General features: G+C 38.4%; 48 protein-coding genes, 2 tRNA genes, 3 pseudogenes and 1 riboswitch (1 of these 54 cut by a window edge). Of the genes and pseudogenes, 25 read left to right on the top strand and 28 right to left on the bottom strand.

All coding sequences use genetic code 11. From position 1 onward, the window contains the following. The 4 genes and pseudogenes from atoD to HMPREF2644_RS00865 form a co-directional block, all read left to right on the top strand. Positions 1–84: the final stretch of an acetate CoA-transferase subunit alpha gene (atoD, locus tag HMPREF2644_RS00850; protein ID WP_005648442.1), read on the top strand. It extends 570 nt beyond the left edge of the window; the window shows 84 of its 654 coding nt (coding positions 571–654); its start codon lies off the left edge, out of view; it ends in the stop codon at positions 82–84. 10 nt (positions 85–94) lie between these two features. After that, on the top strand, positions 95–760 hold the full coding sequence (locus tag HMPREF2644_RS00855) for a 3-oxoacid CoA-transferase subunit B (protein ID WP_005660145.1): 666 nt from the start codon (positions 95–97) through the stop codon (positions 758–760). Positions 761–762: 2 nt separating this feature from the next. Further along, positions 763–2,106, top strand: a pseudogene (locus HMPREF2644_RS00860) (TIGR00366 family protein). Positions 2,107–2,120: 14 nt separating this feature from the next. Beyond that, a complete protein-coding gene (locus tag HMPREF2644_RS00865) occupies positions 2,121–3,302 on the top strand; it encodes an acetyl-CoA C-acetyltransferase (protein WP_005655567.1) in 1,182 nt (393 codons plus the stop codon). 94 nt (positions 3,303–3,396) lie between these two features. On the opposite strand, the gene ftsX is transcribed toward HMPREF2644_RS00865, so the two are convergent. The 3 genes from ftsX to ftsY are packed head-to-tail and all read right to left on the bottom strand — an operon-like array spanning position 3,397 to position 6,213. After that, positions 3,397–4,329: a permease-like cell division protein FtsX gene (ftsX, locus tag HMPREF2644_RS00870; RefSeq protein ID WP_005660149.1), complete on the bottom strand. Its 933-nt coding sequence runs from the start codon at positions 4,327–4,329 to the stop codon at positions 3,397–3,399. A 9-nt stretch (positions 4,330–4,338) separates the two neighbouring features. Then, positions 4,339–4,995, bottom strand: coding sequence for a cell division ATP-binding protein FtsE (gene ftsE, locus HMPREF2644_RS00875; RefSeq protein ID WP_005648452.1), 657 nt, complete (start codon positions 4,993–4,995; stop codon positions 4,339–4,341). Between the two features lie 18 nt (positions 4,996–5,013). After that, complete coding sequence (gene ftsY / locus HMPREF2644_RS00880; RefSeq protein ID WP_038440345.1) at positions 5,014–6,213, bottom strand: signal recognition particle-docking protein FtsY; 1,200 nt, start codon at positions 6,211–6,213, stop codon at positions 5,014–5,016. Positions 6,214–6,309: 96 nt separating this feature from the next. On the opposite strand from ftsY, the gene rsmD reads away from it, so the two are divergent. Next, positions 6,310–6,891 (top strand): 16S rRNA (guanine(966)-N(2))-methyltransferase RsmD, encoded by a 582-nt coding sequence (gene rsmD, locus HMPREF2644_RS00885; protein ID WP_006995466.1) that lies wholly within the window; start codon positions 6,310–6,312, stop codon positions 6,889–6,891. Between the two features lie 9 nt (positions 6,892–6,900). Beyond that, positions 6,901–7,383, top strand: a complete 483-nt coding sequence (gene trmL / locus HMPREF2644_RS00890; RefSeq protein WP_005644428.1) for a tRNA (uridine(34)/cytosine(34)/5-carboxymethylaminomethyluridine(34)-2'-O)-methyltransferase TrmL — start codon at positions 6,901–6,903, stop codon at positions 7,381–7,383. 167 nt (positions 7,384–7,550) lie between these two features. Here the strand turns inward: trmL and HMPREF2644_RS00895 are convergent, their stop codons facing one another. Both HMPREF2644_RS00895 and ribB read right to left on the bottom strand, forming a co-directional pair. Next, positions 7,551–8,204 carry a glycosyltransferase family 25 protein gene (locus tag HMPREF2644_RS00895; RefSeq protein WP_257285226.1) on the bottom strand — a complete coding sequence of 218 codons (654 nt, stop codon included), beginning with the start codon at positions 8,202–8,204 and terminating at the stop codon, positions 7,551–7,553. Positions 8,205–8,299: 95 nt separating this feature from the next. Next, on the bottom strand, positions 8,300–8,947 hold the full coding sequence (gene ribB / locus HMPREF2644_RS00900; RefSeq protein ID WP_038440351.1) for a 3,4-dihydroxy-2-butanone-4-phosphate synthase: 648 nt from the start codon (positions 8,945–8,947) through the stop codon (positions 8,300–8,302). Between the two features lie 88 nt (positions 8,948–9,035). Next, positions 9,036–9,213, bottom strand: a riboswitch (FMN riboswitch). On the opposite strand from ribB, the pseudogene nadR reads away from it, so the two are divergent. Together nadR and HMPREF2644_RS00910 are read left to right on the top strand one after the other, a co-directional pair. After that, positions 9,190–10,431, top strand: a pseudogene (gene nadR / locus HMPREF2644_RS00905) (multifunctional transcriptional regulator/nicotinamide-nucleotide adenylyltransferase/ribosylnicotinamide kinase NadR); the annotation flags it as partial. (Overlaps the previous riboswitch by 24 nt.) Beyond that, positions 10,428–11,108: a metallophosphoesterase family protein gene (locus HMPREF2644_RS00910; RefSeq protein WP_005655549.1), complete on the top strand. Its 681-nt coding sequence runs from the start codon at positions 10,428–10,430 to the stop codon at positions 11,106–11,108. The pseudogene nadR and the gene HMPREF2644_RS00910, both read left to right, overlap by 4 nt. Positions 11,109–11,336: 228 nt before the next feature. Here HMPREF2644_RS00910 and HMPREF2644_RS00915 read toward each other — a convergent pair. From HMPREF2644_RS00915 to mutY, 5 genes are all read right to left on the bottom strand, one after another. After that, positions 11,337–11,412: transfer RNA gene (locus HMPREF2644_RS00915), tRNA-Asn, on the bottom strand. A 2-nt stretch (positions 11,413–11,414) separates the two neighbouring features. Further along, positions 11,415–11,490: transfer RNA gene (locus HMPREF2644_RS00920), tRNA-Phe, on the bottom strand. Between the two features lie 238 nt (positions 11,491–11,728). Further along, the gene (mltC, locus tag HMPREF2644_RS00925; protein WP_005648474.1) at positions 11,729–12,802 is read right to left on the bottom strand and encodes a membrane-bound lytic murein transglycosylase MltC; all 1,074 of its coding nucleotides are present in this window, start codon (positions 12,800–12,802) and stop codon (positions 11,729–11,731) included. 14 nt (positions 12,803–12,816) lie between these two features. Beyond that, entirely contained in the window at positions 12,817–13,089 is a 273-nt protein-coding gene (locus HMPREF2644_RS00930) for an oxidative damage protection protein (RefSeq protein WP_005648477.1), read from the bottom strand. After that, entirely contained in the window at positions 13,067–14,203 is a 1,137-nt protein-coding gene (gene mutY, locus HMPREF2644_RS00935) for an A/G-specific adenine glycosylase (protein WP_038440353.1), read from the bottom strand. Before mutY ends, HMPREF2644_RS00930 begins: the two co-directional genes overlap by 23 nt. A gap of 176 nt (positions 14,204–14,379) precedes the next feature. On the opposite strand from mutY, the gene rpmE reads away from it, so the two are divergent. Next, positions 14,380–14,592: a 50S ribosomal protein L31 gene (gene rpmE / locus HMPREF2644_RS00940; protein ID WP_005625828.1), complete on the top strand. Its 213-nt coding sequence runs from the start codon at positions 14,380–14,382 to the stop codon at positions 14,590–14,592. A 77-nt stretch (positions 14,593–14,669) separates the two neighbouring features. Here rpmE and HMPREF2644_RS00945 read toward each other — a convergent pair whose 3' ends face one another. After that, positions 14,670–15,353: a 2,3-diphosphoglycerate-dependent phosphoglycerate mutase gene (locus HMPREF2644_RS00945; protein WP_070828157.1), complete on the bottom strand. Its 684-nt coding sequence runs from the start codon at positions 15,351–15,353 to the stop codon at positions 14,670–14,672. Between the two features lie 175 nt (positions 15,354–15,528). Here HMPREF2644_RS00945 and envC point away from each other — a divergent pair, with 175 nt between their 5' ends. Further along, complete coding sequence (gene envC, locus HMPREF2644_RS00950) at positions 15,529–16,761, top strand: murein hydrolase activator EnvC (protein WP_038440358.1); 1,233 nt, start codon at positions 15,529–15,531, stop codon at positions 16,759–16,761. After that, positions 16,761–17,603, top strand: coding sequence for a divergent polysaccharide deacetylase family protein (locus HMPREF2644_RS00955; RefSeq protein ID WP_038440360.1), 843 nt, complete (start codon positions 16,761–16,763; stop codon positions 17,601–17,603). The genes envC and HMPREF2644_RS00955 overlap by 1 nt, the downstream gene beginning before the upstream one ends. Before the next feature lie 60 nt (positions 17,604–17,663). Here HMPREF2644_RS00955 and HMPREF2644_RS00960 read toward each other — a convergent pair whose 3' ends face one another. The 3 genes from HMPREF2644_RS00960 to purL form a co-directional block, all read right to left on the bottom strand. Continuing rightward, positions 17,664–18,407, bottom strand: coding sequence for a glycosyltransferase family 25 protein (locus HMPREF2644_RS00960; RefSeq protein ID WP_038440363.1), 744 nt, complete (start codon positions 18,405–18,407; stop codon positions 17,664–17,666). Positions 18,408–18,420: 13 nt separating this feature from the next. Further along, entirely contained in the window at positions 18,421–18,666 is a 246-nt protein-coding gene (locus HMPREF2644_RS00965) for a hypothetical protein (RefSeq protein ID WP_044364591.1), read from the bottom strand. Between the two features lie 195 nt (positions 18,667–18,861). Beyond that, complete coding sequence (purL, locus tag HMPREF2644_RS00970; protein ID WP_070828158.1) at positions 18,862–22,755, bottom strand: phosphoribosylformylglycinamidine synthase; 3,894 nt, start codon at positions 22,753–22,755, stop codon at positions 18,862–18,864. A 326-nt stretch (positions 22,756–23,081) separates the two neighbouring features. On the opposite strand from purL, the pseudogene HMPREF2644_RS08975 reads away from it, so the two are divergent. After that, positions 23,082–23,324 (top strand): annotated as a pseudogene (locus HMPREF2644_RS08975) (hypothetical protein); the annotation flags it as partial. A gap of 62 nt (positions 23,325–23,386) precedes the next feature. Further along, positions 23,387–23,884: a thiol peroxidase gene (gene tpx / locus HMPREF2644_RS00975; RefSeq protein ID WP_070828159.1), complete on the top strand. Its 498-nt coding sequence runs from the start codon at positions 23,387–23,389 to the stop codon at positions 23,882–23,884. A 218-nt stretch (positions 23,885–24,102) separates the two neighbouring features. Here the strand turns inward: tpx and dapF are convergent, their stop codons facing one another. Together dapF and lexA are read right to left on the bottom strand one after the other, a co-directional pair. Further along, entirely contained in the window at positions 24,103–24,927 is an 825-nt protein-coding gene (gene dapF, locus HMPREF2644_RS00980; protein ID WP_005655521.1) for a diaminopimelate epimerase, read from the bottom strand. 142 nt (positions 24,928–25,069) lie between these two features. Then, positions 25,070–25,693, bottom strand: coding sequence for a transcriptional repressor LexA (gene lexA / locus HMPREF2644_RS00985; RefSeq protein ID WP_005648504.1), 624 nt, complete (start codon positions 25,691–25,693; stop codon positions 25,070–25,072). A 254-nt stretch (positions 25,694–25,947) separates the two neighbouring features. On the opposite strand from lexA, the gene plsB reads away from it, so the two are divergent. Further along, complete coding sequence (gene plsB / locus HMPREF2644_RS00990) at positions 25,948–28,380, top strand: glycerol-3-phosphate 1-O-acyltransferase PlsB (RefSeq protein WP_011272204.1); 2,433 nt, start codon at positions 25,948–25,950, stop codon at positions 28,378–28,380. A 79-nt stretch (positions 28,381–28,459) separates the two neighbouring features. Here plsB and HMPREF2644_RS00995 read toward each other — a convergent pair whose 3' ends face one another. Both HMPREF2644_RS00995 and HMPREF2644_RS01000 read right to left on the bottom strand, forming a co-directional pair. After that, positions 28,460–29,794, bottom strand: coding sequence for an NAD(P)/FAD-dependent oxidoreductase (locus HMPREF2644_RS00995; protein ID WP_005693148.1), 1,335 nt, complete (start codon positions 29,792–29,794; stop codon positions 28,460–28,462). A 203-nt stretch (positions 29,795–29,997) separates the two neighbouring features. After that, positions 29,998–31,320, bottom strand: coding sequence for an anaerobic C4-dicarboxylate transporter (locus tag HMPREF2644_RS01000; protein ID WP_005689035.1), 1,323 nt, complete (start codon positions 31,318–31,320; stop codon positions 29,998–30,000). A 247-nt stretch (positions 31,321–31,567) separates the two neighbouring features. Here HMPREF2644_RS01000 and HMPREF2644_RS01005 point away from each other — a divergent pair, with 247 nt between their 5' ends. Together HMPREF2644_RS01005 and secB are read left to right on the top strand one after the other, a co-directional pair. Then, entirely contained in the window at positions 31,568–32,014 is a 447-nt protein-coding gene (locus HMPREF2644_RS01005; protein WP_005648518.1) for a rhodanese-like domain-containing protein, read from the top strand. A gap of 13 nt (positions 32,015–32,027) precedes the next feature. Further along, complete coding sequence (gene secB, locus HMPREF2644_RS01010) at positions 32,028–32,537, top strand: protein-export chaperone SecB (RefSeq protein WP_005630575.1); 510 nt, start codon at positions 32,028–32,030, stop codon at positions 32,535–32,537. A gap of 166 nt (positions 32,538–32,703) precedes the next feature. On the opposite strand, the gene HMPREF2644_RS01015 is transcribed toward secB, so the two are convergent. Next, on the bottom strand, positions 32,704–34,347 hold the full coding sequence (locus HMPREF2644_RS01015; RefSeq protein ID WP_011272203.1) for a phospho-sugar mutase: 1,644 nt from the start codon (positions 34,345–34,347) through the stop codon (positions 32,704–32,706). A gap of 238 nt (positions 34,348–34,585) precedes the next feature. Here HMPREF2644_RS01015 and dnaE point away from each other — a divergent pair, with 238 nt between their 5' ends. Continuing rightward, complete coding sequence (dnaE, locus tag HMPREF2644_RS01020; protein WP_011272202.1) at positions 34,586–38,065, top strand: DNA polymerase III subunit alpha; 3,480 nt, start codon at positions 34,586–34,588, stop codon at positions 38,063–38,065. Positions 38,066–38,102: 37 nt separating this feature from the next. Here dnaE and ilvA read toward each other — a convergent pair whose 3' ends face one another. The 3 genes from ilvA to HMPREF2644_RS01035 all read right to left on the bottom strand — a co-directional run bounded on the left by ilvA (position 38,103) and on the right by HMPREF2644_RS01035 (position 42,230). Continuing rightward, a complete protein-coding gene (gene ilvA / locus HMPREF2644_RS01025) occupies positions 38,103–39,644 on the bottom strand; it encodes a threonine ammonia-lyase, biosynthetic (RefSeq protein ID WP_005692663.1) in 1,542 nt (513 codons plus the stop codon). 79 nt (positions 39,645–39,723) lie between these two features. Next, a complete protein-coding gene (gene ilvD / locus HMPREF2644_RS01030; RefSeq protein WP_005692664.1) occupies positions 39,724–41,562 on the bottom strand; it encodes a dihydroxy-acid dehydratase in 1,839 nt (612 codons plus the stop codon). A 41-nt stretch (positions 41,563–41,603) separates the two neighbouring features. Then, positions 41,604–42,230: an ACT domain-containing protein gene (locus tag HMPREF2644_RS01035; RefSeq protein ID WP_011272201.1), complete on the bottom strand. Its 627-nt coding sequence runs from the start codon at positions 42,228–42,230 to the stop codon at positions 41,604–41,606. Between the two features lie 246 nt (positions 42,231–42,476). Between HMPREF2644_RS01035 and HMPREF2644_RS01040 the strand changes: the two genes are divergently transcribed. Together HMPREF2644_RS01040 and HMPREF2644_RS08990 are read left to right on the top strand one after the other, a co-directional pair. After that, positions 42,477–44,003: a sodium-dependent transporter gene (locus tag HMPREF2644_RS01040; RefSeq protein WP_011272200.1), complete on the top strand. Its 1,527-nt coding sequence runs from the start codon at positions 42,477–42,479 to the stop codon at positions 44,001–44,003. A gap of 1 nt (position 44,004) precedes the next feature. Continuing rightward, positions 44,005–44,100 carry a methionine/alanine import family NSS transporter small subunit gene (locus HMPREF2644_RS08990; RefSeq protein ID WP_005689027.1) on the top strand — a complete coding sequence of 32 codons (96 nt, stop codon included), beginning with the start codon at positions 44,005–44,007 and terminating at the stop codon, positions 44,098–44,100. A gap of 132 nt (positions 44,101–44,232) precedes the next feature. Here HMPREF2644_RS08990 and lpxH read toward each other — a convergent pair whose 3' ends face one another. Beyond that, a complete protein-coding gene (lpxH, locus tag HMPREF2644_RS01045; protein ID WP_005689025.1) occupies positions 44,233–44,946 on the bottom strand; it encodes a UDP-2,3-diacylglucosamine diphosphatase in 714 nt (237 codons plus the stop codon). 85 nt (positions 44,947–45,031) lie between these two features. Between lpxH and HMPREF2644_RS01050 the strand changes: the two genes are divergently transcribed. The 3 genes from HMPREF2644_RS01050 (at position 45,032) to lptD (ending at position 49,636) form a co-directional block, all read left to right on the top strand. Then, the gene (locus HMPREF2644_RS01050; RefSeq protein WP_005689023.1) at positions 45,032–45,754 is read left to right on the top strand and encodes a 1-acylglycerol-3-phosphate O-acyltransferase; all 723 of its coding nucleotides are present in this window, start codon (positions 45,032–45,034) and stop codon (positions 45,752–45,754) included. Between the two features lies 1 nt (position 45,755). Continuing rightward, on the top strand, positions 45,756–47,165 hold the full coding sequence (locus HMPREF2644_RS01055; protein ID WP_005689021.1) for a multicopper oxidase domain-containing protein: 1,410 nt from the start codon (positions 45,756–45,758) through the stop codon (positions 47,163–47,165). A 122-nt stretch (positions 47,166–47,287) separates the two neighbouring features. Beyond that, a complete protein-coding gene (lptD, locus tag HMPREF2644_RS01060) occupies positions 47,288–49,636 on the top strand; it encodes an LPS assembly protein LptD (protein ID WP_070828160.1) in 2,349 nt (782 codons plus the stop codon). 87 nt (positions 49,637–49,723) lie between these two features. On the opposite strand, the gene proS is transcribed toward lptD, so the two are convergent. The 3 genes from proS to cyaY form a co-directional block, all read right to left on the bottom strand. Continuing rightward, a complete protein-coding gene (gene proS, locus HMPREF2644_RS01065) occupies positions 49,724–51,442 on the bottom strand; it encodes a proline--tRNA ligase (RefSeq protein WP_050837618.1) in 1,719 nt (572 codons plus the stop codon). Between the two features lie 84 nt (positions 51,443–51,526). Then, the gene (gene recQ, locus HMPREF2644_RS01070; protein ID WP_005689013.1) at positions 51,527–53,386 is read right to left on the bottom strand and encodes a DNA helicase RecQ; all 1,860 of its coding nucleotides are present in this window, start codon (positions 53,384–53,386) and stop codon (positions 51,527–51,529) included. Between the two features lies 1 nt (position 53,387). Further along, positions 53,388–53,693 carry an iron donor protein CyaY gene (gene cyaY / locus HMPREF2644_RS01075; RefSeq protein ID WP_005655473.1) on the bottom strand — a complete coding sequence of 102 codons (306 nt, stop codon included), beginning with the start codon at positions 53,691–53,693 and terminating at the stop codon, positions 53,388–53,390. Between the two features lie 97 nt (positions 53,694–53,790). Between cyaY and HMPREF2644_RS08995 the strand changes: the two genes are divergently transcribed. From HMPREF2644_RS08995 to HMPREF2644_RS01085, 3 genes are all read left to right on the top strand, one after another. Continuing rightward, positions 53,791–53,907 carry an LPS translocon maturation chaperone LptM gene (locus HMPREF2644_RS08995; RefSeq protein WP_005652274.1) on the top strand — a complete coding sequence of 39 codons (117 nt, stop codon included), beginning with the start codon at positions 53,791–53,793 and terminating at the stop codon, positions 53,905–53,907. 47 nt (positions 53,908–53,954) lie between these two features. Continuing rightward, the gene (gene lysA / locus HMPREF2644_RS01080) at positions 53,955–55,202 is read left to right on the top strand and encodes a diaminopimelate decarboxylase (RefSeq protein ID WP_070828161.1); all 1,248 of its coding nucleotides are present in this window, start codon (positions 53,955–53,957) and stop codon (positions 55,200–55,202) included. 205 nt (positions 55,203–55,407) lie between these two features. Further along, on the top strand, positions 55,408–56,034 hold the full coding sequence (locus HMPREF2644_RS01085; RefSeq protein WP_005648546.1) for a response regulator: 627 nt from the start codon (positions 55,408–55,410) through the stop codon (positions 56,032–56,034). A gap of 61 nt (positions 56,035–56,095) precedes the next feature. Here HMPREF2644_RS01085 and HMPREF2644_RS01090 read toward each other — a convergent pair whose 3' ends face one another. Together HMPREF2644_RS01090 and yihI are read right to left on the bottom strand one after the other, a co-directional pair. After that, positions 56,096–56,536: a DUF2489 domain-containing protein gene (locus HMPREF2644_RS01090; protein WP_005648547.1), complete on the bottom strand. Its 441-nt coding sequence runs from the start codon at positions 56,534–56,536 to the stop codon at positions 56,096–56,098. A 3-nt stretch (positions 56,537–56,539) separates the two neighbouring features. After that, the gene (gene yihI, locus HMPREF2644_RS01095) at positions 56,540–57,100 is read right to left on the bottom strand and encodes a Der GTPase-activating protein YihI (protein WP_005648548.1); all 561 of its coding nucleotides are present in this window, start codon (positions 57,098–57,100) and stop codon (positions 56,540–56,542) included. Between the last annotated feature and the right edge of the window lie 145 nt (positions 57,101–57,245).

Below are 57,245 nucleotides of genomic sequence, written 5' to 3' on the forward strand. Positions count from 1 at the left end.
AATCTACTAGAGGTCGGTCAGTTACCCCCAGATGAAGTCATCACGCCAGCCGCATTAATTGATTACATTGTTTGTTCAGAATAAGGAGAACGCCATGAATGCAAAAGAATTAATCGCTCGCCGAATTGCGATGGAATTACATGATGGAGATATTGTTAATCTCGGTATTGGTTTACCAACACAGGTTGTTAATTATTTACCTGATAATGTCAATATTACACTTCAATCAGAAAATGGCTTTCTTGGTTTAACTGCATTTGACCCAGAAAATGCTAATTCAAACTTAGTAAATGCTGGTGGTCAGCCTTGTGGAATTAAAAAAGGCGGCGCTACTTTTGATAGTGCTTTTTCTTTCGCTTTAATTCGTGGCGGTCATGTTGATGCCTGTGTGCTAGGTGGACTTGAAGTTGATCAAGAAGCAAATCTCGCTAACTGGATGGTGCCTGGCAAAATGGTACCAGGAATGGGCGGAGCAATGGACTTAGTGACTGGTGCAAAAAAAGTGATTATTGGCATGGAACATTGTGCCAAGTCAGGTTCCTCAAAAATTCTAAAGAAATGTACATTACCGCTCACAGCAAGTAAAAAAGTTGCCATGGTGGTTACCGAATTGGCAGTATTTAACTTCATTGAAGGCAGATTAGTTCTAAAAGAACATGCTCCTCATGTGGATTTAGAAACAATTAAAGCCAAAACAGAAGCCGATTTCATTGTTGCCGATGATTTCAAAGAAATGCAAATCAGCCAGAAAGGACTTTAATTATGATTAGTCGCGTTTCTCGTTTTATGACGACATTCGTCAGTAAATACCTGCCAGACCCACTTATTTTTGCCGTGTTACGCACCTTTGTCACATTCATTTGTGCTTGGGGATTAACCGATAGTACACCTGTTGATTTAGTTAATATGTGGGGTAATGGCTTTTGGAATTTACTTGGTTTTGGTATGTAAATGGCATTAATTGTCGTAACTGGTAATGCTCTTGCAACCTCACCACAAATTCGTAAGTTTCTTTCTACAATCGCTTCAATAGCAAAAACACCAGCACAAGGTGTTGTCTTAGTTACGTTTATGGGTTCAATTGCCTGTATCATTAACTGGGGCTTCGGTTTGGTCGTTGGTGCGATGTTTGCAAAAGAAGTCGCGCGGAGAATAAAAGGCAGTGACTACGCCTTACTGATTGCCTGCGCCTATATTGCATTTATGACATGGGGTGGAGGTTTTTCAGGCTCAATGCCACTTTTAGCCGCAACACCAGGCAACCCAGTTGCTCATTTAATGGTGAGCGAAAGCAACCCACAAGGTATTATTCCTGCAGTTAGTACGCTTTTCTCTGGGTACAATATTTTTATCACGTTAAGTTTAGTCATTTGCTTGCCTTTCATTACCTATATGATGATGCCCAAAAATGGCGAAGCAAAAAGTATTGATCCAAAACTTATTGCGCCCGATCCAACATTTGATAAAAAATTGGATAAAGATGCAACACTTGCTGAAAAAATGGAAGAAAGCCGCTTCTTAGCCTATACAATCGGGGCATTAGGATATAGTTACCTCGGTATGTATTTCTACAAAAACGGATTCAATCTCACAATTAATAATGTAAACCTTATTTTCTTAATCACAGGAATTGTGCTTCATGGCTCGCCAATGGCCTATATGCGAGCAATTATTAATGCCACAAGAAGCACAGCAGGGATCTTAGTGCAATTCCCATTCTATGCGGGTGTGCAACTAATGATGGAGCATTCAGGCTTAGGTGGTTTAATCACAGAATTCTTTATCAATGTTGCTAACAAAGATTCTTTCCCATTATTAACCTTCTTTAGTTCTGCCTTTATTAACTTTGCAGTGCCTTCTGGTGGCGGTCACTGGGTCATCCAAGGACCATTTGTTATCCCTGCTGCTCAAGCATTAGGTACAGATCTGGGTAAGTCTACAATGGCAATTGCCTATGGTGAGCAATGGATGAACATGGCTCAGCCATTTTGGGCATTACCAGCACTGGGTATCGCAGGGCTTGGCGTGAGAGATATTATGGGCTTCTGTATGACCGCACTTATCTTCACCGCACCAATTTTTATTATTGGTTTATATTTCTTATAGAAAAGGAGTTAAAAATGGAAAATGTTGTTATTGTTAGTGCAGTTAGAACACCGATCGGCAGCTTTAATGGTGCATTATCTTCCGTAAGTGCGGTTGATTTAGGCGCAATTGTGATACAAGAAGCCATCAAACGTGCCAACATTGAAAGTGCATTAGTTAATGAAGTCATCATGGGGAACGTATTACAAGCAGGACTAGGGCAAAATCCAGCCCGTCAAGCAGCATTAAAAGCAGGAATAGAGAAAGAAATCCCTTCTTTAACAATCAATAAAGTATGTGGATCTGGTCTAAAAAGTGTCGCATTAGGTGCACAGTCTATTATCAGTGGTGATGCTGATATTGTTGTTGTGGGTGGCATGGAAAATATGAGCCAAGCACCTTATCTTTTAGATAGCAAAGTACGACAAGGCGTCAAAATGGGTAATCTCACATTAAGGGACACAATGATTGAAGACGGACTAACTTGTGCTAGCAATCACTATCATATGGGGATTACTGCCGAAAATATTGCAGAACAATATGGTATTAGCCGCCAAGCACAAGATGAACTCGCATTACGTTCACAAACCTTAGCATCTCAAGCCGTGCAATTAGGTGTATTTGATAAGGAAATTATCCCTGTTATGGTAAAAACTCGCAAAGGTGACATTATTGTTTCACGAGACGAGTATCCTAAAGCAGATACTACAGCTGAAGGTTTAGCTAAATTAAAACCTGCTTTCAAAAAAGAGGGTACTGTCACCGCAGGTAACGCTTCTGGCATTAATGATGGTGCTGCAGCACTTATTTTAGTTAGCGAAAGCAAAGCTCATGCACTTGGATTAAAAGCCATTGCAAAAATTAGAAGCTATGCCAGCGGTGGGGTAGATCCATCTGTTATGGGATTAGGTCCAGTTCCAGCAACGCAAAAAGCATTGAAAAAAGCAGGAATAAATCTTGATGATATCGATCTGATAGAAGCAAATGAAGCCTTTGCCTCACAGTTCTTAGGTGTTGGCAAAGATCTCAATTTGGATATGAATAAAACCAATATTCATGGTGGAGCTATCGCACTTGGGCATCCAATCGGCGCGAGTGGTGCAAGGATTTTAGTAACGTTATTGCACAATCTTATCGAAAAAGATAAAAAACTTGGACTTGCTACACTTTGTATTGGCGGTGGTCAAGGTATTTCTATGATTGTAGAACGCTTATAACTATTTACTTCCTAAACTACAACAGCGAAATATTTCACTTCTAACTAAAAAAGCGAATTTCTTTTAAGAAATTCGCTTTTCTTTTGATATCCAATTATTCTTTCCTCTCCATCATCGCAATGTGCCTTGTTGCGGCAATCCACGCCCCAACATAGCCCATAATTAAACAGCACACTAATAAGAATACAAATTCGCCAACGCCTAATCCATTCAAACTGAATTGGACGGCAAAAATATCCGTTACATATTTCACCGCAGAAGTAAAATAGCTGATAATAAAGCTACTAAAAATTGCTGCAACTAACCCACCTAACAGGGCATAAATCATCCCAGTATAAAGATAAGGACGAAGGATAAACTGATCTGTTGCACCAAGCAATTTCATCACATCAATACTTGAGCGGCTACTGTACACATCAGAGCGAATACTGTTACCAATAACTAAAAATACCGCTATCGTCATTAATACAGTGCAGAAAATTGCCACATGGGCGATTAACCATGAAAGTGCGGTTAATTTTTCCATCCAATCGTTATCTAAGCGAACTTCTTGCACGCCTTTAATTTTATTTAAATTGGTACGTAATTCGTCACGTTTTTCTGAAACATTAAATTCGCTCGTCGGTTTTACAATAACGACCGCAGGCAATGGATTATCATCTAAAATTTCTAATTCTTCGCCAAAGCCAGACCAGCTTTTAAATTCCTTTAAACTTTCTTGACGAGAAACATAATTCAGCGATTCTACGCCTTTTTGCTGGCGGATTTTTTCTACCACTAAATTCGCGTTTTCCTCACTTAAATTTTTATGAAGATAAATAGTCAATTCACTTTCAGGATAAAATTGAGTGGTGGCTAAATGCAAATTTTTCCACATTAAATAGCTCACAGTTGGGATCGTAAGCGAAACGGCAATCACTAAAATCGTGAGCAGCGTGCCAAATTTACGTTGCCATAAATCCGCCCATACTGCACGCAAAGTATAGGCTGTTTGAACAAAAACAGATGCATCCGTTGATCGGCTCATGATTATTCCTTAATAACGTAAATAACCTTGTTCAAGCACAAGACAAGGTTTTGGTTTTTGTTGAATTAAATTAATGTCGTGAGTAGCAATTAACACAGTCATTCCTAGACGATTAAATTCTTCAAACAAATTAAAAATCCCCACGGAAAGTTCATCGTCTAAATTACCCGTTGGTTCATCTGCCAATAAGAGTTGAGGTTTATGCACAATCGCACGCGCAATATCAACGCGTTGCTGTTCTCCGCCAGAAATTTGCGGAGGCAAATAGTGGGCTTTATTACGCAATCCTACACGATCTAAAGATGCCATTGCTCGAGTATTTGCATCTTTTGGATGCATACCTGCAATAATCAACGGCAATGCCACATTTTCCACTACAGTACGATCTGTTAATAAACGATAATCTTGATGAACCATACCAATTTGGCGACGCAGAAATGGAATTTCATATTTTGACAAGCGAGTAATATCATGCCCGTTAAACCAAATTTGACCCGCGTTGGCTTTTTCCATCCCCATAATAAGCTTGAGTAATGTACTTTTCCCTGCGCCTGAATGCCCAACTAAGTAAGTCATACTTCCCACTGGAAGATGAAAATTCAAGCCTTGTAAGGCGGGCTGTGTTGCACCATGATAGGCTTTAGAAACATTTGAGAACTTAATCACAATTTTTCCTTATTCTTTTTATTCTTCATGAATGAATAATGCCTCAATAAATTCTTTCGCATTAAACTCACGTAAATCTTCAATTTTCTCGCCTACACCGATATAGCGAATAGGCAACTTAAACTGATCGGCTATGGCAAAAATCACGCCACCTTTTGCCGTGCCATCTAATTTAGTTAGAGAGATTCCTGTTAAACCCACAGCCTCATTAAATAACTTCGCTTGGCTAATGGCATTTTGTCCCGTACCAGCATCCAGCGTAAGCATAATTTCATGTGGCGCAGTTTCATCATATTTTTTCATAACACGAACAATTTTTTTCAGTTCGTCCATTAAGTTATTTTTATTTTGTAAACGACCCGCCGTATCCGCAATAAGAATATCAATATTGCGTGCAGCCGCTGATTGCATCGCATCAAAAATCACAGACGCAGAATCAGAGCCCGTGCTTTGCGCAACAACTGGAATATGATTGCGTTCTCCCCAAACTTGAAGCTGCTCAACAGCCGCTGCGCGGAAAGTATCACCTGCTGCGAGCATCACCGATTTTCCTTCAGCCTGAAATTTACGTGCGAGCTTACCAATTGTCGTTGTTTTACCCACGCCATTTACGCCCACCATTAAAATCACATAAGGTTTTTTCGTGCTATCAATCTCTAAAGGTTGTGCTACTGGCTCAAGAATATCCGCCATTTCTACTTTTAATTGTTGATATAAAAGCTCAGCATCTTGTAATTCTTTGCGACTTGCGTGTTCAGTCAAATTTTTGATGATTTTACTTGTTGTCGGCACGCCAATATCCGCAATCAACAGTTGTTCTTCTAATTCTTCAAACAACTCATCATCAATTTTCTTTCCTAAGAAAAAACTACGAAAACCTGCACCAATATTTTGTTTAGTTTTCAGTAATCCCTTAACCAAACGACTAAAAAAGCCCCCTTCACTTGGCTTTTCGCGAGTTTCAATTTCAGCAACAGGCTGAAGCTCATCTTCTAACTTTTTCGCTTCGATGATTTCTTCAATCGGCTCAAGTGCGGTTGAAATTTCCTGTATTTTTTCTTCTTCGACTAAATCATTAGCTTCAAATTTTTCAATAGACGGCTCGATATCTGTAATCTTTTCTTCTTCAATTATTGGCTCAATTTTAGGTTCATCTTGCTTTTTATTACGTCCAAATAACGATGCCCAAAATCCGCCTTTTTTATTTTCTTCAGCCATAAAATGCTCTCTTAACTGTAATCCGATAAAAATGTCGTTCATTCTAGCAAAAAATCGTCTAAACTAAGAACAATTTTCAATAAAAATCGAATCTTTATGAAAAAAATACAAACGCCAAATGCAAAGGGCGAGGTTCGCATTATTGCAGGGCTATGGCGAGGGCGAAAACTTCCTGTATTAAATTCTGAAGGCTTACGCCCAACTGGCGATAGAGTGAAAGAAACGCTTTTTAATTGGTTAATGCCTTATATCCACCAATCTGAATGTTTAGATGGCTTTGCGGGGAGTGGTTCGTTAGGTTTTGAAGCACTTTCTCGCCAAGCAAAAAAGGTGACTTTTTTAGAATTAGATAAAACCGTTGCCAATCAATTAAAAAAGAATTTACAAACGCTCAAATGCTCATCAGAACAGGCTGAAGTGATTAATCAAAGTAGTTTGGATTTTCTAAAACAGCCACAAAATCAACCGCACTTTGATGTCGTGTTTTTGGATCCACCCTTTCATTTTAATTTGGCAGAACAAGCAATTAACTTGCTTTGTGAAAATAATTGGCTAAAACCCAATGCGTTAATTTACGTAGAAACAGAGAAAGACAAACCACTCACCACGCCTGAAAACTGGACGTTATTGAAAGAAAAAACCACAGGAATGGTGAGTTATCGTTTATATCAGAATTAGAGAAAAATTATGTTAGATATTGTTTTATATGAACCAGAAATCCCACAAAATACGGGGAACATTATTCGCCTTTGTGCCAATACAGGATTTCGCTTGCACTTAATTGAACCCCTAGGTTTCACTTGGGATGATAAACGCTTACGCCGCTCAGGTTTGGATTATCACGAATTTGCGGAAATCAAACGCCACAAAACCTTTGAAGCCTTTTTAGAAAGCGAAAAACCCAAACGCCTTTTTGCACTTACAACAAAAGGCAGTCCAGCTCATAGCCAAGTGAAATTTGAACTTGGGGATTATTTAATGTTTGGCCCAGAAACTCGTGGCATTCCGATGTCAATTTTAAATGAAATGCCGATGGAACAAAAAATCCGCATTCCAATGACAGCCAATAGCCGCAGTATGAACTTGTCTAATTCGGTTGCAGTAACGGTTTATGAAGCGTGGCGACAATTAGGCTATAAAGGTGCGGTAAATTTACCAGAAGTAAAATAAACAAAAAAGTGCGGTTAAAATTTAATAAGATTTTTAACCGCACTTTTGTTATTTAAATGGAACTTGTTTTCCAAACATTTTTCTTTTTACTCGTCCAAATTCGTTTTTAATTTTTTCTAAAATAGAGAACTTGCGTTGATTTCCGTGTACTCTAGCTCGTCCTTCTTTTAAACTACTTTCAAAAGGATTCTCTGGATGCAACACAAAATCTTGAACGCAAATACCGGGGGGGAAAGTTGTACTATTTTATAATCTTTAAAATGTAAAAAATCCTCAAAAACAAGGGAATCAACTGCTACATCAAGTGGTTTATTTTTTACTAATTCAAGTAAATATTTAGCCCCTTTCGCTGTAACAGTATATCCCGCACATCCTGATTGTTTCACTGTCATAGGATAAATATTTCTATCGCATTTTACAGATTGTGGCTGTTTAAAGAACATTTTGCCATTTGCTTCTAATTTTAAGACATGAATATCATCAGAAATATAATCAATTTCTAATAATTCTTTAGCATTTTCTCCGAGATGAATATCATCTTCAAAGATATTGATATAGTTTAAATTATTTTCTAATGCTACATCCCATAAAACAATATGGCTTAATGCACAACCAATTTCTTCATCCGATAACTTGGCTTTAGGAGAACGATCTAATGTAATATTAAATTTTTTAGCAGTTTCTTCAATAATTTCGGGCGTGATAGCATCAAAAAATGCGAAAGGAATATTCTGCTTACCGAATTCTTCTGTAATATGTTTTCGGCGTTTTTGTTCAGTCGTTAAACTAATAACATAATTGTGCTGTGCTGTACTGTGCATAAAAGTTACCAAAATAAATAAAAAGATGGAACGATATAGTATAACAAGTGCAGTGAAAAATCATAGAAATTTTAACCGCACTTTTCTCTCTAAAATTAAATATTATGTGCTAAACGATATTCAACCAAATCTTCAATGGTAAGCACAGAATAACCAAATTTCTTTGCAAATTCTACAATTTCGGGGGTGCGCCCCATTGTGCCGTCGTCATTCGTGATTTCACAAATAACGCTTGCTTCTTTAAATCCTGCCAGACGCGCTAAATCAACGGAAGCTTCTGTGTGTCCGCGACGAGTAAGTACGCCACCATTTGCGGCTCGAAGTGGGAAGACATGACCGGGACGATGTAAATCTGTTGGAACTGCATTATCCGCAATCGCGGTTTTAATGGTTGTGACTCGGTCTGCGGCAGATACGCCTGTAGAAACACCTTTCGCGGCTTCAATCGTCACAGTAAAAGCCGTTTTGTTTACGCTATTATTGTGTTCTACCATTGGCGGTAAATCGAGTTGTTGGCAACGTTCATCAGTAATGCATAAACAAACAATGCCACTGCCATAACGAATTAATTTTGCCATTTGTTCTGGCGTGATTGTTTCTGCTGGGAAAATTAAATCGCCTTCATTTTCACGATCTTCATCATCTAAAACTAATACGCCAGTTCCATTTTTAAAGGCATTAATTGCATTAAGTACGCGTTCTTCAGCGGTGTTGCCGAATGGAGATAAAATTGACTGATTCATAGTAATTTCCTAATTTGAGATTTCAATTAAATACCAGAATCAGGGCTGAGAAATGCAAATAAAATGAACGATTTGGGAACCCAACTCGTTTTATTCTCTTTCATCCAGACTTTACTGTCGGCTTTGGAATTTCACCAAATCTGCTGACTTTAAAAGTGAAAATTAGGACAATTTAGCTGGAAAAATTTGCCAAAAATTGACCGCACTTTTAAACGCTCGTGGGCTTTACCACCGGTAGGGAATTTCACCCTGCCCTGAGAATGCGAGCTAAGTATAACGCAAAATACCTAGGCACTAAATCAGAACGTGAAAAATATTTTCATTTAGCCTACAATAAACACACTCAATTCTTACGCTATCAAGAGCAGATTATGTCAAAAACAAAAGAGAAAAAAGTCGGTGTCATTTTCGGGAAATTTTATCCTGTACACACAGGTCATATAAATATGATTTATGAAGCGTTCAGTAAAGTCGATGAACTACACGTTATCGTGTGTAGTGACACGGTGCGCGATTTGAAATTATTTTACGATAGTAAAATGAAACGCATGCCAACCGTGCAAGATCGTTTGCGTTGGATGCAGCAAATTTTCAAATATCAAAAAAATCAGATTTTTATTCATCATTTGATTGAAGACGGTATTCCAAGTTATCCAAACGGCTGGCAATCTTGGAGTGAAGCAGTTAAAACCCTATTTCATGAAAAACATTTTGAACCTTCAATCGTATTTAGTAGCGAACCTCAAGATAAAGCGCCTTACGAGAAATACTTAGGTTTAGAAGTTTCGTTAGTCGATCCTGACCGCACTTTCTTTAATGTGTCCGCCACAAAAATTCGCACCACTCCATTCCAATATTGGAAGTTTATTCCGAAAGAAGCTCGTCCTTTCTTTGCCAAAACGGTGGCGATTTTAGGGGGAGAAAGCAGTGGTAAAAGCGTGCTTGTGAATAAGTTAGCCGCCGTATTTAATACCACTTCTGCGTGGGAATACGGGCGTGAATTTGTATTTGAAAAGCTCGGTGGCGACGAGCAAGCGATGCAATATTCTGACTATCCGCAAATGGCGCTTGGTCATCAACGATACATTGATTATGCCGTGCGCCATTCTCATAAAATTGCATTTATTGATACGGATTTCATTACCACGCAAGCGTTCTGCATTCAATATGAAGGAAAAGCTCATCCATTTTTAGACTCAATGATTAAAGAATATCCCTTCGATGTCACTATTTTACTTAAAAATAATACTGAATGGGTGGATGATGGCTTGCGCAGCTTAGGCTCACAAAAACAACGCCAACAATTTCAACAACTACTCAAAAAACTGTTAGATAAATATAAAGTTCCTTATATAGAGATTGAATCTCCAAGTTATCTTGATCGCTATAACCAAGTTAAAGCAGTCATTGAGAAAGTGTTAAATGAAGAGGAAATCAGTGAATTACAAAACACAACCTTTCCTATAAAAGGGACATCTCAATGATTTTATTTGCTGGTGATCCGCACGGAAGCTATGATCACATTTACCCTTTTATAAAAGAACAGGAAAATGTCGCACTGATAATTTTAGGCGATTTACAGCTCACGACAGCAGATGAGTTGGATAAACTTGCGCAACATTGTGATATTTGGTTTATTCATGGAAATCATGATAGCAAAACCATTAGTGCTTTTAATGCAATTTGGGGTTCTAAGTGGCAATCACGCAATTTACACAATCGCGTAGTTGATATTCAAGGAACTCGCATTGCGGGATTAGGCGGTGTATTCCGTGGGCAAATTTGGATGCCACCAAATCGCCCCATGTTTTTTGATCCTATTCATTATTGCCAATATAGCCCACAGGAGAAGATTTGGCGAGGCGGTGTGCCTTTGCGTCATCGCACGTCAATTTTTCCATCAGATATTGAAATCTTAGAAAACCAACAAGCAGATGTGTTGATTTGTCACGAAGCCCCTAAACCACATCCGATGGGTTTCCAAGTAATTAATGATTTGGCAATGAAGATGGGGGTTAAGCTAGTATTCCACGGACATCATCACGAAAACTTTACTTATCGAACAAAGTATCCCTACAAAATCACGAATGTAGGTTTCCGCAGTCTTGCTGATGCAGAGGGAAATTATTTGCTACAAACCATCGACGATCGTGAAAAATAAATCTATTCCAAAATAAAAGCCGATTCATTTTTCTTCTTTAAGTTAAACGCAAGCGACTTAGGTCGCTTGTAACATCAAAAATAAGAAGGCTCTCGCTCATTGATACGCCATTGATACGCCATTTTGAATTTTGATGCCTAGTTATAGTTACAAGACTAGAGAAGATTATATATTTTATATATAAGAAAGCAAAAAGCCGCTAAATCTCTTTAGCGGCCTTTCTAAATTTGGCTCCTCCTGCGGGACTCGAACCTGCGACATATGGATTAACAGTCCACCGTTCTACCGACTGAACTAAGGAGGAAATGGTGCCTCGAGGCGGAATCGAACCACCGACACGGGGATTTTCAATCCCCTGCTCTACCGACTGAGCTATCGAGGCGTTATCGTTATTGGCTACTGCCTGAAAACGGGGCGTATTAAACTATTTTTTCGGTTTTCGGTCAATAACTAAATTCAAAAAAAATGGAAAAAACATTTCGTTTGAATAGTTAATCATCAATATGTTTATTAAAACAACGAAATAATAAAAACTATTTTAAAATTTACCGCACTTTTTTAATAAAAAATGCTCAATGGTGTTAGCCAGCGAGCATTTTTGATTATCTGAAAAAATTCAATTATCGTCTAACACGGAATTTTTTCTGTGCCTTATCAACTTTCAACAAATAATTGCGTGCTTGTGATGATGGGTGAACTGTCGTTAGAATGCGATAAACTTGTTCTGGATACATTTGATTGATTTTGTAAATCGCCGTATCCTTATCATTATCAAAAACACGTAACACTGCGCCTGCACCACTATTATATGCAGAAATCATGGCGAAACGTTTTGAGGTTGGATTCGTAATTCCATCTAAATATTGATTTTGCAAAATCCATAAATAAGACACACCAGCATCAATATTATTCGCAGGATCATATAAATAACGCGTTGATGGCTGTCCACCTTTGCCTTTCATTGCAAATACATCTCGACCTGCTGTATGAGGCACAACTTGCATTAATCCAATAGCATTTGCGTAGCTAATCGCATATGGGTTAAAACTTGATTCTGTTTGCATAATGCCCAAAATCAAACTTTCATCAATGCCATAACGTTGTGCAGCTTTACGAATTAATGGTAAATATTTTCGTGCACGCACTTCTACGTGGTTTGCAATCATAGGAACAGAAACAAATTGCACGGTATGCCCATTCTGTAACCGACGTGTTTGCAATTTATTTTGAATCAAATAAGTGGCGAAATTACTTGCGATAACTTGATTAGCAATTTGTTGCCCTTGATGATCTACAACCTGCCCCAAAAGAAATGGACGAGAGCTAATCGGCACATCACCAGATGCAAATAAATCAATACCTTTTGCATCCGCTCCCATTAACAAGGTATGAACAATAGCATTATGTAATCGATTTAAATCTTGCTGGGTTTCAATAACGATATTACCTTCATCAAAACTCACATGGCTACGCGTATAAAAAGAATCTGTATATTTCACATAATCTTTACGGCTTGCCACTAACAATTCATTGACGCCCCAAATGCGGTCAATATTATGCGAGAATTGCCCTGTGAGAATATCTAACCCTTGCGTGTCTTTAGCAAAGGCTTCATCATAGTTAATACCTTGATTCGATGAATTACTACAAGCATACAAAAAAGGCAATAATGCCAATAATAAATATTTTTTCATTGTAGGATAGATAACTAATTTGATGGTGGAACATAACCTTCAATATGAACATCTTTACCTTCAAACAAAAAATTAACCATTTCTTGTTCTAATAATTTACGGTGCTCTGCATTCATCATATTAAGTTTTTTTTCATTCACAAGCATCGTTTGTTTCTTAATCCATTCGCCCCAAGCCTGTTTACTTACTGAATCAAAAATACGCTTCCCCAACTCTCCTGGATAAAGTTGAAAATCTAAGCCTTCCGCTTCTTTTTTGAGATATTCACAAAATACTGTTCTTGCCATAATGATTCCTTACAAATTGTATTAAAAGATTTTTCACAGGCTGAGCCAGCCCGATCGGTTCAGGATTTTGTGGATCATACCAATATTTGACCGCACTTGATAGGTTTGATTGGTATTCTTTTGTGCTTTCCATCACTTTTCGCCAGTCTAAATTAGCCTGCTCTACGCATAAAGTGCTCTCCATTTCAGCATAAATTGGATGAATATCTAAATGAAAATGGCTAAATGTATGTCGAAAACTCGGCCATTCTTGATAATGCGTGACTTTTTCTTGGGCTAAAAAATGAAGCAACGAGGATTTATCTTCAAATTGTGGAAAACAAAATAATCCGCCCCATAATCCTGAGTTTTCTCGCTGTTCCAAACATACTTTGCCATTTTTCGACAAAATTAAAAAATAGGTAGTTTTTTCTGGCATCGCTTTTTTAGGTTTTTTAGCTGGAAATTTTTCCCAGTTTGCATTTTTATAAGCCAAACAATCTATATTTAACGGACAAAGATCGCATTTGGGCTTAGTTCGCGTGCAAACCATTGCACCAATGTCCATCATTGCTTGATTAAAATCTGCCACACGCATCGTAGGTGTAACTTGCTCCGTTAATGCCCACAAGCGATTTTCTACTTTTTTCTCGCCACTCCATCCCTCAATAGCAAAATAACGCGCCAACACACGTTTAACATTACCATCTAAAATTGGATAAGGCTGATTTAAAACAGAAGATAAAATGGCACCAGCAGTTGAACGTCCCACTCCAGATAACGCCCAAACTTGCTCAAAATTTGTTGGGAAATTTCCATTAAATTCATCCCGCACTTTTTGAGCGGCTTTATGTAAATTACGCGCTCGTGCATAATAGCCTAAACCCGTCCATAAATGTAACACTTCATCTTGTGAAACATTGGCAAGTGCGGTGATATTTGGAAATGTTTTGATAAACCGCTCAAAATAAGGAATTACCGTCGCAACTTGCGTTTGTTGCAACATCACTTCAGAAAGCCATACACCATAAAGCGTTTTATTTTGCTGCCAAGGTAAATGCTTGCGTCCAAACTTGTCGTACCAAGCTAAAACAGATTTGGCAAATGGCGCATTGATGGAAGATTTTGCTAACATAAAAAGAAAAGTGCGGTTAAAAATGCTGATGATTTTACACGAAAATAGAGCTTGTTTATCTGCATTTTTTCAGTATAATTCGCAACCTATTTGGTGCCAATTATGGCGTATTATTCACTCACGCGGTGTGGGGAGAAAGTTCCTATAGCGGCGTGGCTTCATTTTGAGGTTTTTCTATGAAACAAGGTATTCATCCAGAATATAAAGAAATTACTGCGACTTGTTCTTGCGGTAATGTGATCAAAACACGTTCAACTTTAGGCAAAGACATCAATCTTGATGTGTGTGGTAACTGCCACCCATTCTATACTGGTAAACAACGTGTTGTTGATACTGGTGGTCGTGTTGAGCGTTTCAACAGCCGTTTCAAAATTCCAAGCACAAAATAATTTGGACTTGTTTAAAAACCCCGCCAATTTGCGGGGGTTTGTTTTATAAAGCTAGCACTACAATACGTTGAACTTAATTAAAGATAATAATGTTCTACGTAATTTAATTTATCATCAAGTTTTAAAACTAAAGGCTGACCTGTTGGAATTTCAAAATCCATAATTTCAGCATCAGAAATACCAATAATATGTTTTGCCAACGCACGGAGTGAGTTACCGTGAGCAACCACTAAAACACGTTTGCCAGAAAGCATTGCCGGCGCAATTTGATCTTCCCAGAATGGAAGTGCGCGTTCTAATGTTAATTTTAAATTTTCTGCGTTTGGCACTACGTCAGATGGAATATTTGCGTAACGACGGTCATTGTGTGCAGAATTTGGATCTTGCGGATCTAAATCTGGTGGAGAAATATCATAAGAACGACGCCAAATATGAACTTTTTCGTCACCGTATTGCTCCGCAGTAGCTTTTTTATCTAAACCTTGCAAAGCACCGTAGTGACGCTCATTTAAACGCCAGTTTTTCACTTGCGGAATCCATAATTGGTGGGATTCTTCTAATACAATATTACAAGTTTTGATTGCTCGAGTTAAAACAGAGGTAAATGCGATGTCGAATTCATAACCTTTTTCTAACAGTTTTTTACCCGCAGCTTTTGCTTCTTCCACACCGCGTTCAGTTAAATTCACATCACGCCAACCCGTGAATAAATTTTTTGCATTCCATTCACTAAAACCGTGACGGATAAATACTAATTCCATAAGAATCTCCTAATGTTTTCAAATAAAAAGAATGCACATTTTATAGCAAAAAATCCTTAGCTTTAAAAGTTAAAAGGAATGATTTCCTGATCTTTAGCAAAAAATAACCATCAAACTTTTTCGACTTTTCACAAATATGATAAGATTTGCGAGTTTTACGGATTTAGGATGAATTATGTTGCGTTTAGGCGTTAATCAAAAAACATCATTATTATTAACCGCACTTTTAAGCTGCGGTTTATTAATATTTTCGCCTGTCAGCCAATCTTCCGATCTCAATCAAATTCAAAAACAAATTAAGCAACAAGAATCTAAAATTGAGAAGCAAAAACGTGAGCAAGCTAAGTTGCAAGCGAATTTAAAAAAACACGAGAGTAAAATTAACACTGTTAAGGGAGAACTGCTTGAAACCCAAATAAGTTTAAAGGAAATTCGTAAGCAAATTGCCGATGCAGATAAGCAGCTCAAACAATTAGAAAAACAGGAACGTGAGCAAAAAACACGATTAGCTAAACAAATGGATATAATTTACCGTTCAGGCATTAATCCATCGCTGATTGAACGAATGTTTGCCCAAGATCCAACAAAAGCAGAGCGAATGAAAGTTTATTATCAGCATTTAAATCAAGTTCGGATTGAAATGATTGATAATTTAAAAGCAACGCAAGCACAAATTGCAGTACAAAAAAAGGCGATTCTCTCTCAACAAAAGAATCACCGAAATCAACTTTCCACACAAAAAAAACAACAACAAGCATTGCAAAAAGCACAGCAAGAGCATCAATCTACGCTGAATGAACTCAATAAAAATTTAGCCCTAGATCAAGATAAATTGAATGCACTAAAAGCAAACGAACAAGCACTTCGTCAAGAAATACAACGAGCTGAACAAGCAGCGCGCGAACAAGAAAAACGTGAAAGAGAGGCACTTGCTCAACGCCAAAAAGCTGAAGAAAAACGAACATCAAAACCTTATCAACCAACTGTGCAAGAACGCCAATTACTTAATAGTACAAACGGTTTAGGGGCGGCAAAAAAACAATATTCCTCACCAGTTTCTGGTTCAATTTTGCATACTTTTGGTTCTATCCAAGCAGGCGAAGTACGTTGGAAAGGTATGGTAATTGGCGCATCAGCAGGCACGCCTGTTAAAGCAATTGCTGCTGGACGCGTCATTTTAGCGGGATATTTAAATGGTTATGGTTATATGGTTATTGTTAAACACGGCGAAACTGATTTAAGTTTATATGGCTTCAATCAAGCTGTATCAGTGAAAGTTGGTCAGCTTGTTTCAGCAGGGCAGGTTATTGCTCAAGTAGGAAATACAGGGGAAATATCACGTTCTGCGCTTTATTTTGGTATTAGCCGTAAAGGAACGCCAGTAAATCCTGCAGGGTGGGTTCGTTGATGAATATTCTGATAAAAAGTGCGGTAAAAAATTTCATTGTTTTTTCTACCGCACTTTATGCCTCTTTTTCTTTTGCTCAAAGTAAACTTGCTATTGTGATTGATGATGTAGGCTATCATCTCAAAGAAGATGCGGCAATTTTTGCGATGCCACGTGAAATTTCCGTAGCAATTATTCCTGCTGCGCCCTATGCTCGAGCACGTAATCAAGAAGCAAAATCTCAAGGTAGAGATATTTTAATCCATATGCCGATGCAACCAGTAAGTGCAGTGAAAATAGAAGACGGTGGGCTGCATTTAGGAATGTCTGCAGCACAAGTAAATGATCGCGTTAATACGGCTAAAAATATTGTGCGTGATGCCATCGGTATGAACAATCATATGGGGAGTGCAGCAACGGCAGATCCCCAATTAATGACTTATTTAATGACCGCACTTCAAGAAAAACATTTATTCTTTTTAGATAGTCGAACAATAGGAAAATCTGTAGCTGGGAAAATAGCAAAAGAACAAGGCGTGCGTTCATTAGATCGCCATATATTTTTAGATGATAGTAACGAATTCGCAGACGTTCAACGTCAATTTAAAGCAGCAATTCACTATGCTAGAAAACACGGCTCCGCCATTGCAATAGGTCATCCTCGCCAAAATACGATTGCAGTTTTACAAGCAGGACTTCGTAATTTACCCGAAGATATTCAATTAGTCGGAATGGGAAATTTATGGCGAAATGAAAAAGTTATTCCGCCCAAGCCATTTATTTTATTATTCAGCGAAGTGCCTGCGCCAACTTCTATAGAACCTTTTGAGCCTGTAGGATTATTGCGTGGAATTCCAAAATAAAACAGTTGCTAATATTTAAAAATAAACATTAACAACTGCTTTGTCTACTATATCAATTTATCAATGGAATAAGTTATAAATACGTCTTTTAATATTAGTTTTTAGATTAAACAACTCTCTCATAATCACTATTTTTAATGATCTCCGTTTCTTTTGTTTCTCATAAATAGTTGATTCTATCTCGCCATCATCTTCTAAGCAAAATGGTACTATTGCATAAGGTGGCACTTTATTCTCAAAAAAACGATCCATTGTCACATCCACGGTTAAATACCACTCCTTGCTTTGTGTTAAAAATTTCCTTGCTGCTTGGGGAGTTAAATAATAACCTGTAGTACCAGCAAATCCTTTACTAAATTGATATATCGAAAGATTACCGAAATTAGAGATCAATTTTCTTTTATTTTTCAAACGATCAGGTTGTAACCAGAAAAATTCAAACGTATTTTTATCGCTATTAATAAAATCAAGTACTTCTAAGAAATTATTTTTAAATTTAGCATCATCTTCTAATACAATAATAGGGTAATCTAATTCTACACATTTCTCCCACATAGAATAATGGCTCGCATAACAGCCTAATTGACCCAAGGTTAAAGGATACCCCTTTGCATTCAACCGCTTATTTTCATTGTAACGTTGAAACAATGGGTGATTCGGATTTGATTTGCCATAAATAGCATCAAAAAAGTGAATTTCTTGTATTAAATTATTCGAAAATAACTGTTCAAACTGTGCTTGCATATAAGCTTTTCGATCTGTAGATTTTTCTAGATTAATAATGAAGATAGGTGTAATAAACATAATCTCTCCATAGTTATTTAAATGGAACGATAAATTTCTGCTTATTTTGTTTAGCAGTAATTCTTTTATGTTTAGTAAACAATCTTATTATTTTTTCTAATATTGTTCTCTTTTCTTTTACCTTATTTATTTCTTGAAGAATAATTTGTTTGCTTTGTGATGTACTATTTAAGTCACTCTTTGCTTGCTTGCCAAGACTATCTAAAATTTCATTTCTTATTATCAAGTTATTATTAATATGTGTTAATGTGATTAACATAATTCCACCTTCATAAAATATTTATTTATAAAAAGACAAATCGTAAACGATGTGATTTGTTTAGTTATGGTAGATAATTATACCCCTACCTATTCATTTTACAAATACGTAAATTCCGTTTTAAAAGTAACGCACACAGTGAAAATCTGTTAGATTTCCACCGCACTTTTTTAGCGTTCAACTCCATTTATTTCTCTAAAATACCATTCTTGCATTTCTGAATAATCTCATCCACGCGCCGTCTTCTGTCCAGTTTTCTGGGTGCCAAGAGTTACTCACAGCACGGAACACGCGTTCAGGGTGTGGCATCATAATAGCAACTCGCCCATCCAGATTTGTAATTGCAGTAATGCCCTCCACAGAGCCATTCGGATTGGCAGGATATAGTTCGGTAGGATTACAGTTATTGTCGATGTATTGTGCAGCAATGATGCCTTGTGCTTTTAAGCCTACAAGCTGTTCAGCTGATTTAAACTTAACTTGCCCTTCCCCGTGGGAAACCGCAATGGGCATATGTGAGCCAGCCATTCCTGCAAACCAAACTGAAGCCACTTCATTAATTTTCACTAAACTCACACGAGCTTCAAAGCGTTCAGATTTGTTGCGTACAAAATGCGGCCAGTTTTCTGTACCTGGGATAATTTCCGCCAAGTTAGAGATCATTTGACAGCCATTACATACACCTAAGGTCAGTGTGTTTGGATTGATAAAAAACTGGCTGAATTGCTCGTGTAATTTCGGGTTAAATAAGATGGATTTTGCCCAACCACCCCCTGCGCCAAGCACATCCCCGTAAGAGAAACCGCCACAAGCAACCATTGCATTGAATTCAGCTAAATTGCGACGGCCAGTCATTAAATCAGACATATGCACGTCAATTGCATTAAAGCCTGCACGATCAAATGCTGCTGCCATTTCATAATGGCTATTTACACCTTGTTCACGCAAAATTGCAATGGTTGGTTTTACACCTTTATTGATAAATGGTGCAGTAATATCTTCGTTCACATCGTAAGTCAAAAATGCGGATAAACCTTTGTCGTCAGGGTTTTTCTTAGCTTCAAACTCTTGCTCAGCACAATCTGGATTATCGCGTAAGCGTTGCATTTGGTAAGTTAATTCCGCCCAAATACTACGTAATTCAGTGCGTTTTTCGCTGAATAATTTATGGCTGCCGCGGCTGATCTCAAAGCGATCATCAGCAGTTACCGTACCTAATTGGTGGGTAATACCAAGCAAATTGTGAGCTTTCAACACCTCACGTACACTTTCTAATTGGCTATCGGCAACTTGGATAACCGCTCCCAGTTCTTCGTTAAATAATACCGCTAAATCGTTGTCGCCTAAAGCTGAAATATCAACTTCTACCCCACAATGCCCTGCAAACGCCATTTCTGCAAGAGTTGTGATTAAACCGCCGTCCGAACGGTCGTGATAAGCCAACAATTTATCTTCTGCCACTAAAGTTTGCATTGCATTGTAAAAATCTTTTAAGCGTTGAACCTTTACCACATCGGCAGGCTTGTCTCCTAACTGTTTGTACACTTGAGCAAGTGCAGTCGCACCTAATCGATTATGCCCTTCGCCTAAATCAATTAGCAATAAACTCGATAAACCTTTGTCGGTACGAAGTTGTGGCGTAAGCGTTTTACGTACATCTTCTACACGAGCAAAAGCGGAAATTACTAATGAAAGTGGGGCAGTCACTGATTTTTGTTCGCCATTATCGATCCAAGTGGTTTTCATCGACATTGAGTCTTTACCCACAGGAATAGTTAAACCTAACGCAGGACAAAGTTCTTCGCCCACAGCTTTTACTGCTTCATAAAGTCCCGCATCTTCGCCTGTGTGACCTGCTGCACTCATCCAGTTGGCAGAAAGTTTAATACGTTTCATCTCGCCAATGTGGGTGCCAGCAATGTTAGTAATCGCCTCCGCCACAGCTAAGCGTGCCGAAGCCGAGAAATTTAGCAAGGCAACTGGAGAGCGTTCGCCCATTGCCATTGCTTCGCCGTGGTAGCTATCCAGTGAAGCAGTAGTAACAGCCACATCAGACACGGGGATTTGCCAAGGACCCACCATTTGATCTCGTGCCACCATACCTGTTACAGAACGGTCGCCAATAGTAATTAAGAAAGTTTTTTCTGCAACAACGGGTAAACGTAATACACGATGGAATGCTTCTTTTAATTGAATACCTTCTGTTTTAAGTGATTGATTTTCCACTGTTTTTGATAAAACCTCACGCGTCATTTTCGGCGTTTTGCCTAATAACACATTCATTGGTAAATCAATCGGATTATTATCGAAATGACTATCGTGCAAGATTAAATGTTCTGCTTGTGTTGCTTCGCCAATCACTGCAAAAGGGGCACGTTCACGCTCACAAAGTGCGGTAAATAATTCGAGGTTTTCTGGCGCAACGGCTAATACATAACGTTCTTGCGATTCATTACACCAAATTTCCAATGGCGACATACCTTTTTCATCACAAAGAATAGAACGCAGATCGAATTTTCCTCCACGCCTGCCATCATGTACCAATTCAGGCATTGCATTAGATAAACCACCCGCCCCCACATCGTGAATAAACAGGATTGGATTTTCTTCGCCTAATTGCCAACAGCGGTCAATAACTTCTTGGCAGCGGCGTTCCATTTCCGGATTTTCACGTTGAACAGAAGCAAAATCTAAATCTTCTTTTGATTTACCACTGTCCATCGAAGAAGCAGCACCACCACCTAAACCGATGTTCATTGCTGCCCCACCCAACACGATCAATTTAGCACCGATTGGAATTTCGCCTTTTTGAACCTGTTCGCCACGAATATTACCGATTCCTCCCGCTAACATAATCGGCTTGTGATAACCGCGTACTTCTTTTCCTGCAAAACTATTTACTTTTTCTTCATAAGTACGGAAATAACCTAATAATGCTGGGCGACCAAATTCATTATTAAATGCCGCACTACCTAAAGGCGCATCTATCATAATATCTAAGGCAGAAGCAATGCGATTTGGTTTAGACAATGGATTTTCCCAAGGTTGTTCAAAGTTTGGAATAACGAGGTTAGACACCGAGAAACCTGTTAAACCTGCTTTGGGTTTTGCCCCACGCCCCGTTGCCCCTTCATCACGAATCTCCCCGCCAGAGCCTGTTGCAGCACCAGGAAATGGCGAAATTGCTGTGGGATGGTTATGCGTTTCCACTTTCATTAAAATGTGCGCATCTTCTTGATGAACACGATATTGTCCATCAGGATCAGGAAACCAACGGCCGACTTTCGAACCTTCCATTACTGCAGCATTATCTTTATAAGCAGAAAGCACAAAATCAGGCGTTTGCTCAAAGGTATTTTTGATCATTTTAAACAGCGATTTATCCTGTTTTTTGCCATCAATAATCCAATCGGCATTAAAAATTTTATGGCGACAATGCTCTGAATTCGCTTGTGCAAACATATAAAGCTCCACATCCTGTGGATTACGCTTTAAGGCAGTAAAACTTTCCACTAAATAATCCATCTCATCATCTGCCAACGCTAAACCCAAGGCAATATTCGCCCGTTCTAATGCTTGACGGCCACCATTTAAAATATCAATGGTAGTTAATGCTTTGGGTTCTTGTTGAGTAAAAAGCAAGGCTGCTTCTGTTTCGTGATTTAACACGGTTTCTAACATACGGTCGTGTAATAAATCTTTCAGCGTAGCCAATTCTGCTTCGGTTAAATCACGCTCAATATTGAAGTAATAGGCTATACCACGTTCAATACGATTTACCTTCGACAAACCACAATTGTGAGCGATGTCTGTCGCTTTTGAAGACCAAGAGGAAATTGTCCCCACTCGTGGAGTCACAATTAAACAATATCCTGCAGGCTTGAGTTCAGAAAACATTGACCCATAATGCAATAATGCTTGTAATTTAACGATTTCATCTTCTACAAGCGATGTTTTTTGTTCAACAAAATGCAAATACTCTGCATAAACTGACGTAATAGGCAATTGATATTGCTGGCATTTTTGTTGAAGTTGAGTTAAACGAAATTCAGAAAGAGCAGGCGAGCCACGAAAGGTTTTGACAGTCATATTGCAGTTCCGTATAAAAGAAAAATAAAAAAACAGACGTATTATAACGAACAAAGCAAACGTTTGCATTCAAAATAAAACAATAAGATTTATGTTCAAACATACTCCCTATTTTCAAGTAATACAAAGCTTATACTCGCTCTACAACCGCTAAAAAATCAATCAATTTATCTATTGCTAATAAATTTTAAAACCTTATGAACAGCCAGCCAAAGATAACCCAATTGAAGTATTTTTGTTTGATAATGTGATATAACAGACGTAAAATTACACACTTTCATAAACTCGGAAATTTTTATACTTTTAATTAATTTAAGGATACAACAATGAGCTTATTTTCAGAACCATCTAAACGTCGTTATGGCGTTGCAATTTTTTGCAGGTTTTATCTCTGCTTTCGTTAAATGGGGAGCGGAGCATCCTTTTCCACCGAGCAGCCCTATTGATTTCACGGATTTAACTGGATTGGGGTAACGCACATACTGTTTTCATTAGTCTTTGCTATTGGTTATTGTGTGGTGGCTGAAATTTTCCCGAAAATCAAATTCTGGATAGCTTTAATTGGTGGAAATAATTAGAAAGCGTGGTATAGTTTAAACACTTTTCACTTAATCTAAATAAAGAGGATTTTATGACAGTTACATTAGCAGGAAACCCTATTGAAGTTGGCGGACATTTCCCTCAAGTGGGCGAAATAGTAGAAAACTTTATTTTAGTCGGTAATGATTTAGCCGATGTTGCATTAAACGATTTTGCAGGTAAACGCAAAGTCCTAAATATTTTTCCAAGCATCGACACAGGTGTGTGTGCGACTTCAGTACGTAAATTTAACCAACAAGCGGTAAAATTAAGTAATACTGTTGTGCTTTGTATTTCAGCAGACTTGCCCTTTGCTCAAGCTCGTTTTTGTGGAGCTGAAGGGATTGAAAATGCCAAAACAGTTTCGACTCTCCGTAACCACGCATTACACTCACAATTAGGCGTAGATATTCAAACTGGCCCGTTGGCAGGTTTAACTTCTCGTGCGGTTATTGTGTTAGATGAACAAAACAATGTTTTACACAGCCAGTTAGTTGAAGAAATTAAAGAAGAGCCAAACTATGAAGCTGCATTGGCAGTGTTAGCGTAGTAGATAAAAGATTTAAAACAAGAACCGCCGAGAGGCGGTTTTTTATTATGCTAATAATCTATTTCTTTAAGTAAAAAATCTAGAGATTGTATGAAAAATGCTTGTTCTGATTACTTAAAGTTATCAAACAGCTCAATAAAAATATATTTAGATACAAAATGTTTACGCTAATTTAAGAAAAACGCCCCATCTTTTTTAAGATAAATGGGGAAAAAATATTAAAGAGTTATAAACCCATCATAAATATGGGTCGCCTCGCCTGTCATATAAAGTGGATGACCAACACCATTCCATTCGATCATGAGCGAACCGCCCGGTAAATCTACTTGGACATTGTTGTTTAATAAGCCTTGCATAATTCCAACTGCAACAGCTGCACAAGCACCACTTCCACAGGCTTGAGTTTCGCCAGCACCACGTTCATAAACTCTAAGCTTAATATGTTCTTTGTTGATGATTTGCATAAAACCAGCATTGACACGCTCAGGAAAACGTTCGTGGCTTTCTAACAAAGGACCAAGCTGTTCAACATTTGCTGTTTGAATATCATCTACTTGTACAACACAATGAGGATTCCCCATTGAAACTGCACCACATAGTACGGTTTGAATATCTGTACGCAGAATATAATTTTTCTCAAATTTATTTGCGGTAAATGGAATTTTTGCTGGTTCCCAAATTGGTTCGCCCATATTCACACGAATTTGATTATCATCTTTTACCGTCAAAACCATATTACCCTTTTGTGTGCTAACCGAGATGTCTTTTTTGTTAGTTAGCCCTTTTAATGTCACAAACCGAGCAAAACAACGAGCACCATTTCCGCATTGCGAAACTTCGCTTCCATCAGCATTAAAAATTCTATAATGAAAGTCGAGTTCAGGATCGTAAGGAGCTTCAACAATTAAAAGTTGATCAAACCCAATTCCACAATGGCGATTGGCTAAACGTCGGATCGTTTCTGGAGTAAAAAACACATTTTGAGTGACTCCATCAACCACAACAAAATCGTTACCTAATCCGTGCATTTTGGAAAACTGCATTTTTCCATCCTTTGTATAAATTCAAGATTTTTGCATTATAAAGAGCAGCAAAAATCATGGCAAATAAAGCACTCTAGTATAAGCAAAGTGCGGTAAAAATACCGTAAATTTTTACCGCACTTTATTCATTCTTGGTACCAGATTACATCCAAGCGTTATTGCGAATAATGCCTACTGCAATACCTTCAATTTCAAAATTTTTTTGTTCTTCAAGATTGACTACTATAGGATCAAATTCTTCATTTTCTGCGTGTAGATAAATGATAGAACCTTTTTTCTCAAGACGTTTTACTGTTACTTCATCTTCAATACGTGCAACCACAATTTGTCCGTTACGTACATCCTTAGTACTATGCACAGCTAATAAATCACCATCTAAGATACCAACATTTTTCATTGATAAACCATAAACTTTAAGTAAGAAGTCAGCCTGTGGTTTAAACATATCTGCATCTACTCGATATGTCGCTTCAATATGCTGCTCTGCAAGAATCGGTTCTCCAGCAGCCACGCGCCCTACAAGCGGTAAACCGTCAAATTCATCATTCGAACTATTGTCTAAAATACGAATACCACGAGATGCGCCGGGAATGATTTCGATTGCACCTTTACGTGAAAGTGCTTTCAAATGTTCTTCTGCGGCATTTGCAGATTTGAAACCTAATTCTCGAGATATTTCTGCTCGTGTTGGTGGCATACCTGTTGTTTCCAAATGGCGTTTTAATAAATCCAACACTTCTTGTTGGCGTGCGGTTAATGGTCTCATATACACTCCTGTTTTTAAACACAGATAACTGGTATTGTATACAGATTGTGTAAAGTTGCAACTGTTATTTTTTAAATCTGTGTATTAAGTCACATTTTGTCGCCAAATTTTCTAAATTAGTTGAGATCGGATGTGTTAAAATATTTGAGTTTTTGGACGATAAAAACACCAAAGGGCTAAAAATAGTTCTATTCACAAACTGCTTTTTAAACGTCTATAAGATCTACAAACTTATAACAAAGAGAAAATTTATTATGGCAAATTTTATAAATATGTATCGCCAATTATTGAGCTTGCCGCTGTCTGCATTGGTGAAAAATAATCCTATTCCCGCCAATCCAATAGAAGAGCTTTCACTTAATATTCATCAACCTATTGTTTATGTTTTGCCTTATACATCTCAAACTGATTTCGTTATTTTCCGCCGAAATTGCTTAGCGTTAGGCTTGCCCGATCCCGCAGAGAAAAATGAAATTAATGGCGTTAAGTTACCACGTTATGTATATTTAGACGAAGGTCGCCGAATTTTTAAATCAAAAGGTGCAAAAGACGAAACCACTACCATTTTCAATAAATATCTTGAATTACACCGCACTTCTGAAAGTTTAGATGTGCAACTTATTCCTGTTTCTGTTCTTTGGGGACGTTCTCCTGGACAAGAAGATAAATCAGATTTGCCTAATTTGCGTTTATTAAATGGTATACAAAAAACATTTGCAGCAATTTGGTTTGGACGTGATACTTTTGTGCGTTTTTCTCAAGCGGTTTCATTACGTTATATGGTAGTTGAACATGGCTCAGATGAAAAAATTGCACAAAAGCTGGCTCGAGTTGCAAAAATGCACTTCGCAAAACAACGTATTTCAGCGACAGGCCCTCGTTTACCAAATCGTCAAGCAATGTTTAATAAATTATTGCAATCAGAAGCAATCCGACGAGCAATTGAAGATGAAGCAAAATCAAAAAATATCAGTATTGAAAAAGCACAAAAAGAAGCATATAAAATTTTGGATGAAATTGCAGCTGATGTCAGCCATTCAAGTTTACGTGCAGTAGATCGTTTTTTACGTTGGCTTTGGAATAAACTTTATTCAGGTATTGATGTACAAAATTCGAATCGTGTCCGTAAATTAGCGTTAGAAGGTCATGAAATTGTTTATGTGCCTTGCCACCGTAGTCATATTGATTACTTATTGCTTTCTTATGTGCTTTATCATCAAGGTCTTGTTCCGCCACATATCGCGGCAGGGATTAACTTAAATTTCTGGCCTATAGGTAGAATGTTTCGTAGTTGGGGGGCATTCTTTATTCGCCGCACTTTTAAGGGAAATCGACTATATTCTGCCATTTTTCGCGAATATTTATCAGAACTATTCCATCGAGGCTATTCCGTCGAATATTTTATTGAGGGCGGTCGTTCTCGTACAGGTCGTTTACTGGCACCAAAAACAGGTATGATGTCAATGACACTTCAAGCATTGCAACATAGTCAAACTCGCCCCATTTCGATTGTTCCTGTTTACGTTGGTTATGAACACGTATTAGAAGTAGACACTTATGCTAAGGAATTACGTGGTGCAGCGAAAGAAAAAGAAAATGCGGGTTTAGTACTTCGTGTAATTAAAAAATTACGTAATCTTGGTCAAGGTTTTGTAAATTTTGGTGAGCCAATTACGCTTTCAAACTATTTGAGCCAACATTTCCCTGATTGGAAAGAGCAAAATCACGAAGAAAAACCACAATGGTTTACACCTGCGGTAAATAATATTTCTAAACAAGTAATGATTAATATTAACAAAGCAGCGGCAGTTAATTCAATGAACCTTGTGGGTACAGCACTACTTTCATCTCGTCAGCGAGCACTTTCACGTGAGCAACTGTTAGAACAACTTAGTAGTTATCAACAATTGTTACAAAATGTCCCTTATTCTACGGACGTAGTGCTACCAAATGTGACACCGCAAGCAATGTTAGAACACGTATTAGCTTTAGATCGTATAGGTGTGTTAATTGAAAAAGATAATTTTGGCGAAATTGTACGCTTAGAACGTTCATCTGCTGTACTAATGACTTATTATCGTAATAATATTCAGCATCTATTCGTATTACCATCTTTAGTTGCGAGTATTATTTTGCATTACGAAGCGATCCAAAAAGATTTATTATTAGACGCGATTAGAAAAATTTACCCTTTCTTACAAGGCGAATTGTTCTTACATTTCAATGAAGATGAATTGAATGTACAAATCCATCAAATCATTAATGAATTTGCACGCCAAAGCGTTATTAATTCAAATGATAACTTCTTATCTATTAATAAATCAAAAGTACGAATTTTACAGCTTTGGTCTGCGGGAACGCGGGAAATCTTGCAACGTTATTACATTACTGTCACTATTTTACAAAAACAACCTGCTATTTCTCGAGCTGAACTTGAAAAAGAAAGCCAGCTTGTTGCTCAACGTTTATCAGTATTACACGGCATAAATGCACCAGAATTCTTTGATAAAGCGGTTTTTTCAAGCTTTATTGCAAACTTGAAAGAGCAACGTTACTTTGATGAATCTGGTTATACTGTTCTTGATAAAATAGAAGAATTAGCTTCAACGCTTTCCCATTTGATTTCAACAGAAATTTGCTTAACGGTGAAAGGAACAATTGAAAAATCCGAAGATCTTTCTTCATAAAACAATACTGAGGGCATCATTGATGCCCTTTCTTTTATATAAATGATTTAGATCGCATTTAACGAAAAATTATACTTAATCAATGCAATTTTAATCTTGGTTTTAAATAACGATTCAATTTATCAACGAGAATAATCAAACCAATTTTAATACAACCGTGCAAAGCATGTTGGTGCATTCGATACAAAGACACATAAGCAAACTGCGCAAATTTACCTTGAACGGTAAGTGGATTTTTACCAAACTTATTGGTTAGACTACCAAGTGCGGTAAAATTTGACAGAGAAACTAAAGTACCTTTATCGTTATATTTAAAAGATTTCAGTGGTTTATTTTCAAACAATGCAAAAATATTTTTTGCACAAGCCTTTGCCATTTGATGTGCAGCTTGCGCTCTTGGCGGAACCAATTTACCATTTGATTGTATTAATGCAGCACAATCGCCAATCGCAAAAATACTATCATCAACGGTAGTTTGAAGTGTATCTTTAACCACTAATTGATTGATACGATTAATTTCTAATCCATCAAATTGCTGCGTTACTGTTGAGGCGCGAACTCCTGCTGCCCAAACAATAAGATCAGCTTTAATCTCCCCGCCATCTTTGGTAATAAGTGTATTTGGCTGCGCCTCAGTAATCATTGTGTTTAATTGCACATTGGTGCCCATTTCCTTTAATTCATCTAACACTGCAGCAGATAAATTTTCAGGTAATGCTGGCAATAAACGTGTTCCTGCTTCGACTAAAGTAACTTGTAAGCAAGAACTATCAATTTTACCATAACCGTAAGAAGACAAATCTTCAGCCGCATGATAAAGTTCTGCGGTTAATTCCACACCAGTAGCACCACCTCCCACAATAGCAATATTTACTTTATTTTCATCCACTAACTTTTGTTTAAATTCTTCTTCGCCAATGTCATCTAATGCGCGGTTTTCTGAAAATTTTAAAAATAATTCCAACAGTTTATGTTGAAAACGTAAAGCCTGTTTTGAACTATCTAAAAAAATACAATTATCAGCCACCCCTTTTGTGTTGAAATCATTAGATTTACTGCCAATGGCAATCACTAAATAATCGTAAGGAATTCGACGAGCAATGACAAGCATATCGCCCTCTTGTCCATAAACAGGTGCAAGTTCAACATATTTTTGCTCGCGATTAATACGTATAATTGAACCTTGCTCAAAACTGAAAAAATGATTTTTACCGTGCGCACGATAACTTAAAGAATCAACGCCATCATCCATTACGCCTGTTGCAATTTCATGCAATAAGGGTTTCCATAAATGGGTGGCATTGCGATCAACCAGCGTTACTTTAGCTTGTTTTTGACGACCTAATTTATTACCCAAAAATGTTGCTAATTCAATACCGCCAGCACCCCCACCAACGATCACGACGTTTTTCATAAAGCTCTCCTAAAAGTTTAAATTGTTAAAAATGTTACATTAATGTAATGATAACATAACAACGAAACAGGGCGGAAAACTTTCATAAAAATAACCGCACTTATATATCAAAGTGCGGTTATTTTTTTGAGTTATTTTAAGTTGATATTAGAATAACAAAAACGGTGCTATTTCAGCACCGTTCTTTGTTATCGAATCACATTTTAAAGAATAACGTGAGAAAGACCTAAACCGATTAATAAGCAGAAAAACATGCTCAATAAACCTGGAAGCATAAAGCTGTGGTTTAAAATGTATTTACCGATTTTGGTTGTACCTGTGGTATCGAAGTCAAGAGATGCAATGATTGGACCATAGTTAGGGATGAAGAAGTAACCATTTACAGCAACAAATACACCGATTAATACAGGTGCAGGGATACCTAATGCGATACCAAGAGGGAACAATGTCGCTACTGTTGCACCTTGGCTGTTTACTAATACTGAAAGTACAAATAGCGCAAAAGCAAATGCCCATGGTGCAGTTTCAACTAAGCCTTTCACCATTTCTTTTACTTCAGTAATGTGTGCCTGCATTAAAGTGTCACCTAACCAAGCAATACCGAAGATTGCGATTACTGCACGCATACCTGCATGGAATACAGAACCTTTGGTAATCGCTGTGCCATCTGGTTTACAAGTTAAGATAATCAATGCACCAATAGAAAGCATAATAATTTCAATGGTATGTGCCATTCCCATTGGTTTTCCATCAAAAACAGGTCGAATAGAAGGAGCTGCACCCATTAACACGACAAGTAAAGCTCCAAATAAGAATAAAGAAACAGAAATTTTAGCTGTTTTGCTCACTTCTACTTCTTTGACTAAAGTGGTAGAAGCAAAAATATCTGCATATTTTGGATCATTCAAACGACGTTGATATTCTGGATCATCTTTTAATTCTTTACCCATTTTATTAACAAATAAGCAAGCAAGGAAAAGTCCTAGAATAGTTGAAGGAATGGTTACCATTAAAACATCGCCAAGATGAATACCTTGTGGCTCAAGGTAAGCAACCACAGCCACCACTGCTGCAGCGATTGGGCTTGCTACGATAGCAAATTGTGATGCAATTACCGCCATTGACATTGGGCGTTCAGGACGGATACCGTTTTGACGGCTCACTTCAGCGATAACTGGCAATACAGAATATGCCACGTGACCAGTACCCGCTAAGAGAGTGAATAACCAAGTTACTGCTGGCGCAATAAACGTAATGTGTTTAGGATTACGACGTAAGATTTTGGTTGCGATTTTGATCATGTAGTCTAAACCGCCAGCTGCTTGCATTGCTGCCGCGGCTGCCACTACAGCCATAATCATAAACATAACATCAATAGGTAAACCTGCTGGTTTCAAGCCAAAGCCAAAAGAAAGAATGGCAAGACCTAAACCACCAAATACACCTAAACCGATACCACCTACACGTGCACCCACAAAGATACACAATAATACGATGGCAAATTGTAGTAAAAACATTGCAGACATACTGCCCCCCTAAGTTAATAAAAAAACACTTTATTTTATTTGTTGAAACGGCGTGTAATATAGCAACAAATAGGTAGAGATTCCATAACTTGGATCAATAAATAATGTTGAAAAATTCTGTTATTTTCCATCAGCTGAAATAAAGATAATTTAATGTATTCTATATTTTGAATATTTTTTTGAAAGATAACCCAAGTGCGGTTATACTTGAGCCCTATTTTGACGTACTTAATCAGTAGAGAAAACAATGCAAGAATTTATCTCAATGGCAACAGAGTTTGCTCAAAAACATACGCTTTTAGCAGTTTCTTGGTTTGCGATTTTCGTGATGGTGATTTATACCTTCTACAAAGGCGCAACGAGTAAATTTAAAGTAATTACGCACAATGAAGTTATTCGGTTAATAAATTCCGATGAAGCCATTGTGGTAGATTTACGTAGTCTTGAAGAATTTCAACGTGGACATATCATTAATAGTATTAATGTGCTTCCAAGCGAAATTAAAAATCAAAATATCGGAAAATTAGAGTCGCATAAAGAGAAAGCTCTTATATTAGTCGATACAAATGGTACTTCAGCCTCTGCTTCTGCAGTATTTTTAACCAAACAAGGTTTTAATTCTGTATTTGTGTTGAAAGAAGGCCTTTCCGCGTGGGTAGCAGCAAATTTACCTTTAGTTAAAAAACATAAATAATAAGGAATAGAAAATGTCAGAACAAAAACAAGACGTTGCAGCAACAGAAGAACAACAACCCGTTCTCCAAATTCAACGTATTTATGTGAAAGATGTGTCTTTTGAAGCTCCAAATCTTCCACATATTTTCCAACAAGAATGGAAACCAAAACTTGGTTTTGATTTAAGCACCGAAACAACCCAAGTTGGCGATGACTTATATGAAGTGGTATTAAACATTTCTGTTGAAACTACACTTGAAGATAGTGGTGATGTCGCATTTATTTGTGAAGTAAAACAAGCGGGCGTATTCACTATTAGCGGTTTAGAAGATGTTCAAATGGCACATTGTTTAACCTCTCAATGCCCGAATATGCTTTTCCCTTATGCACGTGAATTAGTGTCTAACCTAGTCAATCGCGGTACGTTCCCTGCATTAAACTTATCTCCAGTAAACTTTGATGCATTGTTTGTTGAATATATGAATCGCCAACAAGCAGAAAATGCAGAAGAAAAATCTGAGGAAGAACAAACTAAACATTAATTAAATGGTAAAACAAAAGGCAAGCTAGAAATGATCTGCACCCCAAAAGCTGGACTAAATAACCAACTAAGGTGCAGATTTTTTATGACCAAATACCACACCCTTTGCAAACAACAAGTCAATGCACCGTTTGACGTATCCACATCCCATTGTGCAATTAGCAGTCTTATTTGCCATAAGTATCTTGGCGAAGAATGTGACGAACACCTTCATCAAATTCTGCCAATACGCAATCTGCATCTTTTGGATCTTTACCGCGCGCATCTAAGTAGAATTTAATTTTTGGTTCAGTACCTGAAGGACGAGCAATTAAGCGTCCGCCATTTTCCAAGTTAAATACAAGGATATCGCTTTGACGATCTGTTTTAATATGGTCGATAAATTGTGCCACTTTCACGCCAGCGATTTCTGCTGGTGGATTGTTACGAAGTGCGGTCATTAATTTTCCGATTTCTGAAAGATCGCTGACTCGAATAGAGATTTGTCCACTCACATAAGCACCAAATTCTTTGGTAAATTCATCAGCATAATCTGCTAAAGTTTTGCCTTGTTTTTTCAAGTTACGCACAAGATCTAAGAACACGATTGCTGCAGAAATACCGTCTTTATCGCGTACTTTGTCTGGGTCCACTAGATAGCCCAATGCCTCTTCAAAACCGAACAATAAGCCAGATACTTTACCAATGTATTTGAAACCAGTTAAGGTTTCTTCTGATTGGAAACCGTATTTTTTCGCAATTTCAGCAAGAGCTGGGGAAGAAACAAGTGAGCAAGCCAATGTACCTTGTTTGCCTTGATATTGTTTTGCCAAATACCACCCTAAGAAACAGCCAACCACGTTACCGTGTAGTGATTTCCAGTTGCCTTGTGCATCAGGCACAGCAACGGCTAAACGGTCTGCATCTGGGTCATTCGCAATGATAAATTCAGCGTTCTTTTCTTTTGCCACTTTAATTGCTAAATCCAATGCGCCTTTTTCTTCTGGATTTGGGAAATTCACCGTTGGGAATGTGCCATCTGGCCAAACTTGATCTGCGACTACGTGGGGTTGTGGTAATCCTGCTTTTGCCAGTGTTTTACTTAAAACTTCATAGCCAACACCATGCATAGCGGTATAAACATAGTTAATGTCGCAAGCGGGTTCTTTAGCTAATGATGCAGTTTTTGTAATGTACGCATCTACCACTTCATCATTTAACACCACATAATTATCGCTACGTGGTAAATCTTGGATATTGCCAGCCGCAACTTTATCAATTAATGCTGCGATGTCTTTATCTGCTGGTGAAACGATTTGACCGCCACCATTTGCTTTACCTAAATACACTTTGTAGCCATTATCTTCTGGTGGGTTATGGCTTGCTGTTACCATTACACCTGCAGTGGTATCAAAATATTGGATAGCATAGGCTAAAACTGGAGTCGGTAATTTGCGTGGTAATAAATAAGCTTTTACGCCTGCACCCGCCATAATTTCAGCGGTGTCACGGGCAAAAACGTCAGAGTTTTTACGGCCATCGTAACCAATGACGATTGAGGGTTCTTTATCGTAACCTTTTAAATATTCCGCTAAACCACCAGCAGCTTGAGAAACTAAAACTCGGTTCATCCCTATTGAGCCAGCTTGTAAACGACCACGTAAACCTGCCGTACCAAATTGTAAGCGACCATCAAAACGCGCATGTAATTCTGCTTCTGCCGCTTTATCTCCGCCTTTTGCTGCATCTAAAAGTGCGGTTAATTCTGCACGAGTTTCTGTGTCAGGATCTTGGTTTAACCAATGTTGTGCAACCTCAAAAAGTGTTGTCATAGCGTTATCCTTATTCGTTGAAATAAATAAAAAATCGCCGTTAGACTAGCGGAAATCTAACAAAATGAAAACGGCTAATTATCAATTTTTTGATCTACTTAACATTTTTTATTCACGCAATCGGTTATCCGAGCCAATTTGGGAACACTATTTGTAGCATAAGCATTTGTTTGAAAAATTCGCTATAATACCGCTTTAATATTTACGGCAAAATTTAACCGCATTTTAAGGATTTTCAATGTCATTCCAACCTCGCTTCGTCCATCTTCGCACACACACAGATTTTTCGATGATTGACAGTATCGTCAAAGTAAAACCTCTTGTGAAAGCTTGTGCTGCCAATGAAATGGTTGCTATGGGATTAACGGATTTTACTAATTTTTGTGGTGTGGTTAGTTTTTATAGCGAAATGCTTTCTTCGGGTATGAAGCCCATTATCGGGGCAGATGTAAAAGTAAAAAGCCCATTATGTGGCGATGAATACTTTGATCTTACTTTGCTGGCTAAAAATAATGAAGGCTATAGAAATATTACTTTATTGTTATCAAAGGCTTATCAACGCGGTTATAACGATTTACCTTATATTGATCAAGATTGGTTAATTGAACATCGCGACGGCGTGATTATTTTATCAGGGGGAACGCAAGGCGATGTGGGTAAAAAATTGTTGAAAGAAAACGTAGCCGAAATTGAAAGTGCGGTCGCTTTTTACCAAGAATTTTTTGCCGATCATTTTTATTTAGCATTAAGTCGTACAGGTCGCCCAAATGAAGAACGTTACATTCAAGCAGCGTTGAAATTAGCAGAACGTTGTGATTTACCATTGGTCGCAACTAATGATGTGATGTTTTTGAATGCAGAGGATTTTGAAGCCCACGAAATTCGCGTAGCGATTCACGATGGCTATACTTTAGACGATCCTAAACGTCCGAAATGTTATACCTCACAGCAATATTTTCGTAGTGAAGAAGATATGTGTAAGCTGTTTGCAGACATTCCTTCCGCTCTCGAAAATACCTTATTAATTGCGCAACGTTGTAGTGTGACTTTGCGCCTTGGTCAATATTTCTTACCTCAATTTCCAACTGGCGATTTAAGTACAGAAGATTTCTTAGTGCAAAAATCCAAAGAGGGCTTGGAAGAACGTTTAGTTTTTTTATTCCCTGATGAAAAAGTGCGGTTAGAAAAACGACCAAAATATGATGAACGCTTGCAAGTTGAGCTAGATGTAATTAACCAAATGGGGTTCCCAGGTTATTTCTTGATCGTAATGGAATTTATTCAATGGTCTAAGGATAACGATATTCCAGTAGGGCCAGGTCGTGGTTCTGGTGCGGGTTCATTAGTGGCTTATGCATTAAAAATCACTGATTTAGATCCGTTAGAGTTTGATTTGCTATTTGAACGTTTCTTAAATCCAGAACGTGTGTCTATGCCCGATTTCGACGTGGATTTCTGTATGGATGGTCGCGATCGCGTGATTGAGCACGTTGCAGAAACCTATGGTCGTGGCGCGGTATCACAAATTATTACCTTTGGCACAATGGCGGCGAAAGCGGTTATTCGAGATGTAGGGCGAGTGCTGGGGCATCCTTATGGTTTCGTTGATCGTATTTCTAAATTGATTCCGCCAGATCCAGGTATGACGCTTGCCAAAGCGTTTGAGACCGAGCCGCAATTACAGACTGCCTACGATAGCGATGAAGAAGTGCGAGCATTGATTAACATGGCGCGCAAGCTGGAAGGTGTGACACGTAATGCAGGTAAACATGCAGGTGGCGTGGTCATTTCGCCAACCTTAATTACTGATTTCGCACCACTCTATTGTGATAATGAAGGCTTACATCCGGTTACTCACTTTGATAAAAATGATGTGGAATATGCAGGGCTTGTGAAATTTGACTTCCTAGGCTTGCGTACTCTCACTATCATTAAATGGGCATTGGATATAATTAATGTTCGTATGGTGCGTGAAGGCAAGCCTCGAGTAGATATTGCCGCCATTCCACTTGATGATCCTGAATCTTTTGAATTACTTAAACGTTCCGAAACCACCGCTGTGTTCCAGTTGGAATCACGAGGTATGAAAGATTTGATCAAACGCCTGCAACCTGACTGTTTTGAAGATATTATCGCATTGGTAGCATTGTTCCGTCCGGGTCCGTTACAATCGGGTATGGTAGATAACTTTATCGACCGTAAACACGGGAGAGAAGAAGTATCTTACCCTGACGCAGAATATCAACATGCAAGTTTGAAACCTATTCTTGAGCCGACTTACGGCATTATTTTGTATCAAGAACAAGTGATGCAAATTGCGCAGGTGTTGGCTGGCTATACGCTGGGTGGGGCTGACTTATTGCGTCGAGCAATGGGTAAAAAGAAACCAGAAGAAATGGCAAAACAGCGTTTAGTGTTTAAAGAGGGGGCTGAGAAAAACGGTGTTGATGGCGAGCTATCTATGAAGATTTTCGACTTGGTGGAAAAATTTGCTGGCTATGGTTTTAATAAATCTCACTCCGCTGCTTATGCCTTGGTGTCTTACCAAACTCTTTGGCTTAAAACTCATTTCCCTGCAGAATTTATGGCTGCAGTGATGACATCTGAAATGGATAATACGGATAAAATCGTAGGTTTGTACGACGAATGTTTGCGTATGGGCTTAAAAGTGACGCCACCAGATATTAATATCGGAAAACACCATTTTAGTGTCAATGAACAAGGCGAAATTGTGTATGGGATTGGCGCGATTAAAGGCGTGGGGGAAGGCCCGATTGAAGCACTTGTGGCGGCAAGAAATGAAGGGGGGATTTTCAAAGATTTATTCGATTTATGCGCTCGTGTAGATTTGAAAAAAATTAACCGCCGTACTTTTGAAAGCCTAATTATGTCGGGTGCCTTTGATAAATTAGGCCCACATCGCGCCGCACTTTCTAAGAATTTGGAAGATGCACTTAGAGCTTCCGATCAGCATGCGAAAGATGAAGCAATGGGACAAACGGATATGTTCGGTGTGCTGACTGAAACCCATGAAGACGTGGAAAATGCCTATGCTAATACACCACCTTACACTGAAAAACAAATCCTTGATGGCGAACGAGAAACCTTGGGGCTTTATTTAAGTAGCCATCCTGTTAGCCGTTATTTGAAAGAACTTTCTCATTACACATCAACGCGGTTGAAAGATCTCGCACCAAATCGCCGTGGACAAATTAGCACTGTGGCGGGGCTAGTCGTGGCATCGAGAATTGCGATGACGAAAAAAGGCAATCGTCTAGGTATTGCAACATTGGACGATCGTTCAGGTCGCTTAGATTTAACATTATTTGGTGAAAGCCTAGAACAATTTGGTGAGAAATTACAAAAAGATACAGTGATTGTTGCTTCAGGGCAGGTGAGCTTTGATGATTTCTCTGGTGGCTTGAAAATGACGGTGCGCGAGTTAATGACCTTAGATGAGGCACGTTCTCGTTATGTCAAATCCTTGGCTATTAGTCTTTCTGAGCATCAAATTACACCAAGTTTCATTAAACAATTTAAAGCATTACTTGAGCCAGTGAGTGGTGGAACATTGCCTATTAACGTGTATTATCAAAGTCCGAAAGGTCGTGCGTTGTTACGTTTAGGCGTGCAATGGTCGATCATTCCAACAGATGAAATTCTGACGGAATTGGTGAATTTACTCGGCGAAAGTGCGGTGGAATTAGAGTTTGAATAAGACAAAGGCGTGAAAAATATCACGCCTTTTTATAAGATTAACGTAAGAAATAACGATAAGATTTGCTTTCTGTTACATCTTCAAAAACATAATTGAGTTGGGCAAGTGCCTGTTCAAATTCTGCTTGTTCGCGTTCTTCAATTTGGAACCCAGCAAGGATATTTCCATAGTCCGCACCGTGGGCACGATAGTGAAATAATGAAATATTCCAACGATTTTGCAAGGTTTCCAAGAATTTTAATAAGGCACCTTTTTGCTCTGGGAATTCGAAGGTATATAAACGTTCGTTATCATTTGATGCTCGACCACCCATTAAATAGCGAACATGCGTTTTCGCAATATCATCATCAGACATATCCTCAACATCAAAACCATTTTTCGTGAGGTCTGCAATAATATCTGCTTTTTCTTGCTCATTTGTCGTTCTTACCCCAACAAACACGCAAGCACGTTTATCATCTGCATAACGATAACTGAATTCGGTTACAGCTCTGTTACCTAATACATAAGCAAATTTTAAGAAACTACCTGGTTGTTCAGGCATGGTCACGGCTAATAAAGCCTCTCGATTTTCACCAATTTCACAACGTTCAGATACATAACGTAATGTGTGGAAATTCAAGTTCGCGCCAGACAAAATTGCCGCCATATTTTTGCCTTCAATATGGTTTTGTTTCGCATATTTTTTCAAACCAGCCAAACCTAATGCACCTGATGGTTCTGCAACAGCACGAACGTTCTCAAACAAATCTTTCATTGCTGCGCATACTTCGTCACTATCGACCAATACCATATCATCAAGATATTGTTGGCATAGGCGGAATGTTTCGTCGCCAATGCGTTTTACGGCAACGCCATCGGCAAATAATCCAACATGGGTTAAATCTGTTGGTTCGCCTTTATCGAGAGCGGCTTTTAAGCATGCAGAATCCTTTGATTCTACACCGATGATTTTAATTTCTGGCATAAATTGCTTAAGCAAAATTGCCACACCCGCAGCTAAGCCACCACCACCGACTTGTACAAACACATAATCCAAATCTGCCACTTGTTGTAGCATTTCCATCGCTAACGTGCCTTGTCCAGCGATTACCAATGGATGATCGAATGGTGGAATAAATGTCATATTTTTTTCTTTTGAAAGCTCGATGGCTTTTGCTTTGGCTTCATCGAAATTAGCACCGTGCAACAACACCTCACCACCAAAACCACGCACTGCATCCACTTTAATGCTTGGGGTGTTTTGTGGCATAACAATTAATGCTTTTAAGCCTAATTGTTTCGCTGATAATGCCACGCCTTGTGCATGGTTACCTGCAGATGCCGCTATTACGCCTGCTGCTTTTTGTTCCTCTGAAAGGCTAGAAATCATTGCGTAAGCACCGCGTAGTTTAAAGCTATTTACTGGCTGACGGTCTTCTCGTTTAATCCAGATATTATTGTGCAGTCGTTCAGAAAGTTTTCCCATTTTTTGTAAAGGGGTCACTTGTGCAGCTTCATATACGCGCGAACCAAGTTTAACAATGGCATTGATATAATCTGATTGAGAGGGTTGAGGATTGGTGAGTAGATTTTTCATAGTGTTTGTTTTGATGATAAAGTGCGGTTAGTTTTTCCTTTGTTTTATCCCCCTCTTATGAAAGAGGGGAACCGTTAAATTATTTTAATAATGTTTTATCGCGTACCGCACCTTTGTCCGCTGAGGTCGCAAAGTGACCGAATACTTTTAAAGCGAAAGATACTTCACGTTCACGGTTAGCTGGCTGCCAACCTTTTTGATCTTGTTCGGCTCTGCGTGCTGCGAGTTCATCATTACTGATTTCTAAGTTAATTGCACGATTTGGAATATCAATGTTGATAATATCGCCATCGCGTACTAAGCCGATTGCACCGCCAGAAGCAGCTTCTGGTGAAGCATGTCCAATAGACAAGCCTGATGTACCGCCAGAGAAGCGACCATCCGTTAATAAAGCGCATTTTTTGCCCAAGCCCATCGATTTTAAGTAACTGGTTGGGTATAACATTTCTTGCATACCTGGTCCGCCTTTAGGCCCTTCGTAACGGATAACAACAACATGACCTTCTTTGACTTTGCCACCTAAAATGCCTGCAACCGCATCTTCTTGGCTTTCAAATACGATTGCTGTGCCAGTGAATTTCCAAATAGATTCATCTACACCAGCGGTTTTAACGATACATCCGTCTTCAGCGAGATTACCGAATAATACGGCTAAGCCACCTTCTTGTGAAATCGCATTTTCTTTATTGCGAATACAACCGTTTACACGATCATTATCAACGGTATCCCAGCGGCAATCTTGTGAGAATGCTTGAGTTGTGCGGATACCTGCAGGGCCTGCACGGAAGAATTTATGTAATTCTTCATCTTGATTGCGAATAATATCGTATTGGTCTAGTTGCTCTCCCATGCTCATTCCAAGCACGGTGTGTGTATTTTTATGAATTAATCCAGCGCGATCTAATTCACCCAACAATCCCATAATACCGCCTGCACGGTGTACGTCTTCCATATGATATTTATTGGTGTTTGGTGCAATTTTGCTTAAACAAGGCACTTTGCGCGATAAACGGTCAATATCTTCCATTTTAAAATCCACGCCTGCTTCTTGTGCTGCCGCTAATAAGTGTAAAACAGTGTTACTTGAACCACCCATTGCGATATCGAGGCTCATTGCATTTTCAAAGGCATCAAAAGTACCGATTGAACGAGGCAATACGCTTGCATCATCTTGTTCATAATAGCGTTTGCAAAGCTCGACAATTTGACGACCTGCTTTTAAGAATAATTCTTTGCGGTCTGCGTGAGTGGCTAACATAGAACCATTACCAGGTAAAGATAAACCTAAGGCTTCAGTTAAGCAGTTCATTGAGTTAGCGGTAAACATGCCAGAGCAAGAACCACAAGTTGGGCAAGCGCTACGCTCAATCGCATCAATACGCTCATCGCTTACATTTGGATCGGCTGCCTCAATCATCGCATCTACTAAATCTAAGCGGATTAATTGATCAGAAAGTTTAGTTTTACCTGCTTCCATCGGGCCGCCTGAAACGAAGATAGTTGGAATATTTAAACGCATTGCCGCCATTAACATTCCTGGAGTGATTTTGTCACAGTTGGAAATACACACCATCGCATCAGCACAGTGCGCATTGACCATATATTCCACGCTATCAGCGATTAAATCACGGCTTGGTAAGGAATAAAGCATCCCACCGTGTCCCATCGCGATACCATCATCCACCGCAATGGTGTTAAATTCTTTTGCTACGCCGCCCGCTTTTTCAATTTCTGCGGCAACAAGCTGTCCCATATCTTTTAAATGCACATGCCCTGGTACGAATTGCGTGAAAGAGTTCACCACCGCAATAATCGGTTTACCAAAGTCATTTTCCTTCATTCCTGTTGCACGCCATAAGGCACGTGCGCCTGCCATATTACGACCTTGTGTGCTGGTCGCTGAACGTAGTTTGGGCATAAATAATCTCTCCGAGTAAAATTTAGGGTTCGTTTGTATGATTAATTAACCATTAAAACATCCGGCAGCTTAACCAACTGATTCACTAATAGATCTAAAGTGCGGTCAGATTTTACAGTGATTTTTAACCGCACTTGGGTTTCAATGAGTGTCATTTCCATTGTTGTAACGGTAAATCCGCAGTGACGTGCTACGCGTAAAATGTGTTGCACTGACCACATTTGATGCTGACCCACATCAGTACAAATTATCGCATTATTTGGTTTGCGATTAGATAGGCTGTTGAGTAATGCCCAAGGATCAATCGGGCGATTGCCTTGATTTTCAACATAAGTGAAATCTAATTTTGCTTTGAAATTTCTGATTTGTTCACGCCAAGGTTCAATAGTGACAACTGGAATGGAGTCCATCATGGCATCGCCTAATCCAATAACTAAATTAGTGGCACCAGAGCCTGATGCTGCAATACAGACGCCCACTTTTCCCGTGGAGCGAGCATAGCCAATCGCAGCCATTGCAGTCCCTTGTTCATTACGACAAAGTAAGTGATCTAAGCCTGCGTCATAAAGGGCATCGTAGGTTGGCATAATTGCGCCACCGGGATAGCCGAAAAGAGTCGTGACATGATGTGCTTTCAAGCACGCCATGATAAGTTGTGCACCTGTCATTGTGTTTGTTTCCTGTTATTTTTATTTTGGGATAAGTTTAGCATTGTAGCGAAATTTCGAGTCATTGGTAGGGCTTGGAGAGAAAAAAACGAAAAAAAGTGCGGTGAAAATTGGCTTATTTTGAATATTCCTGTTCTTCCCCTAAAAAATTTAGTGAATTTTTACCGCTCTTTAAGCTTGCTTATTGACTGATTGTTAGATTTCATTATATTGAAACTCTTTTCATTTTTTTACATAGGATAATTTATGGTGCACTCAGCTCCAAAAGCACAAAAGCGTGAGACTTTTTCTGGTCGTCGCGCATTTATTCTGGCAGCAATTGGTTCTGCCGTTGGTCTTGGTAATATTTGGCGTTTTCCTTACACCACTTATGAAAACGGTGGTGGCGCATTTATCATCCCTTACCTTATTGCATTATTAACCGCAGGGATTCCTCTTTTATTCCTAGATTATGCCATTGGGCACCGTCATCGTGGTGGTGCGCCACTTTCTTATCGTCGTGTTAGCCCGCACTTTGAAGTGTTTGGCTGGTGGCAAATGATGGTGAATGTCATCATCGGATTATATTACGCTGTAGTGTTAGGCTGGGCAGCAAGCTACACATATTTTTCTTTCACTGGTGCGTGGGGCGATAAACCCATTGATTTCTTCATCGGTGAATTTTTAAAAATGGGCGATATTAAAAACGGTATCAGCTTTGAATTTGTTGGTATGGTAACCGCACCATTAATTGCGATGTGGATTGTTGCCTTAGGCGTGCTTTCTATGGGTGTTCAAAAAGGAATTGCTAAGGTCTCTTCCGTATTAATGCCAGTGCTCGTCGTGATGTTTATGGTGCTTGTGATTTATTCCTTATTCTTACCAGGTGCGGCAAAAGGTTTAGATGCATTATTTACACCAGATTGGACAAAATTATCCAACCCGAGTGTGTGGATTGCCGCCTATGGGCAAATCTTCTTCTCTCTTTCAATCGGCTTTGGGATTATGGTGACTTACGCCTCTTATCTTAAAAAAGAATCCGATTTGACGGGTAGTGGCTTGGTTGTAGGTTTTGCTAACAGTAGCTTTGAAGTGTTAGCAGGTATCGGCGTATTTGCAGCATTAGGTTTTATTGCAACAGCGCAAGGTCAAGAAGTTAGCGAAGTAGCAAAAGGCGGAATTGGTTTAGCATTTTTCGCATTCCCAACCATCATCAACAAAGCACCATTTGGCGAAGTGCTAGGCATGTTATTCTTTGGTGCATTAACCTTTGCCGCATTGACTTCATTCATCTCAGTTATCGAAGTAATTATTTCCGCAATTCAAGATAAAATTCGTATTAGCCGTGGAAAAGTGACATTCATCGTGGGTGTACCAATGATGCTAGTTTCTGTCATCTTATTCGGTACAACAACTGGCTTACCGATGTTAGATGTGTTCGATAAATTTGTGAACTATTTCGGTATTGTTGCCGTAGCATTTGCGTCTTTAATTGCGATTGTAGCAAATGAAAAACTCGGTTTATTGGGTAATCACTTAAATGAAACGTCATCTTTCAAAGTGGGTTTCTTCTGGCGTTTATGCATTGTATTAACGAGTGGTGTTTTAGCATTTATGCTTTTCAGCGAAGGGGCAAAAGTCTTCTCTGAAGGTTACGAAGGCTATCCAAACTGGTTTGTAAATACCTTTGGTTGGGGAATGTCGATTAGCTTACTTGTCGTGGCATTTTTCCTTTCTCGCTTAAAATGGAAAAGCGAAACCAAATTAACGATTGATGAAACTAAAGGAGAATAAAATGACTACTGGCGCAATTATTATGATGATCATAGCCCTTACTTTATTGTGGGGAGGATTAATTTACGCGTCGCTTCGCTTACCGAAAGAAAACTAATCCTAAAATTAACCGCACTTTTATCTGTATCTAAAAGTTGGGCTTATCCACCAGCTTTTAGGTACGATTTTATGGATAAGTATTATTCTAGTATCATTAAGTAAAATAACGAGTTTTTGCTTTACCGCACTTCTAATCTTTAATAAAACCAAATTCTCCGCTTTCATCCATTTTTAAAATTGATGCGTAATTTTTTCGCCAATCCCCTAATACAATTCGGGTAAATTCTTCTTGTTGATGAATCGCCTCACGGTGTGTGTGTCCGTGAATTAATAAATTTACATCAAACTCTTGTACTTTTTCTGCCGTGAAGGCTTGGTTTACATCCATAATTTCCTGTGATTTCGCTTGTTTATCTTGATTGCTCTTTGCTCGAATTTTCTCCGCAATTATCACCCGCACTTTTAATGGCAAGCACAAAAACAAACGTTGCAGCCATTTTTGATGCACTCTACGGCGAAATTGTTGGTAAGCCTCATCATCAATACAAAGCGTATCGCCATGACAAAGTAAGATTTTTTTATCATAAAGTGTGATTAATTGATAATCAGGTAAAAGCTGAACACCTGTATCTTTCGCAAAACGTTCACCAATTAAGAAATCACGGTTACCGTGCTGAAAATAACATTGCACACCTTGATTACTTACAGACTTAATTAAATCTTTAACTTGTTGAATCAATGCAGATTGCTCATCATCACCAATCCAAAAATCAAAAAGATCACCTAAAATGTAAAGCCGTTCAGCCTGTGGGGCAAGATTCTGCATAAAATCGACAAAAAGTGCGGTCAATTCTGGCTGAGTTTCGCTTAAATGCAAATCAGAAATAAAATAGCTATGTTTCATAAAAATTCCACGATTTTTGTTTAGATTAACACATATTGATATTGAATTTGCTATACTTTAACGAAATTTTGTATAGGGCATCCTTATGTTAAAACTACTTCGAATTTTCCTCGTATTAATCTGCTGTATTCTAATTTGTGTACTGGGTACGATTTATTCTTTTATCCGCTTTAAAAATCCAAGCAACGTAGGCATTGTTGCTCGTTGGTTTGGACGCTTATATCCACTTTTTGGCTTAAAGGTAGAACATCGTATTCCTCAAGATCAGAAGCAAATTAGCCGCGCCATTTATATCGGTAATCATCAAAATAATTATGATATGGTAACAATCTCTTATATGGTGCAACCTCGCACAGTAAGTGTGGGTAAAAAAAGCTTAATTTGGATACCCTTCTTCGGCATTTTATATTGGGTAACGGGTAATATTTTCTTGGATAGAGAAAACCGCACAAAAGCGCATAATACGATGTCACAGCTTGCACGACGAATTAATGAAGATAATTTATCAATTTGGATGTTCCCAGAAGGCACTCGCAATCGCGGTCGCGGTTTATTACCCTTTAAAACGGGTGCATTCCATGCGGCGATTTCAGCAGGTGTACCAATTATTCCAGTGGTGTGTTCAAGCACGCATAACAAAATTAATTTAAATCGTTGGGATAATGGCAAAGTGATTTGCGAAATAATGGATCCAATCGATGTTTCAGGCTATACCAAAGACAATGTTCGCGATCTTGCGGCTTATTGTCATGATCTAATGGAAAAACGCATTGCCGAACTTGATGAAGAGATAGCAAAAGGAAACTAAAATGCCACGCCTTTCCCGCCGTCAATTATTAAAAACAGCTGCGATTTCTACCGCACTTTCCACCGTGCCAGCACCATTGTTAGCGGCAAGCCGTGAAAAACTAGTTGTGCCGCCACTAATTGAAGTTCGTCGCGGTCGCCCGATTGTATTAACCATGCAGGAAACGAATTATCCGTTAGATGGCTCACACAATGTGACGGTATGGGGATTCAACGGTAATTATCTTGGCCCAACCATTAAAATCAAATCAGGTAGCTTTGCCAAACTTAATTATCATAACAATTTGCCACAATCCGTTGCCTTGTCTATTCAAGGTTTACAAGCATCAGGCGAACTGTTTGGCGGGGCAGCTCGAGTTCTCAAAAAAGGCGAATCTTGGGCACCCATCGTGCCTATTGAACAACCTGCAGCAAGCTGCTGGTATCGTTCCGCGACATTAGCCAACTCAGCCTATCAAACCTATCGTGGCTTAGCTGGAATGTGGTTAATTGAAGATGAGCAAAGCCTAAAAGCTAATCTTCCCAATAAATACGGCGTAGATGATATTCCATTGATTTTACAAGATATGGAATTTAACAATGATGGTCTCCAATTATTCAAACAAAATCAACCGCACTTTGTAGGCAATCGCTTATTAGTGAATGGTATTGAAGCACCATATTTAGATGTTGCACGGGGTTGGATTCGTTTACGTTTGCTCAATGCCTCATTAGCGCGTGCTTATGATTTACGCTTGGATAATGATCAAGAAATGCTACTTATTGCACAAGATTTAAGTTTCTTACCCAAAGCGAAATCAGTCAAATCTTTGGTTCTCTCGCCAGGAGAACGCGCAGAAATACTGGTTAATATGAATGAAATTGACAACGTATCTCTCATTAGCGGAAGTAAACGTAGCTTGTACGAAAAAATAAAAAATATGTTGTTCTCAGGCGATGAACTCGCTAATAACACCGTCCTTGAATTACGTGCTCAAGGACAACTATCCGCATTTAACAAACAACCGAATCTAACTTTCGAAACGGATGCACCAGCAATATTACAACAAGCCGTTGCACAAACTCGAGAATTTAATATTGATGTCACAAACGGTTTAATTAATCAAAGACGTTTTGACCCGCGCAAGGTTGATGTTATGGCTCGTAAAGGCACCATTGAACGCTGGATTTTAAATGCAAGTTTACCTGTTGGATTTACTATTCAAGGTGCCAAATTTGTGGTGGAAAGCCAAGGAGAACATCAATTACAAGCTGAAGAATTAGCTTGGAAAGATACCGTTTGGGTAAAAAACAAAACTCAAATTTTAGTGAAATTTGATCAAGCATCTTCTGGCAACTTCCCATTCTTATTTGGGGTATCGAATTTAATGTTAGAAGATATGGGCTGTCTTGGCGTATTGATGGTTCAATAGACAAAAAATTTAATCATAACCCAGTGGATATTCTATTAATAATCACTTCTTGAAAAATATTACTAGCCTTGCACTTTTTCCAGTATAATCTGACCAATTTTCTGACAAATTAAAACAAGACGATGAATAAAAAACACACTTTAATTTCACTTGCTATTTTGACCGCACTTTATAGCCAACAAAGTTTGGCAGATTTGCACGAACAATGTTTAATGGGCGTGCCAAAATTTAGCGGTGAAGTCGTGACGGGTGATGTGAATTCTCTGCCTGTATATATTGAAGCGGATAACGCAGAAATTAATCAGCCAAATGATGCGACCTATCAAGGTAATGTAGATTTGAAACAAGGCAATCGCCATTTGTTAGCACAATCCGTGCAGGTCAAACAATCTGGAAACCAATCAACACCTTTACGCACGGCTTATGTCCGCAATGGATTTGATTATAAAGATAATCAGATCAATATGTTGGGTAAAGATGCAGAGTTTAATTTAGATAGTCACGATGGTAATTTAACAAATTCAGAATATGAATTTGTCGGTCGTCAAGGACGTGGTAAAGCTGATAATATAACACTGCATAATAATTATCGTGTAATGAAGAATGCAACCTTTACGTCATGTTTGCACGGCGACAATGCTTGGGCTGTAGATGCGTCAGAAATTCGTCAATACGTGAAAGAAGAATATGCTGAAATGTGGCATGCTCGCTTTAAAATACATGGTGTTCCCGTCTTTTATACCCCTTACTTACAATTACCCATTGGAGATCGTCGTCGTTCTGGTTTATTGATTCCAAGCGCGGGAACATCTAACCGAGATGGTCTTTGGTATGCACAACCAATTTATTGGAATATCGCTCCTAATTATGATCTTACTTTCACCCCGAAATATATGTCTCGCCGTGGTTGGCAAGCAAATGGGGAATTTCGCTATTTAACCTCCATTGGCGAAGGTAAAGTGGCAGGAGAATATTTAGGTAAGGATCGTTACTCTGAATATGCTAGTGATAATCGAAAACGTCATTTGTTCTATTGGAATCACAATTCTAGCTTTTTACAAAATTGGCGTCTAAATATTAATTACACCCGAGTAAGCGATAAACGTTATTTCAACGACTTTGATTCTATTTATGGACGCAGTACCGATGGTTATGCGAACCAATATGCTCGCATAGCTTATTATCAACCAAATTATAATTTTTCTCTTTCTGCACATCAGTTCCAAATTTTTGATGATATTGTAAACATCGGCCCTTACCGTGCAGTACCACAATTAGATTTCAACTATCACAAATATGATTTAGCGAATGGATGGTTAAATTTCAAATTACATTCACAAGCAGTTCGTTTTGATAATGACAGTAAATTGATGCCAACTGCATGGCGTTTCCATGCAGAACCTAGCCTAAATTCTTTAATGTCAAATAAATACGGCAGTTTGAATATTGAAACGAAACTTTATGCGACTCGTTACGAGCAGAAAAAAGGTTCAGGAAAAAATGCAGAGGACGTGCAAAAAACGGTAAATCGAGTTATTCCACAATTTAAAGTTGATTTACAAAGTGTATTATCACGCGATATAACGTTCTTAAAAGAGTATACACAAACCTTCGAACCGCACGTGCAGTATTTATATCGTCCTTACCGAAATCAAAGCAATATTGGTTCAACACTTAATAATGATTATTTGGGATTTGGTTACGATTCAGCATTAGTACAGCAAGATTACTATTCGCTATTCCGTGATCGCCGTTATAGTGGTTTAGATCGAATTTCATCGGCAAATCAAGTTACCTTGGGTGGCACAACGCGTTTTTATGATATTGCTGGCGAAGAACGATTTAATTTATCTGCAGGTCAAATTTATTACTTAAGTAATTCTCGTATTGATGAAAACCCTGCGAATAAAACACCAACTTCATCATCTGCTTGGGCATTAGAATCTAATTGGAAAATAAGTAATAAATGGTATTGGCGTGGTAGCTATCAATTTGATACTCATACCAATTCAACATCATTAGCGAATACATCACTAGAATATAATCCTGAAAAAAATAATTTAATTCAGTTAAATTATCGATATGTGAACCAAGAATATATTGACCAAAACTTAGGTAAATCGGCTAACGCCTATCAACAAGATATCCAACAAGTGGGATTAGTTGTAGGCTGGGAAATTGCCAATAATTGGGCTGTAGTAGGACGCTATTATCAAGATCTCGCCTTACAAAAACCAGTAGAACAATATCTAGGCGTTCAATATAACAGTTGCTGTTGGGCTGCAAGTGTTGGTGTAAAACGCAATGTCACAAACCACCAAAACCAAACACGTAATGAAATTGTTTATGATAATAGCATTGGCATAACCTTAGAATTAAGGGGGTTAGGCAGCAATGACCATCAAAGCGGTATTCAAGAGATGTTAGAAAAAGGAAAACTACCTTATATTCGAGCATTTAGTTTGGATTAAACATTGTTCAATATAAACGTTAGATCAACAAAAAGAGCGGCTATTTTTAACCGCTCTTTTGTCACAATATACAAAATAAAATACTGATTAGAGATTACCTAACTTTTCGTTTAAAACACTGAGCAATTTATCTTTACTAATCATTTCTTTTTCACCGGTACGACGATTCTTATATTCAATTTCACCGTTGTCTAGGTTTTTCTCACCGATTACCACCATATGCGGTATACCGATAAGTTCCATGTCTGCAAACATCACGCCTGGGCGTTCTTTACGATCATCAAAAATCACATCTACGCCTTGCGATTGTAAAGTGCGGTAAAGTTCTTCAGCGTATTTTTGCACGGCTTCAGATTTGTGCATGTTCATTGGCACAATCGCCACAGTGAATGGGGCGATTTCGTCTGATGGCCAGATGATACCGCGATCATCATGATGCTGTTCAATCGCTGAAGCCACCACACGAGTTACACCAATACCGTAGCAACCCATCGTCATCACAAGTGGTTTACCATCTTCGCCTTGAACGGTCGCTTTCATCGCTTCAGAGTATTTTTTACCCAGTTGGAAAATATGCCCCACTTCAATACCACGTTTGATTTGAAGCGTGCCTTTGCCATCTGGACTAGGATCGCCTTCTACTACGTTACGTAAATCAAATACTTCAGGCATTGCTACATCGCGTACCCAGTTTACATTGAAATAATGCTTTCCATCGATATTCGCGCCACAACTAAAATCAGACATTAACGCCACAGTGCGGTCAATAATTGCTGGAATATTTAAATTCACAGGGCCTAAAGAACCAACACCCGCACCAATTTTCGCTTTGATTTCAGTTTCGTCCGCAAACTCAAGGGGATCTGCCACTAACGGGTGTTTTTGTGCTTTGATTTCGTTTAATTCATGGTCGCCGCGAATAATCAACGCAACAAGTGGTTGATTTTCGTCTGCACCTTTCACAATCAAAGTTTTTACGGTTTTCTCGATTGGTAAATTGAATTGCTCCACCAACTCCGCAATAGTTTTCGCATTTGGTGTATCAACTAAACACATTTCAGCGGTTGGAGCTTGGCGTTCGCCTATAGCAATTGCTTCTGCAAGCTCAATATTCGCGGCAAAATCCGATTCCGTTGAGAACACAACATCATCTTCCCCGCTTGAAGCTAACACTTGGAATTCGTGAGAAGCTGAACCCCCGATTGAACCTGTATCCGCTTGCACCGCACGGAAATCTAAGCCTAAACGGTTAAAAATGTTACTGTATACTTGATACATCACATCATAGGTTGCTTGCAAACTTTCTTGTGTCGTGTGGAAAGAATACGCATCTTTCATAATAAATTCACGCGAACGCATTACACCAAAACGAGGGCGCACTTCATCACGGAATTTCGTTTGAATTTGATATAAGTTAAGTGGAAGCTGTTTGTATGAAGAAACTTCTCGGCGGACTAAATCTGTAATCACTTCCTCGTGAGTTGGCCCAAGTACAAAGTTACGGTTTCCACGGTCTTCAAAACGAAGCAATTCAGGGCCATATTGATCCCAACGACCAGACTCTTCCCATAATTCCGCAGGTTGCACAACTGGCATTAATACCTCAATGGCACCACCTTTGTTCATCTCTTCGCGAACAACTTTTTCCACTTTTTTCAATACGCGAATACCCGTCGGTAACCAGTTATATAAACCTGATGCCATTGGGCGAATCATACCTGCACGCAACATTAATTGGTGGCTCACAACCTGAGCATCATTTGGCGTTTCTTTTAGGGTGGAAAATAAATATTGACTTGTACGCATTGTTTAACCTTAAATTCTAAGAACTGAAAAAATTGGCGCAAGTATAACAAAAAGTGCGGTCATTTTTAACCGCACTTTTAACACTTAGTCATTATTTTGCGCATTCGCCAAAATTGCCTTATGTTCTTGAATCAATGCCATAAACGGCTGCCCAAACCGCTCTAATTTGATAGAGCCCACGCCATTAATTTGCAACATTTCAATATTGCTTGTCGGCATATATTGTGCCATTTCTTGCAACGTCGCATCATTAAAGACAATGTACGGCGGAATATTTTCTTTATCGGCAATTTGTTTGCGTAGGAAACGCAAGCGTGCAAATAAATCCTTATCGTAATTTGCAACACCTTGACGTTGTGGATTATGGGCAATTTTACTGATTGAAGAAATACGAGGCATTGCCAATTCTAACGGTTCTTCGCCTTTCAAAATCACTTTCGCACTTTCAGTAAGTTGCAACGTTGGATTTAATTCACTAATAACCTGTTGCACAAAACCCAAATGAATAAGCTGACGAATAACAGACTGCCAATGCTCTTTGCTTTTATCTTTTCCAATGCCATATACTGAAAGTTTATGGTGTTGGCGTTCAATAATTTTCTGATTGTGCATGCCACGCAACACCGCAATCACATAATGTGCACCAAAACATTGTCCCACTCGATAAATAGTAGACATTACTTTTTGCGCATCGACTAAGCCATCATATTTTTTAGGAGGATCAAGGCAAATATCACAGTTATTACATGGTGTTTGTCGATGCTCGCCAAAATAATTGAGAAGAACTAAACGGCGACAAGTCTGGCTTTCCGCAAATTCCCCAATAGCTTCTAATTTATGCTGCTCAATCTGACGCTGTGGCGTTTCTGGTTTTTCGAAGAGAATTTTTTGTAACCAAGCGTAATCAGCTGGTTCATAAAACAAAACCGCCTCGGCAGGCAAATCATCACGTCCTGCTCGACCTGTTTCTTGATAGTAAGATTCAATGCTACGTGGTAAATCAAAATGGGCAACAAAGCGCACATTGGATTTATTAATCCCCATTCCAAAAGCAATGGTTGCGACTACTACTTGAACATTATCACGCTGAAAATCCTGTTGCACACGTTCACGAATTGCCGTTTCCATTCCTGCGTGGTAAGCAGCAGCAGAGACACCTTTATTGCGTAAACTTTCCGCAATTCGCTCAACCTTATTTCTGCTGTTGCAATAAATAATCCCACTCTTACCCTTTTGAGCCAACACAAAACGTGTCAGTTGCTCCATAGGTTTGTATTTTTCTTCCAAGGTATAACGAATATTTGGTCGATCAAAACTACCAATATATTTGTGCAGATTTTTCAGATTAAGATGCCGCAGAATATCTTTTTGAGTCGCATAATCTGCCGTTGCCGTAAGTGCCATAATCGGCGCATCAGGGAAACTGGCTTTTAAACCGCCAAGCTGGGTATATTCAGGGCGAAAGTCATGCCCCCATTGAGAAATACAATGTGCTTCATCAATCGCAATAAAGCAGACTTTGCTATAAGAAATAAGTTGAAAGAAACTGTTCGTCATCACTTTTTCTGGCGACACATAAAGTAGTTTAAGTTGCCCAGAAATAAGCTTATTTTGTACTTGTTGCTGCTGTTCTAAAGTCTGACTAGAATTAAGAAAATCCGCCTCAATTCCATTAGCTTGCAGCTGATCCACTTGATCTTTCATCAAGGAAATCAGCGGAGAAATCACTAAAGTTAAACCATCAAAACAAAGTGCGGGAATTTGGTAACAAAGCGATTTGCCATTCCCCGTTGCCATTACCACCAACGCATCTTGTCCATTTAAAGCAGCATTAATAACTTCTTCCTGCCCTTTACGGAAAGATTGATAACCGAAAACCGATTTCAAAACAGAAAGTGCGGTCGGTTTTTCTATTATTTTTGATGGTAAAGGAGAATCCAGCATTTTAGAACTGCACGTTCTCGCCATGTGCAGCACAGGCTTCAACGAAACAATCCCAAAAACGTTGTCCGTCATTAGAAACCCAGTCGCCATTTTTAAAAGCAAAATGGAAACCGCCTAATTTACTTGCAATCCAAAGCTCAAGCAGCGGTTCTTGCTTGTTAATCACTATTTGTGTGCGATTATCAAAGGTGATTGTAAATACTGAACCTTGCGTTTCACAATCTACATCTGCACCTTGGTTTTCCAATTCTTCTTCAATTTTTTGCCAAACTTGTTCAATATTTTGGTGAAATTCTGCAATATTCATAAAATGTTCCTGTTTAAATCTGATAAAATGTGGCAAATTATAAAGCCTTTCTCAAGCTTGTGAAAGGCGGATTTACCGATAAGTGAGAGAGAGAAAAATGAAAAAACTACTATCAATTTTAGTGCTTAGTGCAATTTGCATTGTGACAACAGGATGCGGCGTAAAAGGTTCTTTATATTTTCCTGAAAAAGATCAAGCTCAACAAACTCAATAATCTATTATCCAATATCATTCCCAAAATAACTAAAACAGGCACACAACATGAATTTCTTCCAATATAAACATAACAAACTTTATGCCGAAGATATGCCAGTTCAACAACTTGCTGAACAATTCGGTACACCTCTTTATGTATATTCTCGCGCGACACTAGAACGTCATTGGCACGCTTTTGACTCAGCTTTCGGTAAGCGTCCTCACTTAATTTGCTTTGCCGTGAAATCTTGCTCAAATATTGGCGTGTTAAATATTATAGCAAAACTTGGTTCAGGTTTCGATATTGTCTCACAAGGCGAACTTGAGCGTGTACTGGCAGCAGGTGGCGATGCGTCAAAAGTAGTCTTTTCTGGCGTTGCGAAATCTCGAGAAGAAATTATGCGCGCATTAGAAGTTGGAATCCGTTGCTTTAATGTGGAATCAGTTTCTGAGCTCAAGCACATTAACCAAATCGCGGGAGAAATGGGTAAAATCGCACCTATTTCTTTACGTGTAAATCCAGATGTTGATGCTCATACACACCCTTATATTTCAACAGGATTAAAAGAAAATAAATTTGGTGTAAGCGTAAATGAAGCTCGAGAGGTATATAAATTAGCCTCAACGCTACCAAACATAAAAATAACAGGGATGGATTGCCACATAGGCTCACAGCTCACCGAATTACAACCATTCTTAGATGCAACAGATCGATTAATTGTCCTAATGGAACAATTAAAAGAAGATGGAATTACATTAAAACATCTCGATCTGGGCGGTGGTTTAGGCGTGACTTATACGGATGAAACACCACCGCATCCAAGCGATTACGCAAATGCGTTATTAGAAAAACTAAAAAATTATCCCGAACTTGAAATTATTCTTGAACCCGGCAGAGCAATTTCTGCAAATGCAGGAATTCTAGTAGCAAAAGTACAATACTTAAAAAGTAATGAAAGCCGTAATTTCGCCATTACCGATACAGGAATGAACGATATGATCCGACCAGCATTGTATGAGGCTTACATGAACATCGTCGAAATTGACCGCACTTTAGAAAGAGAAAAAGCCATTTATGATGTTGTAGGGCCTGTTTGCGAAACGTCTGATTTCTTAGGCAAACAACGGGAACTTTCAATTGCTGAAGGGGATTATATTGCTCAATGTTCTGCTGGTGCCTATGGAGCAAGTATGTCATCAAACTATAATTCAAGAGCCCGCACTGCAGAAGTTTTAGTAGATGGCGATCAATCCTATCTAATTCGTCGTCGAGAAACCTTACAGGAACTTTGGGCATTAGAATCGACCATTTAATATTTCTTATCTTAAAAAAGAGCGGTAAAAAATTATCTATTTTTCTACCGCACTTTTTCTATTTTTATCCATCAATAAACCTACCTCAAATAGTAAGTTTGTGATATAAATCAAATTTTTTTCTATTCTAGATTGGCATAGAATTGAATTCTTTATAAAATGTCATGCTTTTTAAAGTGGACTTCTAACCACTAAAGGAGAAATTATGCAAGATAAGCTAAAAGTTTTATTGATTGACGACCATCCGTTAATGCGTCGTGGCATTAAACAACTTGTAGAATTAGACGATAACTTTGAAGTAGTGGCTGACGTAAGCAGCGGCACAGAAGGGATTTCTGTGGCATTACAAACATCACCTGATGTGATCATTTTAGATCTCAACATGAAAGGACTTTCTGGGTTAGATACGCTCAAAGGATTACGTGCAGAAGGCGTTGATGCGCGAATTTTAATTTTAACAGTGTCTGATGCAAAAAATGATATTTATACTCTAATTGATGCAGGTGCAGATGGTTATTTGTTAAAAGATACTGAACCTGATACATTGCTAGACCAAATCAAGCGCATAGCACAAGGCGAAGTCATTCTGAGTGATTCTATTAAAAATTTATTATTAGAACGTACTCACGAAGATAATCCGTTAGACAGCTTAACGGATCGTGAAATGGGCGTACTTCGTCAAATTGCAACTGGCTTATCAAACAAACAAATTGCAGCACAACTGTTTATTTCAGAAGAAACCGTAAAAGTACATATCCGTAATTTATTACGTAAATTAAATGTTCATTCTCGTGTTGCAGCAACGGTATTATTTTTTGAACAAAATCGTTAAAAATAATCATAAAAAATGCGCTAGGAGAGACTTAGCGCATTTTTCTTTAAAATTATAATATTTAAATTAGCTCAATAGATTTAATATCTTCTAATAAAATATACAATTCTTGTTTAATATTTTTTTCAAACTGTGCTTCTGCACTTTCTCGAGCTAAATCCAGACGCATTCTTTCTCTTTTCTCAAGTAGTTTACGGTCATCATGTGTAGGCATATCACGCACCACTTCATATAAATTAGCCATCGCAGGATAAGATGATAAATTCTTACCAAAAGGCCTTAATAGCATAGTAAGACGAATTACGCCTTCAGAAAGATTACATTCTCCAGACTGCATTGCACGAGCAATAATATCAATGCTCTCTTTTAATCGTATAACCCGATTATTCTTAGCTTTAGCAATCAATTCCTTTTGAACTTTTAACTGCTTTAATAAACGGATTGCATATAGAGTCAATCCAGTTACCAAGAAAAGTGCGATGACAAAAAATATCCAAATCATAGATTACCTAAATTGATTAATATCCATACGCTCGAAAGTGCGGTATAAATCATCTTCGCTTTCATCTTCGTCTTCAATGCCAAGTTCTTCCATTAACTCAGAAATTCGATCTAAGCATTCATCTACAAATTGTTGATCTGATTTACTAATAGTTTTACCCGCATCTAAAGCATCCAATAATTCATTAAGAATTTCATTATTTTCCAGATTTTCAAGCTCTTTCATTGGATCTTGTTTTTTCACCTGTTTTATTACAGGAATTACTTGACCTTTTTCAGGCTTATTAACAAATTCAACAACCAACGGTATCTTTTTCTTACTACCAATTTTTGGATCTTTAATTTCATTTTGAAGTTTATTCGCTTTTTCTTCAACCGCACTATGACGAGATCCTGAAGCTAAACCTTTATGCTTACGTTTTTTCTTATCTTCACGAGCTTTAGCATCCAATTCATAACGAGTAAGCTTTTTACCAGAGCGTGCTTTTGTTATATCTATTTTTTTATCTGCTTTGCGAATTGGCATAATATCTGTAATTCGACGTGTTTTTTTCTTACGAGCCATAGGGTACCTTTCTTAAAATTTTGTGGATTGTATCACTAGTGCGTATTTTTCTCACTAACAAACATAAACTTTATCTAAACTTATTTTGTTAAAGTATAAACTTCTAAAAAACAAAAACCCCATATCTTTCGACACGGGGTTCTTC

The organism is Haemophilus sp. HMSC071C11 (assembly GCF_001837655.1).
Taxonomy (GTDB): Bacteria; Pseudomonadota; Gammaproteobacteria; order Enterobacterales; family Pasteurellaceae; genus Haemophilus; species Haemophilus influenzae.

Excerpts from the sequence above, each read along its gene's own strand:
- HMPREF2644_RS01000 (WP_005689035.1), bottom strand. The coding sequence starts at position 31,320 with ATGTCTGCAATGTTTTTACTACAATTTGCCATCGTATTATTGTGTATC.
- HMPREF2644_RS00895 (WP_257285226.1), bottom strand. The coding sequence starts at position 8,204 with ATGCACAGTACAGCACAGCACAATTATGTTATTAGTTTAACGACTGAA.
- rsmD (WP_006995466.1), top strand. The coding sequence starts at position 6,310 with ATGAAAAAAATACAAACGCCAAATGCAAAGGGCGAGGTTCGCATTATT.
- HMPREF2644_RS01055 (WP_005689021.1), top strand. The coding sequence starts at position 45,756 with ATGCCACGCCTTTCCCGCCGTCAATTATTAAAAACAGCTGCGATTTCT.
- rpmE (WP_005625828.1), top strand. The coding sequence starts at position 14,380 with ATGAAACAAGGTATTCATCCAGAATATAAAGAAATTACTGCGACTTGT.
- lysA (WP_070828161.1), top strand. The coding sequence starts at position 53,955 with ATGAATTTCTTCCAATATAAACATAACAAACTTTATGCCGAAGATATG.
- lexA (WP_005648504.1), bottom strand. The coding sequence starts at position 25,693 with ATGAGACCATTAACCGCACGCCAACAAGAAGTGTTGGATTTATTAAAA.
- HMPREF2644_RS00930 (WP_005648477.1), bottom strand. The coding sequence starts at position 13,089 with ATGGCAAGAACAGTATTTTGTGAATATCTCAAAAAAGAAGCGGAAGGC.
- HMPREF2644_RS00945 (WP_070828157.1), bottom strand. The coding sequence starts at position 15,353 with ATGGAATTAGTATTTATCCGTCACGGTTTTAGTGAATGGAATGCAAAA.
- purL (WP_070828158.1), bottom strand. The coding sequence starts at position 22,755 with ATGACTGTCAAAACCTTTCGTGGCTCGCCTGCTCTTTCTGAATTTCGT.
- cyaY (WP_005655473.1), bottom strand. The coding sequence starts at position 53,693 with ATGAATATTGCAGAATTTCACCAAAATATTGAACAAGTTTGGCAAAAA.
- yihI (WP_005648548.1), bottom strand. The coding sequence starts at position 57,100 with ATGGCTCGTAAGAAAAAAACACGTCGAATTACAGATATTATGCCAATT.
- HMPREF2644_RS01015 (WP_011272203.1), bottom strand. The coding sequence starts at position 34,347 with ATGACAACACTTTTTGAGGTTGCACAACATTGGTTAAACCAAGATCCT.
- HMPREF2644_RS00960 (WP_038440363.1), bottom strand. The coding sequence starts at position 18,407 with ATGTTTATTACACCTATCTTCATTATTAATCTAGAAAAATCTACAGAT.
- HMPREF2644_RS01050 (WP_005689023.1), top strand. The coding sequence starts at position 45,032 with ATGTTAAAACTACTTCGAATTTTCCTCGTATTAATCTGCTGTATTCTA.
- HMPREF2644_RS00865 (WP_005655567.1), top strand. The coding sequence starts at position 2,121 with ATGGAAAATGTTGTTATTGTTAGTGCAGTTAGAACACCGATCGGCAGC.
- proS (WP_050837618.1), bottom strand. The coding sequence starts at position 51,442 with ATGCGTACAAGTCAATATTTATTTTCCACCCTAAAAGAAACGCCAAAT.
- HMPREF2644_RS01005 (WP_005648518.1), top strand. The coding sequence starts at position 31,568 with ATGCAAGAATTTATCTCAATGGCAACAGAGTTTGCTCAAAAACATACG.
- plsB (WP_011272204.1), top strand. The coding sequence starts at position 25,948 with ATGGCAAATTTTATAAATATGTATCGCCAATTATTGAGCTTGCCGCTG.
- envC (WP_038440358.1), top strand. The coding sequence starts at position 15,529 with ATGTTGCGTTTAGGCGTTAATCAAAAAACATCATTATTATTAACCGCA.
- mltC (WP_005648474.1), bottom strand. The coding sequence starts at position 12,802 with ATGAAAAAATATTTATTATTGGCATTATTGCCTTTTTTGTATGCTTGT.
- dnaE (WP_011272202.1), top strand. The coding sequence starts at position 34,586 with ATGTCATTCCAACCTCGCTTCGTCCATCTTCGCACACACACAGATTTT.
- HMPREF2644_RS00995 (WP_005693148.1), bottom strand. The coding sequence starts at position 29,794 with ATGAAAAACGTCGTGATCGTTGGTGGGGGTGCTGGCGGTATTGAATTA.
- lptD (WP_070828160.1), top strand. The coding sequence starts at position 47,288 with ATGAATAAAAAACACACTTTAATTTCACTTGCTATTTTGACCGCACTT.
- ftsY (WP_038440345.1), bottom strand. The coding sequence starts at position 6,213 with ATGGCTGAAGAAAATAAAAAAGGCGGATTTTGGGCATCGTTATTTGGA.
- ilvD (WP_005692664.1), bottom strand. The coding sequence starts at position 41,562 with ATGCCCAAACTACGTTCAGCGACCAGCACACAAGGTCGTAATATGGCA.
- HMPREF2644_RS00855 (WP_005660145.1), top strand. The coding sequence starts at position 95 with ATGAATGCAAAAGAATTAATCGCTCGCCGAATTGCGATGGAATTACAT.
- lpxH (WP_005689025.1), bottom strand. The coding sequence starts at position 44,946 with ATGAAACATAGCTATTTTATTTCTGATTTGCATTTAAGCGAAACTCAG.
- HMPREF2644_RS08990 (WP_005689027.1), top strand. The coding sequence starts at position 44,005 with ATGACTACTGGCGCAATTATTATGATGATCATAGCCCTTACTTTATTG.
- HMPREF2644_RS01090 (WP_005648547.1), bottom strand. The coding sequence starts at position 56,536 with ATGATTTGGATATTTTTTGTCATCGCACTTTTCTTGGTAACTGGATTG.
- ftsX (WP_005660149.1), bottom strand. The coding sequence starts at position 4,329 with ATGAGCCGATCAACGGATGCATCTGTTTTTGTTCAAACAGCCTATACT.
- HMPREF2644_RS01040 (WP_011272200.1), top strand. The coding sequence starts at position 42,477 with ATGGTGCACTCAGCTCCAAAAGCACAAAAGCGTGAGACTTTTTCTGGT.
- ilvA (WP_005692663.1), bottom strand. The coding sequence starts at position 39,644 with ATGAAAAATCTACTCACCAATCCTCAACCCTCTCAATCAGATTATATC.
- secB (WP_005630575.1), top strand. The coding sequence starts at position 32,028 with ATGTCAGAACAAAAACAAGACGTTGCAGCAACAGAAGAACAACAACCC.
- dapF (WP_005655521.1), bottom strand. The coding sequence starts at position 24,927 with ATGCAGTTTTCCAAAATGCACGGATTAGGTAACGATTTTGTTGTGGTT.
- trmL (WP_005644428.1), top strand. The coding sequence starts at position 6,901 with ATGTTAGATATTGTTTTATATGAACCAGAAATCCCACAAAATACGGGG.
- HMPREF2644_RS00955 (WP_038440360.1), top strand. The coding sequence starts at position 16,761 with ATGAATATTCTGATAAAAAGTGCGGTAAAAAATTTCATTGTTTTTTCT.
- HMPREF2644_RS08995 (WP_005652274.1), top strand. The coding sequence starts at position 53,791 with ATGAAAAAACTACTATCAATTTTAGTGCTTAGTGCAATTTGCATTGTG.
- HMPREF2644_RS01035 (WP_011272201.1), bottom strand. The coding sequence starts at position 42,230 with ATGACAGGTGCACAACTTATCATGGCGTGCTTGAAAGCACATCATGTC.
- recQ (WP_005689013.1), bottom strand. The coding sequence starts at position 53,386 with ATGCTGGATTCTCCTTTACCATCAAAAATAATAGAAAAACCGACCGCA.
- tpx (WP_070828159.1), top strand. The coding sequence starts at position 23,387 with ATGACAGTTACATTAGCAGGAAACCCTATTGAAGTTGGCGGACATTTC.
- mutY (WP_038440353.1), bottom strand. The coding sequence starts at position 14,203 with ATGTTAGCAAAATCTTCCATCAATGCGCCATTTGCCAAATCTGTTTTA.
- HMPREF2644_RS00965 (WP_044364591.1), bottom strand. The coding sequence starts at position 18,666 with ATGTTAATCACATTAACACATATTAATAATAACTTGATAATAAGAAAT.
- HMPREF2644_RS00910 (WP_005655549.1), top strand. The coding sequence starts at position 10,428 with ATGATTTTATTTGCTGGTGATCCGCACGGAAGCTATGATCACATTTAC.
- HMPREF2644_RS01085 (WP_005648546.1), top strand. The coding sequence starts at position 55,408 with ATGCAAGATAAGCTAAAAGTTTTATTGATTGACGACCATCCGTTAATG.
- ribB (WP_038440351.1), bottom strand. The coding sequence starts at position 8,947 with ATGAATCAGTCAATTTTATCTCCATTCGGCAACACCGCTGAAGAACGC.